This is a genomic window from Streptococcus sp. HF-1907, assembly GCF_015594605.1.
GTDB lineage: Bacteria > Bacillota > Bacilli > Lactobacillales > Streptococcaceae > Streptococcus.
On sequence record NZ_JADNQT010000012.1, the window covers coordinates 1 to 57,671 of the forward strand.

Genomic DNA, 57,671 nt, shown 5'->3' on the forward strand with positions numbered 1-57,671 from the left:
CCGCTGTCTTTAAGACCTTCAAGAAATACAAATCCTACATCGCAAACGCCCTGGAGCTCCCTTATTCTAACGCCAAGCTAGAAGCCACTAACAAACTCATCAAGGACATTAAGCGTCAAGCTTTCGGATTTCGAAACTTCAAGAACTTTAAAACAAAAATTCTCATTGCTTTGAACATCAAAATAGAGAGAACCAATCTGATTCTCTCTAGATGTTAGTGATAAGTCAGCCACTACAGTTGACAATGAGCCACTTTTCCTATCTCTTAAAGACGTGAATTCAATTCTGCTGAAAGTTCTTCAAATCCTGGTTTACCAAGAAGGGCGAACATGTTTTTCTTGTAAGCTTCAACACCTGGTTGGTCAAATGGGTTAACAGCGTTGAGGTAACCTGACAAACCGATTGCCAATTCGAAGAAGTAGATAACATAACCTAGAGTGAAGGCATCTTGTTCTGGAAGAGTAACAAACATATTTGGTACACCACCGTCTGTGTGAGCAAGAAGCACACCGTCAGTTGCTTTTTTATTAACGAAGTCAACATCTTTACCTTGGAGGTAACCAAGTCCGTCAAGATCTTCTGACAATTCAGGAATCACAACGTTTTTACGTGGTTTGTCAACACGGACAACTGTTTCAAATAAGTTACGGTTACCTTCTTGGATGTATTGACCAAGTGAGTGAAGATCTGTTGAGAAGTTAGCTGATGTTGGGTAGATACCTTTTTGGTCTTTACCTTCTGATTCACCGGCCAATTGTTTCCACCATTCACCGAAATATTGAAGTGATGGTTCGTAGTTGGCCAAGATTTCAGTCACATAACCTTTGCGGTAAAGAACGTTACGAACAGCTGCATATTGGTAAGCGATGTTTTCAGAAATTTTATCTGAAGTCAATTCTTTACGAGCTGCGTTAGCACCTTCCATCAATTTCGTGATGTCCGCACCTGAAGCAGCAATTGGAAGCAATCCAACTGGTGTCAAAACTGAGAAACGTCCACCAACATTGTCTGGAACAACGAAAGTTTCCCATCCGTTTGCGTCAGCTTCAACTTTAACAGCACCTTTAACTTTATCAGTAGTTGCGTAGATACGCTTGTTAGCTTCTTCTTGACCGTATTTTTTAATCAAAAGTTCTTTGAAGACGCGGAAGGCAATAGCTGGTTCAGTTGTAGTTCCTGATTTAGAGATAACGTTAACTGAGAATTCTTTGTCTTGAACGTATTCAACAAGATCAGCAAGGTAAGTTGATGAAATTGAGTTACCAGCGTACAAGATTTGTGGCGCTTTACGTTCTTCGGCTGTCTGAAGGTTAGCAAAATGGTTGTTCAAGAAGTCAATAGCTGCTTTAGCACCGAGGTATGAACCACCGATACCGATAACAACAAGCACTTCGCTGTCTGATTTAATTTTTTCTGCTGCTTTAAGGATGCGAGCAAATTCTTCTTTATCGTAGTCTTCTGGAAGGTTAACCCATCCCAAGAAGTCTGAACCTGGTCCAGTTCCTTCACGCAACATTTTGTCTGCTGCTGAAACTTGAACTTGAAGGTAATCCAATTCGTGTGGTACAACGAATTGATCTAGTACTTTTGAGTAGTCAAATTGAATATGTGACATGATAAGCTCCTTATAGTAAGATACAGTTTGTCACAATATATAGAAAGCGTTTTCTGTATATTCTAATAAACTGTTCACTTTTAAAAAAATGTTCTCTCTTATATTACTCTTTTATAGCTATTTTTTCAAGGCTTTTGACAGCTTTTTCATTATTTAAAAGCGTTACCACAATTTCCGAAAATTTTCATAAACTTTGCATAGCTTACAATTACTTTCTGAAACATTTTCATCATCCTATAATTCGTAAAAGTCGAAAGAAACAGAAAAAGAGCACACACCTGACATCGCTTAGGGCTGCTGGATTCCTCCCCTGACCCGCTTCACGCACAGATGTTGCTCCGTTAATTATTATAGCATATGCCATGAAAATTGCAAGTTAAAATTTTCAGCTTGCATGGCTAGTCAAGTGCCAATGCCCACAGATAGGGCACTGGTAAGCTCTAGCCAAGCGCTTGTCACTTCTCTTGCCCTTCTTCCACCAATCATCATCATGCCATTGACGCGAAATAAAGAGCATAGCTGACAATCTGTCCTGATAGGACGCCTTGCCACTAGGACAAACCTTCAAGCGACTTGCTTTGATTTTTTGAGAATGATGGGAATGGCTCATGACAACTCCCTCTAGCCTTATTTTTGGCGACGTTTCCTAAAGAAATCCTGCATAATCTGAGCACAATTGGCTTCCAGCACACCTGTTTCCACCTCAACACGGTGATTAAGACGGCTATCGGTCAAAATATCATAGAGACTACCAGCACCGCCGAACTTAGCATTTTTAGCCCCATAGATGACCTGTGAGATACGGGCAAGCCCAATAGCTCCGCTACACATGACACAAGGTTCAATGGTAACAAAAAGTGTCGAGTCTAACAGACGCCAGTTACCCACCGTCTCATTAGCTTGGTTGATAGCCATGATTTCGGCATGGAGAATAGCCTTATTCTCCTCCTCGCGAGCATTGTGACCGCGTCCAACAATCTGTCCGTCCTTGACAATGACGCAACCGATAGGAATTTCTTCCTTTTCTAATGAACGCTGAGCTTCTTTAAGTGCCTCAGACATGAAAAATTCTTTTTCTTCTTGGGTGAATTCCTGCATTACAGATTCCCCAAGTCCCATGATTTATGTGGCTGAGCCAAATCAACAGAAATGCCATTGGTGTAGCTTTCAGCTTGTTTGCGAAGCACTTCCAAGTGATTATCTGGAGCGATGCCCTCTGCTGGAAATTGTGGGACATGTGTCAGCACCAACTTCTTCACCTTAGCTGCGCTAGCGATTTGTCCCGCTTCCTTAGACGTCAAATGAGCAAAGTGATTTTCGTTGCCTTCAAAGAAATAGACATCAGCAAGGAAGAGGTCGGCACCCTTGGTGAATGGCGCAAGCTCTGGGAAATAGCCTGTATCTCCAGTGAAGACTAGGGTTTGACCTGTCTCGCGTTCCACAATGCGAAAGGCGTAACAAACCACGGGGTGAACAGTCTTGATGAAGGTCACATCAAACGGTCCAATCTGCTCGACACCATTGGTATGGTAGGCAATGCCTTGGGCAACATTTGGAAGCGTCAATTTTGAAAATTCATAAGTGTCTTCATCATGCCCGTAAACTGGCAAGATTTTTGGCTCCCAAAGGTGTTTAGGATAAAGCTGACGATAATGGTAGAAAACACCGAGGTCAGCTACATGGTCTGGATGATAGTGACTGATGATAACCGCATCCAAATCTAGAGGACTGATTTCTTTTTCAAGTTCATTGACTGCTCGACTTCCCGCATCCATAAGGAGTTGAAAGCCATTTTCTGCGGTAATTAAATAGCTGGTTGTCCCACCATCTTTGTATGGGTAACCACCCCAGCAACCAAGTGTTATTAGTTTCATAGGAATACCTTCTTTGTTTTATACTCTTTTTATTATATCAAATCGAAAGGGATTTTTCTGATTTGAGGTGATAAAAAGAAACCTAAACAGCGTCCAGATTTCTCTTCTATTAGAAATTACGTCCATTGGTTCCGTAGCCATAACGTTGCATAAAATTTTCACGGAATTCGAGAAGATTGTCGTCCATGATGGCTTGGCGAACGTCTTTCATAAGATTTACCAAGAAGTAAAGGTTGTGGTAAGATGTCAAACGGATACCGAAGGTTTCATCAGCCTTGAGCAGGTGACGAATGTAGGCACGCGTATAGTTTTTACAGGTGTAACAGTCACAGTTAGGGTCAAGTGGGGTGAAGTCTTCTGCAAATTGGGCATTCTTAACCACCAAGCGACCAAAGCTAGTCATACATGTTCCATTGCGGGCGATACGAGTCGGAAGGACGCAGTCAAACATATCAACCCCGCGGATAACCCCATCAATGAGGCTATCTGGCGCACCAACGCCCATGAGATAACGCGGTTTGTCGCTCGGCAACATTGGCACCGTGAAATCAAGAACGGCATTCATCTCATCGTGAGTCTCACCAACCGCGAGCCCACCGATTGAGTAACCAGGGAAGTCCATTGAGACCAAGTCTTGAGCTGATTGGCGACGAAGGTCTTCGAAACCAGCGCCTTGAACGATACCGAAAAGGCCTTGGTCATGCGGACGACGCTGAGCATTGAGCCCACGTTCTGCCCAACGGCTGGTACGTTCGATTGATTTTTTGACGTAGTCGTAAGGTTGGTAGAACTGCGGACACTCATCAAAACTCATCATGATGTCAGAACCAAGATTGTTTTGGATAGAAATGGCCTTCTCAGGTGACAAGAACATTTTTGATCCGTTGAGGTGGTTCTTGAAGGTCACCCCTTCTTCGGTAATGTTACGGCTTTCAGCCAATGAATAAACTTGGAAACCACCACTGTCCGTCAAGATAGCTTGGTCCCAGTTCATGAATTTGTGCAGACCGCCAGCTTTAGCAACCAATTCATCACCAGGGCGAAGCCAGAGGTGATAAGTATTTGAAAGGATGATGCCTGAACCCATTTCCTTGAGTTCTTCTGGGGATTGGGTTTTAACCGTTGCCTGCGTCCCAACTGGCATGAACATCGGGGTTGGGAAGGTGCCGTGTGGGGTGATGATTTCACCCAGGCGGGCTCCTGTTCGTTTGTCTTGCTTGATCAAGCGGTATTTGATCGGATGATCTGTCATGTTTTCTCCTTTGCTTCCACGAAAAACAGTCGTGGGCTTTCTTTTGAGCTCTGCTATTTTTCCAAAAAAATAAGCTTGCGCTTCTTAATCCTTTACGATTTTACCAAAAAAATAGGCTCTTGTCATGCTCACAAGCCAACTGTGGTATAATAAGTTATCATCTCTTTTGGAGGATTTATGACCATTTCAGACATCAAAGCTCAGGCTCGCGCAGTACTCAGAGGCTTGAGCGGTAAATACGCTTTATTTTGCCTACCGATTTTATTAACCATCTTGACCGCTGGTCTATCAGTGTATCAAACCCTGCTGGATCTGGGAGGAATCCAAGTGAGAGTGTCTGCCAGCTACTCACCGCTATTGATTAGCTATCTGCTTGATTTCTTTGTCTTATCTGTTAGCTTCATCATGCTTGATGTGATTCGTCATCAACGTCAGACAGTTCAATTTACGGATAATACTTACGCATTCAACCGAGCTATTTTTATGAAATTGCTGGTACTTCTAGTTTTGCGGTGGATTTACCTTTTCCTACTCAGTCTGCTTCCCGCCTTTGGCTTTTTGTTGGTGGGACTTGGGACTTACTTGCTAGGGAATACCATTACTCTGACTGCGATTATTCTCCTGGTTATAGGCATTTTAGTGACCGTCATTGGTCTGACAATCGTCATTCAACGCCAATACGCTTACAGCATGGCGCCATATCTACTCTATGACCATTTGGAAGACAATCGTTATTCCAGCGCACGCGCTATTTTGTCGCAAAGTGTCACCTTGATGAAGGGGAAAAAATGGAAATTCTTCCTGCTAGAACTCAGCTTCATCGGTTGGTATTTCCTTGTCCCTCTAACAATGGGACTCATTTATTTCTATGTTTTCCCGTATAACACAACAGCCCACCTTATCTTCTATAATCAGTTGGTTGCAGATAACTAACATAACTAGCACTTCGTTTACGCGAAGTGTTTTTTGATATAAAAAGAGGTTTGGAACCTTGATTCCAAACCCTCCTATAATATTTTAACCTGTTTAGCCTGACATTCTGGACAGATGCCGTAAGCCAACAATTGAACTTTAGTGATTTCAAATTGTGTTTGTTGGTGAGCCTCTTTGGCAATATCGAGAAGGTCAACATCCATGAAGTCAACGATTTTACCACAAGATTCACAGACGATATTGACATGTTGGTGTCCCATAAAGTCATAGTAGGTTGTGCTGTCATTACTGATTTTCAGCTCAGCCACAAAACCTTCTTCAACCAAGACTTTTAGGTTGTTATAGACCGTTGCTAGGCTCATGCCCGGAAATTTGGGCAAAAGGTCATGGTAAATCTTTTCAGCGCTGGGGTGCTCGGTACTTTTGACCATGTAAGCAACGATGGCTTTTCGCGTTTCCGTAATACGAATGTGTTTGTCTCTCAGATGCTCTAGGACATTTTCATAGGCATCTAAGGCTTGGTGATTGTGTGAATGAATGTCCATAGGGCTCCTTTCTACAACACTTTCCTCGTTTTTAGTAGGTTTATTATACCACAAATTCTCCCTACTTGCCTATTGGGACGCCTTCTCACTGAGCAGAGAGGTTGCGGTACTCGATTTTGAGGCACTTGTTCATGACAATATGCTGACGCCCTGCAGCGCGGAGGATTTCTTCAGCTTCTTGACTTTCTAAGCCTAATTGTGCCCAGAAAACATCAGCATCAGTCTTTAAAAAATCACGCGCCACATCAGGCAAGAACTCGCTGCGCCTAAAAACATCAACGATATCCATATGAACAGGCACATCTCGCAATGAAGCGTAAGCCATTTCCCCTAAAATCTCCTGACCAGCTAACTTAGGGTTGACGGGAATAATGGTGAAACCTGCTGACTGAAGGACCTTGGCCACACCATAGGCTGCTGAGTCTTCGCGGTTGGATAGCCCAACGACAGCGATGGTTTTAGCATTTTGGATGTAGTCACGGATGACAGATGGACTGGGATTTTGAAATGAATAAGTCATAGGAATTCCTTTCTAGTAGCGCAAATGCTACTTTCCTGATGCTAGAAAGCCCAAGTAGACCAAAGACCAGAACTTTTGGTCATTGGCTGGTCGAGTCATGGCTTTGAGGTAAAGTTCCTCTGCAACTGGCTTAGACATGATTCGCTTGATGGCATAAGGGCGGAGGTAGCCGAGGAGAAGATTGAAGACCGGCAAGACATCATCGCCGTGCTCAATCTTATTCTTAGCATTCACAAGTAAATCACGTTCCTCCTGAGTCACCTCAGGATTCAAAATCAAGTTGTAAAGAACCTCTAAAGGTTCTTTGATATCGATAGCTGGTTGCATGGGAGTCCTTTCCTTGGTTGCCAGTTTTTTTTGAGGGGGAGTATTAAAGTTGGTTCAAGGGTTGATTGGCAGTTGATTGCGTCGTTACGTGACTTGCTACCAGCCTAATCAACTGTGCGGAGGTCCTAGTAAAGCAGTCCAATGGACTGCTTTAGCCCGAGCCTGAAAATTCTAAAACGAAGGGGAGGTTTGCTTCGCAAGCCTTCCTGTCCTTGTACGCAGTAGGCTGTGGGCGAATGACAGCAGCGCTTCGCGACTTGTCACTAGCCTCACATCCCTTGCGGGGGCACTAAGACGAAATCACAGATTTCTGTAGTGCTCCCTCATTTAGCTTCATACCATGTTTCTCCATCATTTTCGTCGGCGATGAGTGGGACTGATAGTTGGATGGCTGATTGCATGGTGTCGGTGACTAGTTTTTTGATGGCTGCTAGTTCTACTTTTGGTACTTCTAGGACGATTTCATCGTGCACTTGGAGGAGCATTTTCGCTTCGTAGCCACCTTCTTCTAGGGCCTTGTCTAGGTTAATCATAGCGATTTTAAGGATATCGGCTGCGCTTCCCTGAATTGGCGAGTTAATGGCTGTGCGCTCCGCAAAGTTGCGAATGTTGAAATTACGAGAATTGATATCCGGTAATTCACGACGGCGGTGGAAGAGTGTCTCCACATAGCCCTTATCCTTAGCTTCACGGACAACGGTTTCCATGTAATTTTTGATACCATGGTAGCGTTCAAAATAGGTGTCAATGTACTGTTTAGCCAATTTACGTGGAATACCGAGGTTATTTGCCAAACCAAAATCTGAAATACCGTAGACGATACCGAAGTTAACGGCCTTGGCATTACGGCGGTCATTTGGAGTGACATCCTCAGGTTTTTCAATACCAAAGACACGCATGGCTGTTGAACTGTGAATATCAGCTCCTTCTTGGAAGGCCTTAATCAAATGCTCATCCCCAGAAATATGAGCCAGCACCCGCAATTCAATCTGTGAATAGTCAGAACTCAAAAGTACTGAATCAGCCTGCGATGGCACAAAAGCCTTACGAATAAGACGCCCTTGCTCCAAACGCACTGGAATATTCTGCAAGTTAGGATCTGCACTAGACAAGCGACCAGTCTGCGTCAAATCCTGAATATAACGGGTATGAATCTTCCCATCTTCAAGAATGAAATCCTGCAAACCAACAATGTAAGTTGACTGCAACTTAGCAATCTGGCGGTAGTCCAAAATCTTGGTCACAAGCAGTGACATTGGCGCCAAACGCTCCAAGACATCAACAGCAGTTGAGTAGCCAGTCTTGGTTTTCTTGGTCATTTCCACTGGCAAGCCTAATTTTTCAAAAAGGAGGATTCCCAATTGTTTTGGTGAGTTGATGTTGAACTCTTCGCCTGCCAAGTCGTAGATTTCCTGCGTGAGGTTGTCGATGACTTTCTGGTTCTCCACTTCCATTTCTTGCAGGGTTTCCTTTTTGACCGTGATTCCCTGGATTTCCATTTTGGCTAGAACATCAGCCAGGGGCTGCTCCATGTCAAAGAGGAGGGATTTCTGGTCGTGCTCTGCCAATTTTTCCAAGATAGGCGCTTCAGAAGTAATGAGGACTTGGACTTTCTTGGCTAAATGGCTGAGCAGCGCTTCTTTTTCAGGGATGGCACGTTTGGCACCCTTACCGTAGACTACCTCGTCTGTCTCAAGCGGAAGACTAGTGTAGAGACGAGCGATAGTTGACAACTCATTATCTTCTACGGTTGAAAGCAGGTACTTAGCCAGACGAGTGTCAAAGGCTGGCGCTGGCAAATCAAGACCAAGATGGCTAAGCAGAACCTTGGTACGCTTGAAGTCATAGGTTTTGATAGGCGCAGCTAGAGCTTTTTTAAATAGGTCATCCTGCAAAAGGTCCAAGTTAGTCGTCGCATAGATAGCTTTGCTATTTCCCCAAGCAAGACCAATCATATCGGCCACATGGTAGTTATCCCCAAACATCTCCATATAATAGAAAGTGTCGTCTGCGAACATGTCAGGCGTCAAGCTGTCAGTCACTTCGGTGTAGGCTACTTCGAAAGTTTCCTGCGGTGCTGTCTGCCCAGTTAAGGCTTCTTTGAAGAGCTTGAAATCCATCTCGTCGTAGAACTTGGCTAGCGCTTCAATGTCTTTAGGTCCAGAGTAGGTGATGTCATCAAGTCCAATTGTGATTGGTGACTGGGTGTCAATGGTCGCCAAAGTCTTAGACAAGAAAGCCTGCTCCTTGTCGTTGATGAGGTTTTCTTTCATCTTAGACTTCTTCATGCCATCGATATTGTCGTAGATGCCTTCGAGAGAACCGTACTCTAAAAGCAGTTTGAGCCCAGTCTTCTCACCGATTTTGGTCACGCCAGGGATATTATCAGACTTATCTCCCATGAGGGCTTTGAGGTCAATAAACTGCGCTGGGGTAATGCCCATTTTATCCATGAGGTAGGCTGGGGTGAATTCTTCAAACTCAGCCACACCTTTTTTGGAAATTTCCACAATAGTGTTGCTGTCTGTTAATTGAATCAAGTCCTTGTCACCAGAGACAATGGTCACATCGTATTCATCCACATTTTCAGCCAGTTTATCAATGGTTCCGATGATGTCGTCAGCTTCGTATTGGTCTAATTCATAATGCTTGATACCAAGCAATTCTAGCTGTTGACGGATGTAAGGAAACTGCTCACGGAATTCATCTGGTGTCTTGGCACGTCCACCTTTGTAGTCGGCATACATCTCCGTACGGAAGGTGGTTTTACCCGCATCAAAGGCTACCAAAACATGGGTCGGTTGCACGCGCTCCAAGAGATGGTTGAGCATGAGGTGAAACCCATAAATAGCATTGGTGTGAAGACCGCTAGCATTTTTAAAACGGTCAATTTGATTGTATAGTGCAAAAAAGGCACGGAAGGCTACCGATGAGCCATCAATTAAAAGTAATTTTTTCTTGTTAGTCATGCTTTTATTATAACACAAGCCCTTGTGAAATAAGGGATTTTAACCCCAAAAGACAATCTGGGAGCCTACTGAAAAGTCATCTCTCACAATTTCATAGAGACAGAAAATGAGGAATCACTCTAAATTGGAGTTGATCCCTCATTTCTTGGCTCTATCAGTTAGCACTAGTGTTTTAGGCGCTAATGATTATCTCACATCTAATGATCTGACGCTAATGATTAATCCTTTTTACGACGACGTCTGTCAGCTAAACCTAACGCATCTAAGATGAAGCCAATGCCTGTAGCAACTGTTGCTGTTGTATCTTGTTCACCTGTAGATGGAAGCGTTGCTTGTTTAGCAGTACTTGTAGGAATTGTTGATTGTGTCGTAGACGTTGAAGTTACCGTTGTAGCTTTAGGTTGAGATGTTGTTGAGGTTTGTGGTTGTGAAGTTGGAGTTGGAGTTGTTGGCGTACCAGTTGTATTTTGTGGTACTGTATTAAACCATGGTGCTAGTTAATTTATCTAATTTAAAGCAATGTCCAAAATCGCTTGCGCCACACCTGCCTCATCGTTGCTAGCTGTCACGTGCTTACAGATGGTCTTGACCTCGTCCGTCGCATTGCCCATAGCCACGCTGACCCCTGCGAACTCAAGCATTTCAAGGTCATTTGCCGCATCGCCCAGTGCCATGACTTGGTCTGGGGCAAAGCCCAAGTGCTGCGCTAATTGTTTAAGGGCACTAGCCTTGGTTGTACCTTGAGGCATAACTTCAAAAAGGTAACTCTGGCTTCGCACCGTGCTGAAGGACTGGCTGACTTCCTCAGCCATGTCAGCTTGAAAAAAGTCTAATTGGTCCGGCTCTGCCATATACATGGCTTGGAAGATGATGTCTGTATCGTCTTTCAGTGCTTCAAAACTGGTTGCCTTTGCTGTGTCAAAGACAAGTCCTGCGTCGTACTGCACTAATTCTGGGACCGCGTCAGCCAGGGCATAATAGGTATTTTCAGTCGTCAAGGTCAAACACACCTGTGGATAATCACTGACAGCGTCAGCCAATTGTCCCACCTCATCAAACGTCAACTGAGCTGAATGCACCAAGTCCCAAGTCTTGGTATTGTAGACGCTGCAGCCGTTGTTCATGATGATGTACTCCTCATCGGTCAGCCCCAGCTGCTCAAAGTAAGGCAGGATGCCTGATCGCGGACGTCCCGTGCAGATGACAATCTTAATACCCGCCTGCGCCGCCTCTTGAATGGCGTCAATATTGGCCTGCGGAATCTTCTTCTCGCTATTTAAAAGCGTCCCGTCCATATCAATTGCAATCAGTTTTACCATCATTTTTCTCCTGTTTTTTCTGTGTCTTGCCATTTGACTTTGGGTAAATGCCACTGGCGCTTGTAACCGAGCATGCGTAGGCAGGTGATTGCCAGCACCAAGAGGTAGTAGCCTGTCGAGTTGGAGGCTAGTTTGAAGTAGAGGATGATGCCAGCTAGCACCGACCAGCCGGCATAGACTTCGCTCCGAAGTACCCCAGGCTTGCGCCCAGCCAATACATCCCGAACGACGCCACCGCCAGCTCCTGTCAAAACTGCTGCTACAATCACCGCACTCAAAGGTTGCTGCATCCGAATGGCATAGAGAGCTCCCTGAACACTAAAGGCCGCTAAACCAATAGCATCTGTCAGCACCTCTGCTTGCATCCAGCGCTTGTTGATAGCATTTGGAAAAATTATGATGATAAGCATAGCGACTAGAGCCACATAAAAAGCTGGTCCCTGATTCCACAGCATATGAATGGGCAGACCAATCAACAGATTGCGAATAGCCCCGCCACCAAAAGCCGTCACAAAGCCAAGGATGAAAATCCCCAGAATATCAAAGTCCTCTTCCATAGCCACGATGGCTCCCGACAAAGCAAAAGCCACCGTCCCCACCAAGTTCAAAATACTCCAAATATCAACTGACACGACCAGCTCCTTTATACTAATTTCCCCCTTAGTTTACCATTTTTAGAGGGAAAAAGGGAGGGCTTAGGGAAAATTAAAATCTTATCCGAACATCAGAACACCTAAAACTCTCATAGACGATAGTCAGTCAACTCCTTTGACCCGTCCGCTGGGCGGTGAGCTTCCTGCAAAAATACATTGACCACTCCGCCCGGCGGTGGGACTCCTACAAAATTACATTGGCTACTCCACCCGGTGGTGGGGCTCCTGCAAAATTACATGAGCTTATCCGCTCGGCGGACAGTATTTATCCTAATAATAAATGACAATTCACTGATAACGGAATCTTTGAGAGAGTAACAGTCCAGTGGACTGTTACTGCCTGAGCCTAAAAACGAAGAAGCGAAGGGGCTCTAAAATTAGCAATGGAACTCCGAAGGAGGTTGCTTGCGTCCGCACTACCTTAGAAAATATCAAAAATCAGTTTTGCTGTACTCATTACCAGCACTAAAAAAACCACCCGGAGGTGGTTGACTCTTAAATCTCTTTACCTAGTGCGAATTTTGTTCCTTTGAGGGCACCTTTAAGCATAAATTTAAAAGGTTTACCTGTCACAGTTGCTTGTTTTTTGTCCAAGTCAACGACAACTTTTTCCACACCGCGGACGGCTGAGAGTTTTTCTGTAACAGTTTTGACACAGCCGTCACATTTCATACCAGTTACTTCATACGTTTTTTCCATAATCATTTCCTACTTTCTATAATTTAACCCATTTCAAACGAAGGGCATTGAGAATAACAGACACTGAACTAAAGCCCATAGCGAGACCCGCCAGCATTGGATTGAGAAGTGGTCCGCCAAAGAGGTAGAGCACGCCCATAGCCACCGGAATGGCTAGCACATTGTAGAAGAAAGCCCAGAAGAGGTTCTCCTTAATAATTCTAAGCGTTTTTCGACTAATGGTCAAACTTTTAACCACATCTGAGAGCTCAGGCTTCATGAGAATCACATCCGCAGACTCGATAGCAATGTCAGTCCCAGACCCCATGGCAATCCCGATATCAGCACTGGCAAGCGCAGGCGCATCATTGATACCATCGCCCACCATAGCGACTTTTCTATCCTGACCTTTCAGGTCAAGAATGGCTTGCGCTTTCTCATCAGGTAACACATCTGAGATAACTTGATTGATACCTAGTTGACTAGCGATGGCTGACGCAGTTGCCGCATTATCGCCCGTCAACATGACCACATCAATTCCCAATGATTGCAGTTTGGCAACCGTCGCCTGACTGTCAGCCTTGACCTGGTCAGCAAGACTAATCACCCCAAGCAGATGCTCAGCTTTCCCGACATAAATCGGCGTTTGACCCAGCTTAGCAGCTGTCTCAACAATGGCTTTAGCGCTGCTAGTATCAATCTTTTGATCCGCCATCAACTTGCCATTACCGACATAGATGGTCTGTCCAGCAAGTGTCGCTTTGAGACCTAGACCTGTTAGAGACTGGAAGTCGCTAGCTTCTTCAAGCGCCAGCCCATTTTCCACAGCCTTGTCAACAATAGCTTGGCTAAGCGGATGCTCAGAGAGTTTTTCCACAGAGGCGACCTTGGTCAATAGCTCTGCTTCGGTCATATCAGAGGCATGGACAGCAACAACCTCAGGCTTACCTTGAGTCAAAGTCCCGGTCTTGTCAAAGACGATAGTGTCCACATGGTGGGCTGTCTCAAGGCTATCGCCACCTTTGAAGAGGATACCGTTTTCAGCTGCGCGTCCACTACCCACCAAGATAGCTGTCGGAGTCGCAAGTCCAAGAGCACAAGGACAGGCGATAACCAGCACCGCGATGGCAATCTTGAGAGAGAAGATAAAGGTTTGCCCCATGATGAAGAACCAGAAGAGACCTGCGATTAGCGCGATAGTCATGACAACTGGCACAAAGACACCAGACACTTTGTCAGCAATATTAGCAATCGGTGCCTTAGTTGATTGAGCATCTTCAACTAGCTTGATAATCTGTGATAGCATGGAGTCGCTACCGATTTTCTCAGTGCGAATCTTGAGGGCGCCTTGACCGTTGATGGAGGCACCGTAAACTTGACTATCCACGGTTTTATCCACAGGGAGGCTTTCCCCTGTCAGCATAGATTCGTCAATGGCTGACTGCCCTTCGATGACAATCCCGTCAACGGGAACTTTTTCCCCAGGTTTAACCATAACAATGTCGCCGACTTGGACTTGCTCGATTGGGAGCGACAGCTCTTGTCCATCACGGATAACACGTGCTTCCTTGGCAGACAGCGTCAGCAATTTTTCAATAGCCGCAGAAGTCCGTCCCTTAGAAAGGGTTTCAAAATACTTGCCCAGCGTAATCAAGGTCAAAATGACCGCCACAGACTCAAAGTAAAGGTCGTGCACATGATGCCCATGCCCCAAGATGACATGATAGAGGCCGAAAAGGCTGTAAATGAAGGCTGCGCTGGTTGCTACCGCAACCAAGGAATCCATGTTTGGATGCCCCTTAAAGAGAGAGCGCAAGCCATTTTCATAAAACATGCGACCAAAATACATAACAGGAAGCGTCAAGACCAATTCAAGCACAGCCACCGTCAAGGGTGCTTGACTAGCCTGCAAGAATGGCGGCAACCACAAGCCCATCATGCCGCCCATAGAAATGTATAAAAGCGGAATGGCAAAGACCGCTGAAAGCCAGAAGCGATGCCACATCTTATGGGTCGCCGTGCTGTGACGCTCCTGCTGACTTTGGGCTTGCTCAGGGTCATAGACCGTCGCACCGTAGCCAGCGTCAGCCACTGCTTTTTCAATCTCAGCCTCAGAAATTAAATCTGGGTCAAAATCCACCGCCATCTTTTCCGTCGTCAAGTTAACCACAGCCTTGTCCACATGCGCCAACTTATTGACCGCCTTTTCCACAGTCAGGGCACAGGAGGCACAGGTCATGCCGTCAATTACGAAAGTTTCCTCTTTAGTTGCCATGAAGAACCTCGCTTTCTAAATGCTCTTTATCTTTAAATACTGATTTTGATATTTTCTCAAGTAGTGCGGACGTAAGTAACCTCCTTTGCTTTTTCGTTTTTAGGCTCAGGCAGTAACAGTCCACTGGACTGTTACTCTCTCAAAGATTCCGTTATCAGTGACGCTGACAGCGTCACTGATAATCCCACTACGGCAAGTTTGGCTCACTTCGTTCGCTCTTATCTATAATGTTTTCGCGCTTACGAAACAAGCCTAGGTCTTTTGAGTTTAAATTAGTTTAAATGCTCCTTGCACTTGCATTGACCGAGGACACAGTCGCAGACGACCTTATCCACAGCGCTAGCTTTTTTCTTTTCTAAAAGTAATTGCAGAGCTGAAATATCAGCCTCAGTCATGGGACGGTCAGCTAGCAAGTGCTCCAAGATTGCTACGTGCTTGGTCCGGCAGAATTTGCTAAAAACTTCATCAACCTGCTCAGCCATAGCATCGGATTCCGCAAGCAGAGCTGAATAGATGAAGCCCTTACCGATCTTGCTTGTCGCTAAGTAACCCTTGTCCACCAGGCGCTTGAGCAGAGTCTTGACTGTCGAAGCCGACCAATTATTCTTGGCACCTAGAACTGTTAGAATATCACCGCTAGTCGCCTGACCCTTGGTCCAAACCACGCGCATAATATCCCATTCCGCATTTGAAATTGCCATGCTAGAAACTCCTTTTGTTTATGTTTGTAGATTTATTATAAACCTATCGTTTACGTTTGTCAACAGTAAAAGTCGCTTGATGAGAAATAAAATGATTTTTCAGCTCCTATGCAATCCGCCAAGTCCTTGCTGGGCTCGGTCTGGCATATCTTTAGGTATTTTCTTTAGCTTGATTGGCCGCTCTAACCGACTTAGCATGGGGCTGACTAGCAACTTTGTCCGCCATCTGCTTGCCTCCCTGTATTGTAAGGTTCAGAAGGTCCATAGCTCGGATGCCCTCAATAGCACCCGCCCCAAGCGCCAGATAGGCGCCAGACTTGCGGTAGCCATTTGGCATTTCGGTGGTCCCTCCATTTTTCCCCTACATTTTTAGAGGCGCATCACTGACTCAGGCGCTCTTCTCCCAGATGAGCCCGACGCTTCTCTTGATTTTTTAGCAAAATAGCAGAGCAGAGTCTTCATTTCTCAAGCTGATAACCTGACTCCCCAGGGAACTGACCTGAACCACATGCCGAACAGACAAAACCCTCGGGGGTCCCGAGCAGAACCACACGTCGGACAGACAAAACCTTCGGAGAACTGACCTGAATTACATGGCAGGCAAGCAAATTCCCCGGGAAACTGACCCGAATCACACATCAGACAGACAACTTCCCCGAGGAACTGACCTAAATCAAACAACAAACGAGTCATACCATCTATCTAACTAAAATCACACCTTAAACAGGCTAATGCACCGTGTATCTGAACAGAACTACATGGTGGACAAACCAGTAACCGTTTATCTGAGAGATGAGTAGGTCAAAAGTCTATTGCCCACTTAACCAATAAAGAATACCGCTCCTCCTTTTCTCGCCAAAACCACCGTAAGCAAGGAAAGGACTAGAATAGCTTTTTGTAAGACCATAGGCAAGTCTTTCTTGACAAGTTTAACAACTGATTTCTAGAACGTTTTTAGCAAAAAAATAAGAGGTTGAGACAAAAATCACAACCTTTTCGTACGGACTAATTGTGAGTCGCAGTGTTGAGTGGCATCAAAGCACTGATAAATCAGCACTTAGAGACCTACTCAACTGTGCGGAGGTGGGACAACGGAATCGAAGACTTCGTCTTACCGATTTCTGTCCCACTCTCTTGAAAAACTACCAACTTAGGCCATTTGTCCGCCCAATTTTTCTTAGCCATTCGTGCTCGGTAAACAGCCATCCGCTCTTCATTGCCTGCAAAGCTAGGCGTCGGGCGGACTTCAAAATTGACAATATCCTCAGCGCCATAAGGTAGAAAAAGCTCCACGTCGCCATCATGAAGTCTGGCACCGATAGCCGTGCAGCGCTCTGGAAATCTGGCAATGGCATCGCAGGCTGACGCGTACCTATCAGCGCCAGGGGTATGGATGTTCATGTAGACTTCATTCTTAACTTCCCACTTGTAGTGTGGATAAGCTGCTCGCAAGTTCTGCTCGATGGCAAGCGTCTCCTCATAAGTCACTTGGGGGTCGTAGAAAACCACATCCACATCGGTCTCCTCGTCAAAATCCTCTCGGCCCGACAAATGGTTCCAGACCATATTTCGCAAAAGACCCGCTGCTAGCCAGCAATCCCTCAATTCTAAATCAGCGATGATTTGCAGGATGGTCATGATGTCTTGGTTGTTTTCGATTAGCGATTTAATGTCCATGGCTGCGCTCCTCTTCTGCTACGATAGCGGCAATCTGGTCTAGGCTGTCAAGGAAAATCACCTTGTCACGCTCAACTGCCGTGATGAAGCCCTGCGCCAGCATATTGTCAAATAAATCCCGCAAGCTATCGTAAAAACCAGCCATGTTGTAGAGGATGATGGGTTGGGTCAGCTGGTCGAGGCGGGCCATGGAGATAATCTCGCTAATCTCCTCCAGCGTCCCAGGACCACCAGGAAGAGCGATGAAGAGATCGGCCTGCTCTCGCAAAAGTTGCTTGCGCTCGGTCATATCCTCCACCTCAATTAGGTGAGTCAAGCCGGTATGCTCAATCTCACGCGCTTTGAGAAAGGTCGGAATAATCCCCGTCACCTGACCACCAGCAGCCAAGCTACTGTCTGCCAAAATGCCCATGAGTCCCTGGTCACTCCCGCCATAAATCAGCACATGACCCTCACGACCAAGCCAAGTCCCAAGCTCAGCCGTCAAAGCTCTAAAGCTCACATCTGCTCCCAGATGGGAAGCCAAATATACTGTTATTTTCATCTTCTTCACCTCATTTATAACCTAGTATAGCACAAAAAAGTCATCGAGGTTGCCCTCGATGACTGTTGCTTATTTCTTATCCAAATTGCGGAGCATTTCGTCAATTTTGTTTCCATATTCAATGGATTCGTCTTTAACGAATTGCAAATCTGGGATTTTGTACATGGTCAAGTTGCGACCGAGTTCACGTTTGATAGTACCTGTCGCTTTTTCCAAACCAATTTGTGCCTTTTGATTATCAGAAGCAAGGGTTGAATGGATAGTGTAGAACACTTTAGCCATTGATAGGTCACCCAACATTTGAACGTCGGTGATGGTCACATCTTGAACACGTGGGTCACGAACCTTGAGACGCAAGATTTCGTTGACTTCACGTTTAATTTCCATCCCAACACGGTCAACACGATGATTAGCCATAGGACTTTCCTTTCTTATTAGTCTAATAAACCGAAAGCTAGGACCAGCCTAGCTCTCAGATTCTATTTATTTCTCGTTATATGAAACTTAGTGCAACGCATAGGCAAGAGCCCATAGGGTTTGCCATATAACGCCTAGAAACTTTAACTTCAATGTTTACTTGCGTTTCGACGCTTTCAAGGTTTGTTCGATAATAACAAACCTTGAAAGCTAGTGTAACGCATAGGCAAAGCCCTATAGGGTTTGCCGTGTAACAACTAGAAGCTTTAGCTTCAGATGTTACTTGCGTTCAATTTCTTCCATAACATAAGCTTCGATGGTATCGTCCACTTTAAGGTCGTTGTAGTTTTCAATCATCAAACCACCTTCTTGGGCATTACCAACTTCTTTGACATCATCTTTGTAATGTTTAAGGCTGGCAAGTTTGCCGTCGAAGACAACGACACCGTCACGGATAACACGAACGCTTGAATCGCGAGTGACTTTACCGCTAAGCACCATGAATCCACCAATAGTTCCCACTTTAGAAACTTTGAATGTTTCACGGATAACAGCTTCACCAATGATTTTTTCTTCGAATTCTGGGTCAAGCATACCTTTCATGGCGTCCTCAACTTCTTCAATCACTTTGTAGATGATTGAGTGCAAACGAATTTCAACATCATCAGCTTCCGCTTGTTGACGAGCTTGCGGTGTAGGGCGAACGTTGAAACCGATGATAACAGCGTTTGACGCTTCCGCAAGAGTCACGTCAGATTCGTTGATAGCACCAACAGCTGAGTGAACAACGTTGACTTTAACGCCTTCAACATCAATCTTAAGGAGTGATGCAGCAAGGGCTTCGACAGAACCTTGGACGTCTGCCTTGATGATAACGTCAACGGATTTGACTTCACCAGCTTTAAGAGTATCAAAGAGGTTTTCAAGTGAGACGCGTTGTGTATTTTGACGTTGTTTCATCAAAGCACGTTTAGCACGTTCTTCACCAGCTGCACGCGCAGCTTTTTCATCTTCATAAACCGCAAAGTGGTCACCCGCCATAGGCGCTTCGTTCAAACCAGTGATTGAAACCGGTGTAGATGGTCCAGCAGTTTTGACACGGCGACCAAGGTCGTTTGTCATAGCACGGACACGTCCAAATGTATTACCAACAACGATTGGGTCTTGAACGTTCAAAGTCCCTTGTTGAACAAGAAGAGTGGCAACCGCACCTTTACCTTTATCAAGACGAGCTTCGATAACGGTACCGATAGCACGAACTGTTGGGTCAGCTTTGAGTTCTTCCATTTCAGCAACCAGAAGGACTGTTTCAAGCAATTCTTCGATGTTTTGGCCGAACTTAGCTGAGATTTCAACGAACTCAGACTCGCCGCCCCAGGCAGTTGAAATAACACCATGCTCTGCCAATTCTCCGATAACACGCTCAGGATTTGCACCTGGTTTATCGATCTTATTGATGGCAACGATGATTGGAACACCAGCTGCTTTTGAGTGGTTGATGGCTTCGATTGTCTGTGGCATAACACCGTCGTCAGCGGCAACGATAAGAATAGTGATATCTGTTACAGACGCACCACGCGCACGCATTGATGTGAAGGCCGCGTGACCAGGCGTATCCAAGAAGGTAATTTTCTTACCGTTTTCTTCGATTTGGTAGGCACCGATATGCTGAGTGATACCACCCGCTTCACCAGTCGCAACACGAGAATTACGAAGAGTGTCAAGAAGAGTTGTTTTACCGTGGTCAACGTGTCCCATGATGGTAACAACTGGCGGACGCTCAGTCATTTTCTCTGGGTCAAGGTAGCCCTCTTCAGCAAAGAAGCGCTCGATATCGGCCTCATCGACTTCAACCTTCTTATGAGCTTCAATACCGTAATCTACCATAAGGAGCTCGATAGTATCAGCATCCAAAGATTGGTTTTGAGTGGCCATAACGCCCATCATGAAGAGTTTTTTAACGATTTCTGCAGGCTCACGCTTGATACGTTTTGCGATTTCAGCAACCGTCATCCCTTCTGTATATTCAAATTCTTTTGGCAATTCATGGAACTTACGCTCAGTTACTGGTTTTGGAGCACCATTTTTATTACCACGTTTATTTTTCTTGTTATTATTCCAGTTACTATTCCTTTGATTTCTCACTTGGTTTTGATTATTCCACTTTTTATTCTTATTTTGCTTAGGTCCATCTTCATTGTCACGCGTAAAATCACGAGATTTTTCAGGACGATTAGCTTTCTTACGACGCGTATCGGAAGGTTTACTTTCTGTAGCAACAGCTGGCGCTGGTTTACTTGCGACAGGCTTAGCCGCCACAGTAGGTTTTGCAGCCTGAGTCTTAGCTTCTTCTTGAGCTTTCAAGTTAGCCTGTTTGGCTGCCTCTTGTTCACGAACCTGACGGCGCTTCGCTTCTTGTTCCTGATGGAAACGTTCTTCACTACTACGTGAATACTCAGCGTTTTGCTCAGCCTTCAAAGCTGCTGCACGCGCCTTGAAGTCGATACGCACACCAGTAGCTTGTTGGTTCCGAGTTTGCTGTTGATTGCGGTTGTCAAAACGACCTTGTCTACCATTTTGACGGTTGCCATTCTGACGATTGTCTTGACGACCACTGTTTCCGTTTGAACGGTTTTGACCTTGATTACGACGGTCTTGCTTGTTACGGTTGTCACGGCGATTATCGTTTGACTTACCATTGTTGCGATTGCCACCATTATTTTGACGTCGCTCTACTTCTGCCTTAGCGCGCGCTTCACGTTCTGCCTTGAAATTACGGCTTTGAGGTTTTACTTTAGGAGCTTCGACAGCTTTAGCTTCTTGAGCTGGCGCTGGTTTTGGAGCCTCTTTTGCCTCTACTTTTGGCGCAGCCACCTTTTCAGTTTTACTTGCTACCACTTTTTCTGCTTTTGCAGGAGCACCAAAGCTAGCCACAATACGTTTGGCATCACTTTCTTCTACGCTTGAAGCATGGCTCTTGACCGCAAGACCCAATGATTGAGCCTTCTCAACCACTTCCTTGCTAGTTTTGCCAATTTCCTTAGCGATTTCATGTAATCTTTTCTTCGACAATTGATGTCCTCCTATTCTGTTATGCCATAAGAGTCCTCATTTTCTTTGAAAATCCAGCGTCTGCGATAGCTACCACCTTGCGTGGTTTACCAAGCGCAGCACTCAATTCCAGTGTTGAAAACACTGTGGAGACTTCTGTTTGATAATAACTACTTTTATCAGTTACTTTTTTGGTCAAATTTGGCCCTGCGTCATTAGCAAGAAAGACTAGAGACACTTGCTGGTGCTGAATAGCTTTGACCACCAACTCCTCTCCAGAAATAACCTTCCCTGCTTTTTGCGCAAGTCCGATGAAATTTGATAATTTTTCTAAATTAGTCAAGGCCTAACTCTCTTCTTTTGACTTTGTGATCAACATAGGCAATCAATTCATCATAAAATTCATCTGAAACTTCCATTGAAAAACTACGATCAAAGACACGGCGTTTTTTAGCCTGCTGTGCTTCGTCGTTGTCTAACTTGATGTAAGCTCCGCGACCATTTTGCTTTCCAGTTGGATCAATGAAAACTTGTCCTTCCTTGTTCTTCACGATACGAAGGAGGTCACGCTTATCAATGACTTCACCAGAAACAACTGATTTTCTTAAAGGTATTTTCTTTGTTTTAGCCATGAAACACCTCTCTCATGTGCCTTATTCTGCGTCTTCTGAAACAGCTTCTTCAACAACGTCTACAGCAACTGGTTCAACCGCTTCTGTTTCAATTGTTTCTGATTCGACAAATTCAGGTGCAACTTCTGCCTGCGCAGCTTTTTCAGCTTCTAATTTTTCATATTCCGACGCTGATTTGATATCAATGCGGTATCCTGTCAAATGAGCTGCCAAACGTACGTTTTGACCGCGACGTCCGATAGCAAGAGACAATTTATTGTCAGGAACAACAACTGTTGCACGTTTTGAATCTTCATCATCGAAGAGAACCATGTCAACTTCCGCTGGCGCAATCGCATTGTAGATGAATTCAGCTGGATCTTCAACCCATTGGATAACGTCGATATTTTCTTCAACTGGGATTTCCACGCCCGTCTTAGCATCGATACGTTTTGGATGGAAGTTGCTGATAACTTTCTTGATGTTGCTTCCGCCACGACCAACGATGGTACCAATAGCATCAACGTTTGGATTGTGACTGCGAACAGCGACCTTAGTACGGTCACCAGCTTCGCGAGAAACGCTCATGATTTCAACTGTTCCATCAAAGACTTCAGGAATTTCACGTTCCATGATGCGTTTGATAAATTCTGGATGGCTGCGGCTTACAAAAACATTAACCCCTTTAGGATTGTTTTCAACTTTGTAAACATAAACATCAATCATATCATGCGATTTGAAAGTTTCACCAGGAATTTGATCTTGATGAGACAATTGTGCTTCAAGTGAACCAAGGTTAACATAGATAAAACGTTGGTCAAAACGTTCAACTGTACCAGTCATGATTTCACCTTCATGTTGTTTGTACTCGTTGAAAGTCACTTCACGTATTTGACGGCGCATTTTTTCCATGATGGTTTGCTTAGCAGATTGTGCAGCCACACGACCAAATTCTGTCACAGACTCTTCAAAGCGAATTTTATCGCCAAGCTCATAAGCAGAGCTGATTTTTAAAGCATCTGACAAGCTGATTTCCAAACGGCTATCAAAAACTTCATCGACAACTTCACGAACGGTATAAACTTTAAAGTCAGCTTTCTTTTCGTCAAACTCGATGACACAAGATTCTGATTGGCCATAACGACGTTTGTAGGCTGATTTCAAAGATTCTGTAACCGCATCAATGATATCATCTTTGTTAATGTGTTTTTCTTCTTCCAAAATACGGAAGGCTTCTAGCATTTCTTTGCTCATAGTGTCCATTCTTGCCCAGCAAGAATCTTCCTTTCTTAAAGTTTAACTGCAAGACGGGCTTTTGCAACCGTCTGATAGGGAATTTCTACAGTTTTGTGACGTGTTTTATCTAGGTAGTCAATGGTCAAGGTTTCACCATCAAAAGCAACCAAGTCACCTTCAAATATTTTCACTTTATTGATAGCCTTGTAGAGACTAACATTGACATAAGAACCCACAGCATTCTCAAGCGCTTCAGCCGTTTTAAGCGGACGCTCCAAACCAGGACTTGAAACCTCAAGCATGTATTGTTCAGGGAATGGGTCAGGCTTAATCGTATCCAACAACGGACTAATGATGTCTGTCAAATCAGCCGTATCATTAACAGTGATGCCACCTGGTTTATCAACCAAGATGCTCAAGACATAATCGCCACCCATTTTTTCATACTCGATATCAACCAATTCAAACGGTGCCTCAATAGCAGGAGCTACCACCTCGGTTACAATATCGATAAGAGATTGATTTGCGATAATAATACCCTCATCTTTCTAGTTTACATCAGTTGTAAACAAGTTTAACCATTTACTTTCAAAACAGGACCTGCAAACGAAGTGAGCACAAACCGATACTTTTCGCCGTGGTGAAACGACTAGAAGCAAATCATTGCTTCTAGTCACGGAAAAATTGAGACCTTAGACTCAATTTTTAGCAATGGAACATCGAATGGGGTTTGCTTGCGTCCGCCACCACCTAAGAAAAGTATCATAAACTGTTTTAAAAGAAAATACACACATAAGAGGCGAAGTTATAACTCCGCCCCTCTCTGTATTATTTAAATTTATTATAGCACAATTTTATGAAATCACAAATAAAAAGTTTTTACCTACTCAATGAAAGCATCTCTTTGGTACTATGAAGTCCTGTAGAATAGGTTTTACCAAAGGTTTTCTTACTCATAGCACCAAAAGTATAGTGGCTATCCAAAATCAGAACTTGATCATAGTTTTTAAGAAGTTTTTTGAACTGACTCGTACTTAGCATGAAATTTTCACGAGCATCAACGTGTGCATCCCACAAGTAATATCGCGTGGCATACTGGATGAAGTAATTCTCTACATTTGTCCGATCAGCACTAACAACAAGAACTTTCTTAACTGATTCTCGCTGACGATCACCGACAATCTTTTTAATTTTTTGTGATACGTTGTGACTTGATTTTCGATTATTGAACTGGATGCCATTGTTTTCTGATAGCAACATACCAATTGTAAAAAAGAGTAAAATTAAGCTACTATTTTGGTACAATCGTTTTGTCGTTAAACTCTTGAAGCTCCTGATATTACGACGCTGAATATTTTGCTCAACCAAGCAATAGTCCATTTCTCTCACAAGTATCATCATGACAAATCCCAATACAAAAATAACGATACTTGAAGCATAACGCTCGAAACCAGCCAACTCTAAAGCTTCATTTTTAGGCATGGCCACTAAATACATCAACCAAATGCCAACGTAATAAGTTATCAAAATAAGATTCGATAATAGCCAACTAAAAAGAACCCGTTTTGGTCTCTTAAGAAAAAATCCTATAACAATTACTGCAATCAAGCAAACAATATTGATGAACATAATACCATGCAAAGCTAAACTGTTAAGACTAAATGTTACCTTTACAAAATTCATCGTAATATCTCTTGCAACAGTGGTCATGTGCCCTGAAAATATTCCCAATAATTCACTAGAAGAAATAGCGTGCTTAGCTTTACTAGCATTTTCAAAATGCTCTGAAACATGCCAACGCCATAAAACATTAGAGATAAAACTCATCAAAATTGTTACACTTATCAGGTAAGTCTGAGACCACACCAAGCGTCTTCTTCTCAACAATCGAAAAGCTAAAACAGTATAAATGACCATACCAATGACTACAAAAAATAGCCCGCTGGTCTTGACAATACTCAAAACTCCAAGAATAACTGCGGTATTTAAAGATAGAGGAAGAAATCCATCTTTATGAGCGATAAACCCTCCGACCACAGCCAACATCAGTGCTGGTATGAGAAAATCAACCAAAAGATTATTCAAGCGAATCGCTATATTTAAATAGTTAAAGATAGCAAGAGTTGAAAAAAGCAATAGCACCATCAACATTCGACGACTATCTCGTAATGAAGCAAAAATACCGTACAAAGCTGACAAAATCAGAATAAACTATCCTAGCAACATACTGCCATCTGAAAAGCCAACTAAAGTTGTAAAGTAATATAAAAATAGTGAGCTACCAACAGGATAGTCATAATAGCCAATAATGGCATCCGTCTGTTCTGGCAAAGTATTATTTAAATGTAAAAATTTAACAATGGTCGCCCAATGCGTAAAATTATCATAATGCAACAAGGGAGACTGCCAAAGCGTTATTCCAAAAAGCAAAAGATATAGCAGCATCCCCAGTGCAACAGCGTCCAATTTTTTGAGTCTAATTTTTTTGCGTAATATTGCTATCCCATAATAAATACTTATTCCAATCCCCAAAATAGCAATTAACCACACAGAGGGTAACAGAAACCCACACAAGCTAGCTAAATAAATCACTAAAATAATACTTGAGAAGGTGACAATCCACTTCAACCTCCGATTAATCCGAAAATGACTTTCTACTAATTTAGCGTAGCCACATACCGAAAGTAAAAAGACTACCAATCGCAATAATGTTAGGAAATACATACTCTTCCTTTCCATGATGATGTAACCTTTTTGAATTGAGAAAGACGGACTAACTTATCGATATTTGTAATTTGATAAAGGCTCTCATCATATTCTTCACTGTATTTGACAAACTTAAGTTCTAATGGCAACTCTCTATAGTTAATTAAACTAATTTGACCAGCTTGCTCTTCTTTGCTAGGTTGTCCTAAAATTGTGATATATTCAAAATCAGTCACTGATACAAAACGTTCTTCCTGTTTATACTTGATCATCTCATTGACTGCTATTAAGGGGAAAACAGCGCTATAGGTAGCGATATCATGCTCAGAGACAAATAAGCGCCTATTGATATTTTCAAATAAATCGTCAAGCACTGTCATCCAGGTATCTCTCTCGCTAGGTAGGTAGTGATTAATACGGTCGTAAATGTATTGAAAGAACTCCCGCTTTTGACTTTCGGGAATGTCAATAAACTGCACGCCATAATACCAGCCATCCTCTCCAGTGTAAACACGAACAATTTTAGCATCCAGCTTGGCCTGATAATGAGAGGATTTCAAAAGCAAGGTTAATATTGTCTTTTTAGGAAAATACAGAGGAATCTGAGTTAAAAATGAAGCCCCTGTCTCAGAAATATTTGACAACTGAACATCATATTTTTCACCCAAAGCCTCAACGACCATTGGATCTTTTACTTTAAACCGTTCACTTTGCCTATAAATTGGTCTCCCCAAGGAACAGAAAATAGCAAATGTTAAATTCGTAATGTGATGAATCAACCAAAAGCTAATGACACTTCCGTAAAAAAGTTCCGATCCAAATTTACCATAGTTAAAACTAATCAATCCGTAGACAGATAACCCCCAAAAGATAATGTATGGTAGTGCATACATCCATTCCCAACGAGAACTTTCTTTTCCCTTTTTGGTAACCTTAAATTTCTTCTCACTAATACCAAAAGCCTCTAAAAAGAGAGGGAGCACCAAGTAAGGCGCCAAAATAGTTTCAACAACTTCCCCCAAAATTTGTGTCCTGTACTGAGTCGTCACATCGATCATTGATAGTCGCGTCAACACATAACTTGGTAGCCAGAAAAACAAAAGCAACCAAACATTAGCAACAACCACCCTAACATGAAACACCGTAAATAAAATCGGTGCACAAATATATAAAAGTCTTCTAAAAAAAGACCACCAATATAAATAACCATTGATATATACGATTTTTTGAGAAAGTGACAATTTCGGATTCAAAAAAATATTCGTATTATAGCTACTACGGATAACACCTCGTCCCCATCGAATTCGTTGCTTAATAACGCTCTTGAAATCAGTCGGTGTTAAACCACTAGCCATCTGCTCAGTCGTAGAAAAATTCACGTAACCCTTAGTATTCATACGAACACCAAGTTCAAAATCCTCTGTAATGGTATCTATTGGGAAACCACCTACCTCCTCAATTGCTTTACGATAAATAACCGTATTTGATCCCGTATAAACAGCTGCACCATGTGCATTGTTTAAAACATTGACCCCTTTTGAGAAAAAATCTTGTTCGTTCGGAAGCGTAGATTCTGGAAAAAGGTTAAATTGAAAAATATCGGCATTATAGAAGCTCTGCGGTGTTTGAATAAGCCCAATTTTCTGTTCAGGCTCTTCTTCATTTTTATCAGCTTCCAACTGTTTGACAAAGTAAGGAACAGACTCCATTAAAAAAGAACGATAGGGAATCATATCAGCATCAAAGGTAGCAACCAAAGGAGAGTTTGTTTGTTCCAAAGCATTATTTAAATTGCCTGACTTTGCATGCTTATTGTCGGCGAGACCGAAATAGCCAACGTTAAATTTTCTAGCTAAGTCAGCTACTTCTGGACGATTGGTATCGTCACAAATGTAAATATGTACCTTCTTTTTATCTGGGTAGTCCATATAAGTACAAGCATTTACTGTTTTGTAGAGTAAATCGACATCCTCATTGTGAGTTGCAATAAGAACGTCAATATCGGGATAGTCTTGTTCTAAAATTACCGGTTTCTCAAGTTGACTATTTTTTTGCTTATTCCAAATAATAATATAGGCTGTAAGCGATGAAATAAGCTCACTAAACCAAAAATAATCGAAAACAGTGAGTCATCCCAAGGGATAGTTCGCAAGATTCTCCATGACAAATAAAATACTGTCGTTACGAATGCAAAGAAATAAAGCAATCTCTGTCTTATCGTCATCTCTTCCCTCCATCAAAGACAAATGTCTTCTGTATATAATAACTTAAGAAGAACAAGAATCCATCAACAAGAATCTTGATTCCTGTAATTGGAAAGGTCCACCAACTTGACAACAAAGTGACCAGCACACTCGATAAGAAAATCTGAATCACTACTAATGAAAAATATTTGACCCAACTCAGGGAGTTTCCAGCTTTGAATGCTAGCTTATGGTTGATAAGAAAATTCGTAACAGAAGAAACTGCCCTAGACATAACAGATGCTAAGGTGATTGATTCTAAACTCACTCCCTTAAAAAGAGAGACTAAAATCGTAAACACAACAATGTCAACGAGAAAACTAAACACTGAAGATACGATGTATTTAAAAAATACTGCATAAATACGAATTGAATCACGAATAGCATGGAAATGCGAAGACTGATTATCATCTAAATAAATCGTCGTAATTGGTACTTCTAAAATAGCAATTCCATCTTCCTTAGCCTGCAAGAGCATGTTCATCTCAAACTCATAACGCTCCCCTTCAAGCTCAAACAAGGTTCTTAACCAGTGGTAAGGAATAACTCGTAAGCCAGTCTGAGTATCTGAGATAGCCATCCCTGTAAACGCTCCTAGAACATCCCTAGTTAGCAAATTCCCAAATTTGCTTCTCAGTGGGACATTCTCTTCAAAAACACGAACCCTTAAGACTAGACTATCTGGTGACTTCAAGAATGCCTCCAAGCACTTAATGGTATCTTCATAGGTATGCTGACCATCTGCATCAATTGTCACAATCCCCAGTGCATCTGGGAAATTCTCAAGAACAAAATCAATAGCTGTCTTGATAGCTCGTCCCTTTCCTTTATTGACAGAATGAGTCAGTACATAACAGCCAAACTTAGAAATCGTTTCCCTAAAAATATGAGAGTAAGCTTCCCCACTCCCATCGTCTATAAGTATAATATCAAACTGCGCTTGTTACTTGTCTCTAATTTGTGCTAAAAGCTCCAACAAACGTTGGTCCGGCTCATAGGACAGAATAACAATCTTTACATTTTTATAATCTTTACTCATCACTTTACCTTTCAACTTTCCTATCCGTTTTATGAATATACATGGCTTTATCTGCTTTCCCGTAAAAATCAATATAGGTTAGACCAGCATCGTAAGATTCTGTAAAAATACCGTAAGAAGTTGTGATTTCATAGGGATAGTCACACATCTTTCCTTGGATTAATTGAGCTAATAAACTTGCCTTAAAGTAGGAAACGTTAGGTAATAATATAGCACACTCATCCCCACCCAGTCTTGCAATGGTAGCATACGGTGGCATCGTTTCTTTCAATAATTCAGCAAAATCAACTAATACCTTGTTACCTGCTTGATGTCCATAAATATCGTTGACTTCTTTGAAACCATCCAAATCTGTAATAATCAGGGTAATTTTTTGACTTTTTCAATTATGCACTCTGTAAAAGCATTTTCCAAATAACGACGATTATACACTTGTGTCAATGGATCTGTGTTGCTTAAACATTGATTTTCGATATCTTTCTTTCGTTCATCTGTTACATCAAGAACTACACATGAGCCACCGATAATTGTCGAATTGTCATTATAAATTGGTGAATATAGACATTGCCAGTAAAGAACTTCACCCTTCTTTTCAATCTTATCTAAAACAGTAAAAGACTCTCCTGCCATAGCCCGAGAGAAATTACTCTTTAAAGCCTCTACTTCTTGTCCATCCATGATATCCAAAGGAGACTCACCCAGCCTTGGTGTAAAATCAAAATACTTCTCCATCATTCGAACATCATTTTTATTAATAGCTATGAACCGAAAGTCTAAATCAAGAGCATAGAGATTAATCTCTGCTGAACTTTCTAAAATATAGTCTGTCACCAAGAAATTTCTACTGGTCAAAAGAGAAAATGTCAACAGGACACAAAAAAATGGTAAATAAAATAAGGACTGCAATAAGATGGTAATCTCTGTATATCTGCTCATAAATAACAAGTATAAGCAGAAAAAGTGAAATGACCAATTCACTGAAGACGACAAAACCTCTATGCCTAGCCAGCGATAGCTTTAAGCTATTAATACTCATAAGATACATTCTCCTCAAAAGGACTGTAACCACTTATCAAATTTATAAATGTGAAACAATCACATTTCCCAAAAACATTGGTTAGGAACAGTAACCTTACTTCCTAATTGAAACTTTTTATTTGCATCTTTAGCAAACTATTTTAATTTTGAAATCATCATTTCACACTATATAATAAACAAAGGAGAGGAGGGGATTCGAACCCCCGAGCCCCGTTAAGGACTACACGCTTTCCAAGCGTGCGCACTCGACCACTATGCGACCTCTCCATAATTTCAAATTTCGGATATTCATTAGGATTATACTAAATATCAACTAGTATAGTTTGCCATATTCTATGAAAAAAAGCAACTAATCTAACTTTTTGTTATAATGTTCGGTTTTTCATATAATTCTTTTTCATGGTCTGTTCTAAACACCTTGAATCAAAATTCTTTTTCAACAAAAACGGAGGATGCCACCAAGGCTCCTCCGTCTATTGTGTTAGATAACAATTCAAATGATAAATGAACTGGTTGTTTTCAATCATTGGCTGAACAACCACAGCTAAGCTCATTAAAATTGAGCTTCTACTCGGTAGATGACTTGCCCTTTGTCTGAGAATTTTTTCTCGTACTCGGTCATGACATTGCCTTCATAATCACTAGCGTGTAAATCAAGCCATACTTGCTTAAGTGTCATGCCATATTGAGACATACTAGCCAAGCTGTATTCGAAGAGCCCACGATTATCTGTCTTGAAATGAATTTCACCATGCTCTGGCAAAATTTGCTTGTAAGTATCCAAGAAGGATTTGTAAGTCAAGCGACGTTTTTCATGACGTGTTTTTGGCCATGGGTCACTGAAATTGAGATAGAGTAAATCAATCTCACCATCCGCAAAATAATTAGTCAAACTTGACCCGTCAACCAAGAGCAGTCTAACATTTTCAGCACCACTATCCAAGACCTTGTCCAAGGCATAACTCAATACAGACAGCTGAATATCGATTCCGATATAGTTAATGTCTGGATTTTGGAGAGCCATCCCTGTAATGAAAGCCCCTTTCCCCGAACCGACTTCGATATGGATAGGATTATTATTTCCGAAAATGTCGTGCCAATGACCTTTAGCCTCTTCTGGATTTGAAATCACATAGTGAGGATTATTTTCCAAGTGCTCCTCGGCACCCTTACGTTTTCTTACTCGCATTATAACTTTCTAACTAATTCTCTAAACTGGCGCAAGCCATAGATTTCTTGATTGACATGGACCATATCACGCTTGTCAAAACACTTCACAATCTGAGACAAATATGAAAATTGACCATACCAAATAATCTTACTACGAACCTTGTCGTTATCCTTGTAGCCATAGTAGTGCAACCATTCATGCCAATGCATGCGCGGAATATAATGACTAAGCATGTAGGCCACATCATACATACGGTCGGTCAAACGCACTGAATCCCAGTCCACCAAATAAATCAAGCCACTGGTCGTAATCACCCAGTTGCTGTGCTTGATGTCACCATGAACAATGGTTGCGATGTCTGAACGAAATTCCGGCAAACTGCGCTTGAGTTCTGTCACGACAGATTGAAGGTAAGTATTATCTCGAATTTGTTGCGGAGCCTTTTTCTCCCAATCCATCAACAAATCATAAGGGTTTTCAATTTTATAATCCAACTGTAAAAGCTGGTTTACCAAGGGACGAGATTTGTGCAGACGCAACAAAATATGAACAATCTGCTTACTTCCCATATCTTCCTTGGTCAATGTCCGCCCATTGAGCCACTCTTGTGCACTCATGGTATCGCCATTACCAGTACGACGCGCCCACAATAACTGCGGTGCTATCTGTTCTTTAGCCAAAGCCGGCAAAATCGGTGTCGTATTAAATTTGACAAAGACACGTTCACCGTTTGGATAAGTACCAATAAAGGCCTTGCCACTCTTCCCGCGCAGGGGAGTCAGCGTCAAGTCCTGATTAGATGTTGCCACCACTTGTCCCTCCTTTACACATTTATTTTAGACGTTTATTCCTATTTTACTTGTTTTGACTCACTTAGTCAATCATCTTCTTCATTTTATATGGCAGATAAACCTCAGTCAAGACAATCGTAACCACCACTAGAAGAAGGATTGGTTTTAGGGAAAATAGAGCTAGCGCTTGAAGAACCACTAAGGAGTAGGCAATCAACCGAAGAAGATCCTGTAAATTGTTAACCTTCTGCACCCCAGAAATAGGATAGAGATGAACCATATACTGATAGTCAAAATGATTGAAGAGCGCCAGCAATTGGAACAACAAAAGATAATTAAAAATCAAAGCCAGGCCAGCACCAATCATCTTGCTACTAATCAAAACAATCAAAACCAGACTCAAAATGCCTAAACGAAGGGTCAAAGCTAGATAATCACCGCTCCGTAAAAAAGCACGCGCATAAAGATTAGACCACAAAGTCGCTTGAGTTTTAGATTGTCTCTTAAGAAGATCGTCCAAATAAGCACGGCGCTTAACGCTGGTTGAAATCCCCTTGACATTGGTAAAGAGAGCAAAGAATTTTAAAATAGATTGCTTGCGCTTTTGCTCATAGGCAATGGCAGCGTCCCAATCCAAACCAGATTCGGTATAAAACACACCACTCTTATGAGCAAAAATAAACCACTTCACTACCCCCAAAACCACTAGAAGCAACACGAACATTACGAGAGATAGACCGAGCTTAAGGAAAATCGGTGCTAAAAAGACTAAGAGTATCGTTTGAATAGCCGTCCAGACGACATAAGAGCGCGTCTTTGCTTTCCTAATCATTGCCAAAACTTCAGTTTCTTTAGGTAATAAAAATTGCTTGTCCGCAGGTTCTAAGTAAGTCCCAATGCGTCCTGCACCCAGTAACACAACTGTCATCAACACCAAAATCAAAATAATAGACCAATGATTCTTGGGAAAATTCCTGAGTAACTGGCTGTATTGCACCATCAAAAAACCAAACAAAAACACCAGTACCAAAACAAAATGGTCATTAAAAACATATCTCAGATACCTGCTGGTTTGCACTAGAAAAGCCGACCGGCGTTTTTGAAACACTTCTGTCATGTCACACCTCTTTAGTCAAAGCCATGTAAATGTCATTGAGACTTGCCTGGCTATCTCCAAACTCAGATCTCAGCTCTGCCAAATTTCCTACTGCACGAATTTGCCCTTGATGCAAGATGACAAAACGGTCACACATTTTTTCCGCGGAATCGAGAACGTGAGTTGACATAAGAATAGATTTGCCACGCCCTTTTTCCTCAGCAAGCAAAGCGATTAAATCTGAAATAGCTAACGGATCCAGTCCCAAGAAGGGCTCATCAACGATGAAGAGACTAGGGTCCACGATAAAAGCGCAAATAATCATAACCTTCTGCTTCATCCCTTTTGAAAAATTGATGGGAAACCAATCCAACTTATCTGACAAACGGAAGGTTTCCAACAGTTTTTCTGCACGCGCCATGGCATCTGCCACAGGGATATCATAGGCCATAGCCACCGTTTCAAGGTGCTCGCGAAGAGTCAACTCCTCATATAAACTTGGCGTCTCAGGAATAAAGCCAATCTTCTTGCGATAGCCAGCCTGGTCTTCTTGTAGACTAACGCCATCAATGGTAATCTTACCTTGGTAAGGTGTCAAGAGACCGATGACTTCGTTGATGGTGGTTGACTTCCCAGCACCGTTAAGCCCAATTAGACCAAGCAACTCACCGTCTCCCACTTCAAACGAAATATTTTTCAAAACAGGGATATTAACATAGCCCCCTGTAACGTTTTCAACTTTTAACATACTAATTCTCTCTATTTCTGGTATACTTATACTATCTATTATAACAAATTAAGAAAAAGAAGGTAGATTTCAATGAATGATTGTATTTTCTGTAAAATTGTAGCAGGTGAGATTCCCTCATCAAAAGTTTATGAAGACGACCAAGTTTTGGCATTCTTGGATATTTCTCAAACAACACCTGGTCACACACTGCTCATCCCTAAAAGGCACGTCCGCAATGTACTTGAAATGGAGGCTGACCTTGCTAGCACAACCTTCTCACGCCTACCAAAAATCGCTCGCGCCCTTCAAAAAGCTACAAATGCTGTTGGTATGAATATTATCAACAACAACGAAGAAATCGCAGGACAAACTGTTTTCCACGCACACATTCACTTGGTTCCACGCTATGATGAAAAAGATGGCATCAAGATTGAGTACACTGAGCACGAACCTGATTTTGAAGCTCTTGGAAAATTGGCTGCGCAAATTGCTAACGAGGTAGAGGCATGAAGCTAAGTCGCCTACTAGCAGTCGGTGTGGCAGGTTACGCTACTTATCAGGTTTACAAAAACCGTCAGGCTATCAAAGAAGGCCTCCTATCAGCCAAAGAAAGCTCCCAAGCCATCAAAGAAGATGTCAATAATATCAAGGCTAACCTAGCCGTCATCCAAGACCAAAAAGAGCAGCTCAAAGCCATCTCTGAAGACTTGAGCTATAAATTTCGAGTCTTCAATCAGGAAACACAATCACGCTTGGAAGAAATTCATCACACCATGGACAAGTACCAAATGACAACTAATTCTGAAAACTAAAAATCAAGCAGCGAAGAATCGTTGCTTGATTTTTGTTATTTACCGACCTGTCGTTGCATAGTTTTAATCGCTATAGGTCGCGGTTGTTGTCGGTATAAGAAGATGTTGTCTCATTAGAATCATAGGTTGTTGTGTTTCCTTGATTATAATTGTAAGTCTCTGCCGCTGAAGAACTGTAGCTATTATAGTTGTTATAGGTGCTGTAATTTGAACTATAGTCACTATTGCTACCGTAAGATGAGTTTCCAGAAGTTCCTGAACTAGATGAATCAGCTGTATCATAGTCAGTATCAACACTATAACCGTACAAATTTTCATAAAGAACAGCCGTTGTTGATAAATCATCAGACGTGCCCAACGATTTAGACAATTGTTTCTTGATACGATTTTGCACTGTCAACAAATGTTTTGAGGTTACAATTTGATAAGAGGCACCATTAAAAGTAGCATCCTCACCACGTAGTTGGTAGGTTTTAATATTTTTTAATGAATCAGCATAGCCTAGCAAACTTGGAATCGTACTTGATGAAATCTCGATATTGGTTTGCATATTGCCACTAACTGCCGCCAAAATTTTCTTGTAGGAGCTGACACTATCCAAGGCTAGAATTTTTTTCATAACTTTTTGGATAACTTCACGCTGACGCTTTTGACGACCATAGTCTCCCTCGGGGTCATCATAACGCATCCGAGCATAGACCAAAGCCTGCTCACCGTTAATTTTATGCGTTCCCGGTTGAACAACAGCCTGATACTCAGGCTCATGTTCCGAAATGGAAATCGGGAAATCAAAATTATTAGTCACGGTAATACCACCAACAGCTTCAACTAAATCAACCAAGCCCTGCATATTGATTTGCATATAATAATCAATATTGATATCAAGCAAATCCTGAACTGTCATGATGGCCATCTTGGCACCACCAGAAGCGTAAGCTGCATTCAACTTGGCTTCAACACCGTTCATATCATTGCTACTTGGACCAGATAGTTTGATTAAAATATCGCGCTCCAGGCTGGTCATTGTGGTTTTTTTTGTCTTAGGATTGACAGTCACCAAAATCATCGAGTCACTGTTCCCAGACCATTTTGACTTACGTTCTGAAGAACCTGTATCAACCCCCATCAGTAAAATTGAAAAAGGTTTGGTCTGCTGAATAGCCTTACTGGACGTTTTAGAGGTTTTGTAATCTTTAAACGTTTTGGCCAACTCATTGGTTGAAAATTGATAAGCAGAGCCCACATAAGCAAACCCAGCCACAACTGTTGTCACCAAAATAGCTGACAGCATCAATAGAATTTTTTTTCCGATTTTCATCTTAGTATCTTTAATCTATCAATTTACCCATGCGGTAAACATCTAGAAACTCCCCATCTTTTGTTCTTGCCCCTCGTTTTTGGACACCTTCTATCTCAAAACCAAACTTTTCATAAATATGAACCGCGCGTTCGTTTCGCTTTTGAACACTCAGCTCTAACCGACGAATGATTCCAGTCTGCTCAGCCCAATAGATAGCCTCGTCAAGCAAAGTTTGACCGAGTCCATGGTCCCAATAAGATTTACGCACAGCAATAAAAACATCACCAATATGGCGACTACTATCCTGCCACTGAGCATCAACATTCAGAACACCAATAACTTCTTGACCAAGTTTCGCTAGCAAACACAGACGATTTTCTCTCATTGAGCTCAAGTCAATAAAAGCAGCCATGTCCTCAACAGACCAAATCTCGTCATCATTTTTCGTGATAAAGTCAGTCTCTGCCGTGACAGCCATCATTAAGTCCAAGAGACCTTTGGCATCAGCACGACTTGCCTCTTCAAAGCAAACTTCTTGTCCTTGGCTCATTTTTCAAGAGCCTCAACTAGTTCTTCTGACCGTTTGCCATGAGGAATCAATTCTAGACGACGACCCTCGCCTTCTTTACCGATAACAACTTCTAAATAGTCATCCAAGAGGTCTTCGCCGAGCAATTCTCCCCATTCAATAACCGTTACGCCATCACCATAGAGAAAATCATCTAAGTCAATCGAATCAGGATCATCCCCGATGCGGTAAACATCTAAATGGTACAAAGGTAAGCGCCCGTCATACTCACGAACGATGGTGTAGGTCGGGCTCTTAACCATTTGACTAATATCCAAGCCACGCGCAATCCCCTTGGTCAGCGTCGTCTTGCCGGCACCTAAATCACCCGTTAAAACTAGAATATCTTGCACTTCCAGTTGGCGCCCAATACGCTCACCAATCGCAATGAGTTCATTTTCATTTTGACTATAAAACATATTCCCATTATATCAGAATTCCTAGTGTCTTCCAATACTTAACCGAATACATTAAAAAAACAGATAATTAGCCTATCTAAAAAGAGCAGCAAAAAAGAAGCCGAACTTAATCGACTTCTCCGATAAATTTCAATTAAAGAATGGCCAAGCTGACGAAGTTCAAGATGAACAAGATATCCAAAATCCAAAGAATGAAGTGAACATCTTTAGCTTGTCCTTTAAAGATTTTAACCAATGTGTAAGCGATGAAACCAGCAGCAATACCGTAAGTAATGCTGTAAGAGAATCCCATGAAGATTGATGTGAAGAAAGCTGGGATAGCTTCTGCCAAATCATCCCATTTAACAGTCTTAAGGTTTGAAAGCATCATCACACCAACAATGATAAGGATTGGCGCAGTCGCTTGTGTTGGAACGATAGAAACCAATGGACTGAAGAAGCTAGATACTGCAAATAAAGCAGCTACCACAAGAGCTGTCAAACCAGTGCGTCCACCAGCACCAATACCAGCAGCAGATTCAACATAAGTTGTGACGTTTGATGTACCAGCAACGGCACCGATTGTTGTTGCAACAAGGTCAGAATACAAAGCGCGGTCAAGGGCTTTAGACTCATTATTGTCACCAGTTGTAGCGATGATACCAACTTTTTCACCAGTACCAATCAACGTACCGATTGTATCAAAAATATCTGTCAATGAGAAAGCAAGGATTGCCATCAAGACACCTGGAATTCGTGAAGGATCTGAGAACAATGAACCCAAACCTTTGCTACCAAGAGCCACACCAAAGACTTGTTTCAAATCACCAAATGAAGCTGAAAGATTTGTTGCCGCCCAGTTAACTTTTCCAAGGTCAACAACACCCATGAAGATACCAACAACAGTTGTTGCTAGGATAGATAAAATAACACCACCGCGCATTCCACGAACGATGAAGAAAATTGAAATAGCAAGACCAACCAAAGCTAGGATAACACCTGGTGTATTGAAAGCAACCAAACCTGGTGTTGCAGCAGAGCTAGCAGTGATTGAAGCCAAACCTTTAGCTGCACCTTTACCAGCAACAGTGTAAGTACCTGGGTCAACTGAGAATTTCAAGAATCCTGCATTTTTAATTCCGACATAAGCCAAGAAAACACCGATACCAGCTGAAATTGCTGATTTCAAGGTTGTTGGAATAGATTCAATGATCATTTTACGAACCTTAGTTACGGTGATAATCAATGAAATAATCCCACAAATGAAAACCATTGCCAAGGCTTCTTGCCATGTGTAACCCAAGGCAAATACGACTGTGTAAGTGAAAAAGGCATTCAAGCCCATACCTGGTGCTTGTGCGTATGGCAAGTTAGCATAGAAAGCCATCATCAAAGTACCAACAACGGCACCGATAATAGTTGCTAAGAATACACCTTGTGCAGGCATTCCTGTCTGTGCCAACATTGATGGGTTGACAAAGAGGATGTAACTCATAGCAAAGAATGTGGTCAAACCAGCTGTGACCTCAGTACGAACATCTGTTCCATGTTCTTTTAGTTTAAAAAACTTTTCCATCTTAACGTGGATACTCCTTGTAACTAAATAAGAATGATAATGACTTCACGCCCTATCACCTTAAGATATTCCATCGTTTTACGAACGATATGCCTATTTTAACAAATAATCGTTCATTTTTCAATCTCTTTTTTTGAATTTCCTACGTCAGTAAAAATAAGACACATGATTTGTAGAAAAGTAAAGCCCAGTACAAAGTGAACAGCATTCCAACTGACAACTTCTAAAAGTTCTTTGACGACAAGGCTAGGTCTCGTCACAATATCCCATGAATTCAAGCGCGCATAACGTCCAATGTGAATGGCAAAGCTTGAAACGAAGGAAAGTGCAGAAATAAGAAACCAGCGCAGCCATGTATTTTTAATCGGAAATTCTCTCAGCATTATCCGAACGCTCTCCACACCAGAAAAGACACCAAATAAGATGCTAGCAACATAGAGCAAGTACAAAATTAGGCTATAGCGGTCCGTCAAAACGGTCGAGACAAAGTTCATGTGCACAATATCTGTCAGCATGTAAAAAGTGTTGGGATAGAAAAACAGCCAAGCCAGGCTAAAGATATATTTTAAAATTTTTGCAGATATCCGCTGCGCTAACACTGCAAAGTCTAGGGCTAATAGCGCTAGGAACATATTCCAAATTAAATCTGGCCCCGTCAGCTGATAATACTGAATACCAGCTGCTATTATTACAAAAAATAAGTGAATCATTGCTAATTTTTTCGTCATAGGACACCTCCTTTATTCTTATATTCTACAATTTTCTATAGAAATTAGCAGAATCTAGCTCTGTTCTAGCAAAAAAGCCTGACATAATTGCCAGACTTTCTATCAGTCATCCCCCAATAAAACAGCAAGCATGACCTGAATAGCACTCAAACCAATCATAAAGGGCATATTTGACACACTAAAATTGGCAACTAACTGTTCAAAATAGTTAGCCGGACTTTGGATGAAAGCCTGCCAACCTAAATCACTTGTCCGTCCAAGGTAGAGAGTGAAACTAGCTAAAATAGCAACCAAGAGAATCACACTCAACTGGGTATAAATGTTCAATTTAAAACTTTTTAAAATCAGCTGCAAACTCAAAGTCCCTGCAATGAGCGTAAAGAGTAAGCAAGCCATATAGACCATAAAAGCGCTCATAGCACCTGAAGTCCAAATACCCTCACCGCCCCAAGATGTATCAGCTGCAGTCATGATTCCCTTGAAAGTTCTTGGATAGAAAAATAACCAAACCAAGACTGCCAAAAGACGAAATGCTACATTTTGAGTATAAAAGGCGATAAAACCAGTCTCCAAGGCCACCATTCCTACCAGCAACATTTCCATTAAACCTGTCACACTAGGCTGATAATACCACATTCCCATGAAAATAAAAAATGCAAAAATATGCGCAAAAATAATCTTATGCATAAAACACCCGAACCTCTCATTTTTACAGACAATATTATACCATATAAGAGCAGTCAAATTAATGGCTTTTTCATTTAAATTGGCGCTTGTTTCTGATATAATGAGGAACATGACAAAGAAAATGATTGCAATTGATTTAGATGGGACACTCCTTCGCGGTGACAATACCATCTCTGATTACACTGTTGATACTATCAAGAAAATTCAAGCCAAAGGGCACAAAGTTATTATTGCGACCGGACGTCCTTACCGCATGGCGCTTGACCACTACCGTCGTCTGGAACTTGAAACACCCATGATTAACTTCAACGGCGCCCTCACTCACCTTCCAGAGAAAAAATGGGAATTTGAGCACAGCGTTACCATTGACAAAAACTACCTCCTTGAAACACTCAAATTGGATGACATGACCGAGGCTGATTTTGTTGCCAGCGAATACCGCAAAAATTTCTATATCACCATGGAAAATCGCAATCGAATCAATCCTGAACTTTTTGGTGTCGAAAAAATCACAGATAAGATGGCACTTGATGTGGCTAAAGTCACTCGCAACCCCAATGCCCTTCTCATGCAGACGCGCCACGAAGATAAATATGCCCTCGCTGATGAAATGCGCAAACACTTCAATCACGAGCTTGAAATTGATTCCTGGGGCGGACCACTTAATATTTTAGAATTTTCACCTAAAGGTGTTAATAAGGCTTATGCACTCTCCTATCTCCTCAAGGCTCTAAACATATCTAAAGAGCAACTTATCGCATTTGGAGATGAACATAATGATACCGAGATGCTACAACTTGCCCACACTGGCTATGCCATGAAAAATGCCAGCCAAATTCTTCTTCCATACGCTGATAAACAAGTTCAATGGACAAATGAAGAGGACGGCGTTGCCAAACAACTAGAGGAACTTTTCCTTTAACATCATATCGCTACTTGAGATTGAGATTTTTTCTCAATCTTTTTTAATACTATAGATAATTTCTTTTATATAGTAGAAAAAATTTCTTACGGAGGTTATATATCATATATTTAACACAAATTTCTGAAAATTCTATCAGCTTTTATAATATTTTCTTTAAAATGGGGTTGCTTTTTTTCTGAAAACGTTTTACAATATACTTGTTCTTAATTTCCTTGAAATGAAAAAGAATGGCCAAGCAATTGGAAGGAGATTATTCTTTTTCATGTCAACGAAAAATATTTTATAGGAGGAAGAACAAGAATGGGTATCGGTATTATTATTGCCAGCCACGGTAAATTCGCTGAAGGCATCCATCAATCAGGTTCTATGATTTTTGGTGACCAAGAGAAAGTTCAAGTTGTCACTTTCATGCCAAACGAAGGACCAGACGATTTGTATGGGCACTTCAACGATGCTATCGCACAATTCGATGCTGATGATGAAATCCTCGTTCTAGCTGACCTTTGGAGTGGTTCTCCATTTAACCAAGCTAGTCGCGTCATGGGTGAAAATCCTGACCGCAAGATGGCAATCATCACAGGTCTTAACTTGCCAATGCTTATTCAAGCCTACACTGAGCGTATGATGGACGCCAATGCAGGTGTTGAACAAGTTGCCGCAAACATTATCAAGGAATCCAAAGATGGTGTTAAAGCCCTTCCTGAAGAGCTTAACCCAGCTGAGGAAGCTAGCACTCCAGTTGCGCAAGCTGCAGTACATCAAGGTGCTATTCCAGAAGGAACTGTCATCGGTGACGGTAAACTCAAAATCAATCTTGCTCGTGTGGACACTCGTCTTCTTCACGGACAAGTTGCAACAGGTTGGACACCAGCTTCTAAAGCTGATCGTATCATCGTTGCATCTGATACAGTTGCCAAAGATGACTTGCGTAAGAGCTTGATCAAACAAGCTGCGCCAAACGGTGTCAAAGCTAACGTTGTTCCAATCAAGAAATTGATCGAAGTTGCTAAAGACCCACGTATGGGTGGCACACACGCTCTTATCCTTTTCGAAACACCTCAAGAAGCTCTTGAAGCTATCGAAGGTGGCGTGCCAATTACAGAATTGAACGTTGGTTCAATGGCTCACTCAACAGGTAAAACAATGGTTAACAACGTTTTGTCAATGGACAAAGATGACGTTGCTACTTTTGAAAAATTGCGTGACCTTGGCGTTAAATTTGACGTCCGTAAAGTACCAAACGATTCTAAGAAAGACTTGTTTGAACTTATTAACAAAGCAAACGTTCAATAAGTGCGTAGCATAATGGACGCTAAAGCGTCTCAGTATGCTACGCTAGCCGTTATTGCGGACTAGCTACCCCACTAGATTTTTAACTTTCATATTATCGATGAAAGTTAAAAATCGTCGTAACTCTATCGATAGTTACGACTCTGGTTCATTGAAAACTCAACTCATAAAACGAAAGGAACTAGAATAATGTCAGTTATTTCTATGATTTTAGTCGTTGTTGTTGCCTTCTTTGCTGGTCTTGAAGGTATCCTCGACCAATTCCAATTCCACCAACCACTTGTTGCATGTACTCTTATCGGTCTTGTAACTGGTCACCTCGAAGCAGGTATTATCCTTGGTGGTACACTTCAAATGATCGCCCTTGGTTGGGCTAACATCGGTGCTGCCGTTGCACCGGATGCTGCACTTGCTTCAGTTGCATCTGCTATCATCATGGTTCAAGGTGGAGACTTCACAAACAAAGGTATCAGTTTTGCCTATACAACTGCTATACCACTTGCTGTTGCTGGTCTTTTCCTTACAATGATCGTTCGTACAGTTTCAGTTGGTTTGGTTCACGGTGCCGATGCTGCTGCTAAAGAAGGTAACATCGCTGCTGTAGAACGCACTCACTTGATTGCCCTTGTCCTTCAAGGTCTTCGTATCGCTATCCCTGCTGCACTTCTTCTCGCAGTTCCAACATCAGTAGTGCAAGGTGTTCTTAACGCTATGCCTGCTTGGTTGTCAGGTGGTATGGCCGTTGGTGGTGGTATGGTTGTTGCCGTTGGTTATGCAATGGTTATCAACATGATGGCTACTCGTGAGGTATGGCCATTCTTCGCACTTGGTTTTGCACTTGCTGCCCTTTCTAAACTTACACTTATTGCAATGGGTACTATCGGTGTTGCTATCGCCTTCATCTACATCAACCTTTCTAAACAAGGTGGTAATGGTGGCGGTTCTGCTAGCAGCGGTTCTGGCGACCCAATCGGCGACATCTTGGAAGACTACTAGAAGGGAGCATTACCATGGCTGAAAAAATTCAATTAAGCAAATCAGATCGTCAAAAAGTTTGGTGGCGTTCAACATTCCTTCAAGGTTCTTGGAACTATGAACGTATGCAAAACTTAGGTTGGGCTTATGCACTCGTCCCAGCGATTAAAAAACTTTACACAACTAAAGAAGACCAAGCTGCTGCGCTTGAACGTCACTTGGAATTCTTCAATACTCACCCATACGTAGCCGCTCCTATTCTTGGTGTTACACTTGCCCTTGAAGAAGAAAAAGCTAACGGTGCTGAAATCGATAACACTGCTATTCAAGGTGTTAAAATCGGTATGATGGGGCCTCTTGCCGGTATCGGTGATCCAGTTTTCTGGTTTACAGTACGTCCTATCCTTGGTGCCCTCGGTGCTTCACTTGCTATGGCAGGTAACATCATGGGACCAATCCTCTTCTTCGTTCTTTGGAACCTCATCCGTATGTCCTTCTTGTGGTACGCTCAAGAATTTGGTTACAAAGCTGGTTCTGAAATCACAAAAGACATGTCAGGTGGTATCCTTCAAGACATCACTAAAGGTGCTTCAATCCTTGGTATGTTCATCATCGCCGTTCTTGTTGAACGTTGGGTAAGTATTTCATTTACTGTTGGGCTCCCCTCTAAGACCTTGTCTAAAGGTGCTTACATCGAATTCCCTAAAGGAAATGTTACTGGACAACAATTGCACGACATTCTTGGTCAAGTAAATAGCGGTCTTGGACTTGATAAAATGCAAGCACAAACCCTTCAAGGTCAATTGGATGCCCTTATCCCAGGTTTGATGGGTCTTCTCCTTACATTCCTATGTATGTGGTTGCTTAAGAAAAAAGTTTCTCCAATCACAATCATCATCGGCTTGTTCATCGTGGGTATCGCAGCTCGTTTCTTCGGAATCATGTAATAAGCTATATAAAAAGGAGGGAAACCTCCTTTTTTTTGATATAATAGATGTTAACAAAACAACTTTAAAGGAGCTTAAATGGTACAATCAATTAACAGCACTGTTGAGTTGACAACAACTGGCGTCTCTTATCTCGGTATGGGAGGTAAGGTTGGCAAATTTATGCTTGGTGATAAAGGACTTGAATTTTTCAATGATAAAAATGTTGCTGACTACATCCAAATTCCTTGGACATCTATCAATCAGATTGGTGCAAATGTTTCTGGAAAGAAAATCAGCCGTCATTTCGAAATCTTTACCGATCAAGGTAAATTCCTTTTTGCTTCAAAGGATTCCGGAAAAATTCTCAAAATCGCTCGTCAGCATATTGGCAATGACAAAGTTATCAAATTACCGACCCTCATCCAAACTATCGCAAGCAAATTAAAACGTAAATAAAGTCTTCATCGCCAATGAAGGCTTCTTTTTGTGATGTATCCATTCGTAGAGCTACAAATGCTTATTGCAGAGCTGCAATTCCCTATTGTCAGGCTACAATTAGGTTTTGCAGACATGATTTGAGCAATTGTAGGGCTACACAGACCTTTTGCAGATCGATTTAGTCATTTGTAAACCTACAAATAAATCTGGCAGGAATGAATTTTCCCATTATAGACCTACAAATAGGATTCGCAAAACTGAATTAACTAGTTGTTCATGTACAACGAAGTGATTCTAGCTAGTTTGACTAACTGTTTATTGACAATGAGATGATTCTATCAGATTCAACTTATCGCTCTAACAACGAACCAATTCTAATAAAATCAACTCATTCGTTCGCAACAAAATCAGGATTTCATTTACTTTTAGGTCATTTTTTTGTATAATAACATCAACGGATAAGTAATTAGCCATACTTTTTCAGAAAATCTGCGGTCGCTGTGAGCAGATAAGGATTGCTAGTGAAATTCTACCGTGGCATAATTGGAGAAATAATTAAGTGCACAGGATGTGAAGCTGGATGGAACCGCGCAGGAGCGCTCCAGCAATCGACATGCTGTGTTTTTTTCATAACTAGGGAGGACTTGATGATAAAAATCATTGTTCATGCATTTGCAGAAACTGAAAAAGCTGTTGTAGAAGTGCTTTTCGCTTCTGCTGATGAAGAGGCTGTGCTTGCTAAAATGATAGATTTTCAAAAATCTTATCCTGAGGACTACCTAGCCATTTATGACCTACCACTTGATTGCGACTTGGCTAATCTCCCCCACTATCCATCTGTGGAAATTGGCAAGGACGACTTCAAGTAACATCTTACTATTGCTTTTAACTTTATCTATTTTTGGAGGAAATTTATGTTAGACCTTAAACGTATCCGCAATGATTTTGACACCGTTGCTGCAAAATTGGCCAACCGTGGCGTTGCACAAGAGACTTTGGCTGAATTGAAAGAGCTTGACGAAAAACGTCGTAGCTTGCTTGTCAAATCAGAAGAATCAAAGGCTGAACGTAATGTGGCTTCTGCTGCTATCGCTCAAGCAAAACGCAACAAAGAAAATGCTGATGGACAAATCGCAGCTATGCAAAAATTGTCAGCAGAAATCAAGGCTATCGACAATGAATTAGCTGAACTTGACGACAAAGTGACTGGCTTCATCACAACTTTGCCAAACATTCCTGCTGAAGATGTTCCTGTCGGTGCTGACGAAGATGAAAACGTTGAAGTCCGTCGTTGGGGAACTCCTCGCAAATTTGACTTTGACATCAAAGCCCACTGGGACCTTGGGGAAGACCTCGACATTCTTGACTGGGAACGCGGTGCTAAAGTCACTGGTTCACGTTTCCTCTTCTACAAAGGACTTGGTGCTCGCCTAGAACGTGCTATCTACAACTTCATGCTTGATGAGCACGCCAAAGAAGGCTACACTGAAATGATTACCCCTTACATGGTTAATCGCGACTCAATGTTTGGTACTGGTCAATATCCTAAATTCAAAGAAGATACCTTTGAAATCAACGACGAAGAACGTCCATACGTCCTTATCCCAACAGCTGAAGTGCCTTTGACAAACTACTACCGCGGAGAAATCTTGGACGGCAAAGACTTGCCAATCTACTTCACAGCCATGAGTCCATCATTCCGTTCAGAAGCTGGTTCAGCAGGACGTGACACACGTGGTTTGATTCGTTTGCACCAATTCCACAAGGTTGAAATGGTCAAATTTGCCAAACCAGAAGAATCATACGACGAACTTGAAAAAATGGTTACTAACGCTGAAAACATTCTTCAAAAACTAGAATTGCCATACCGCGTCATCACTTTGTGTACTGGCGATATGGGCTTCTCAGCTGCTAAAACTTATGACTTAGAAGTTTGGATTCCAGCTCAAAACACTTACCGTGAAATTTCTTCATGTTCAAACACTGAAGATTTCCAAGCTCGTCGCGCACAAATTCGTTACCGTGATGAAGCTGACGGCAAAGTGAAATTGCTCCACACCCTCAATGGTTCAGGGCTTGCCGTTGGACGTACTGTTGCAGCAATTCTTGAAAACTACCAAAACGAAGATGGTTCCGTGACAATTCCAGAAGTCCTTCGTCCATACATGGGCGGTGCTAAAGTCATCAAACCTAACTAGAATAAGAAAAAAGATTAGTCGACACGATTCAAAGGTGTCAACTAATCTTTTTAGTTTATCCTAAACTCTAAAGTCACTGGCTGGTGGTCGCTGTGAGCAAAGTGGTTGTCCAAGATTGAGATGGCTGTCGCCGTCACATTTTTTGATAGGATAAAGCCGTCAATAGTACCTGTCGTTGTTGTTTTAGGATTATAAGGCTCATTGATATTGCGGACGGTTGCTGTATTGGGAGCGACAATCCTGAGATTACTCGGCAGTTTTTGACTCGGAAAAGCCTTCATCCAGGTTAATTCATTATGAACCTGACCTTTCAAAACATGATTATAATCTCCGCCACAAATCACATAATTGCCTTTCTTAGCTTCCTTGTCTAGGTAAGTAAATAACTTATGCAGCTGGGCTTCTTGAATGATCTGATTTCTGATATAGGCTGAAAGGTGCACATTGACCAGAACTAATTCTTTTCCCGTCGCAGTCGTAAAGCGATTGACCGAAAAAGCACGGTCCAAGTCGAAAAACTTATTAAAATTAGTCTCAATAGGTAACTGATAACGCTTGGCTGATGTCAAATGGTACTTGGACAAAGTCAGCAGGCCAGATTTTGCCTGTCCGATAGGATTTGTCACTGGGTAGAAAAGATAAGCTGAATCGTAATTTTGTGCAAAGCTGGACGCATCATTTGGATTATGCTTTTGAAAATAGGCGACTTCATTCACTTCTTGCGAACGATTGCCACTGACATCCACTTCCTGCAAAAGCGTAAAATCAGATTTTAGCTGTGATAACAGCTTTTGGTCATTGGTAAGCGCCTTTTGAACCGATTCTCGACTCCTTGCCCTAACCTCTTTGCCACCGTCCATAAAAAAGGAAAAATCAGCTGGATAAGAGCCGTAGCCGATATTAAAAGTTGTTACCTTGTAAGTCTGTCCCTGTTGGACTAGCTTTCCTTGATTATTATTAACGGTCAGTTTTTGCTGGTCTGGCAAGCGGTGATATTGGAGGTAAACATAGGACATGTAAGCTCCTACTACCATTCCAACAGCAATGACCACTCCCAGAAGGGTTAGTAAACTTCTTTTAAGAATCTTTTTCATGAGCGGTTAGCCACCTCATAGTAGGGCATGACAAGGTCAAAACCGTGAAGAAGTTCCTGCAAGAGGTCGTCTAATTCTTGACTTGCTGACATGGGAATATCGTATTTGACCAGTACTTTTCTGACGCTTCCTTCAGCAAGCGCCTTTTGTAGCGCTAGCCGATTAGCCTCTGTTCCAGCTTGACGATGACTGACACCATCTACTTGCACAAAATAATATAAAGGCTCTGCTATTGGCTGCGCCAAAACCTTTCCCTGCTTAGCAAGTGTCGTCTCTGACTTTTTACGCTCGATGAAGCTGACCTCGACACTGACACCAAAGTCATCCTTTTGACCGTAGAGGCGAATGGCTAGCGCGACATCATCAGGGGCGTCCGTAGGTTTATGATAGTAGGCCCAAAAATGCGGACGCCCAATCTGAGCTTGGTTAGCCCAGTTGCTGACGCGGTCCATCTCAAAGGGACTTAGACGCTTCTCCAATTCCTTAGCTAAAAGCGTAAAAGCCTGTCTCGCCTTTTGCCCTGAAGCCTTGAAAGTTTCCATTTCACTAGCAAGATTGCCTGCTTTTTCTGGCTTGATGTATTTCATGCCTTGATAGGCTAGATAATCGTTGAGTTCTTGATACATAGTGACCTCCATAAATCCATTATAACAAAAAAGCCCTTAGTGGGCTTAGGTTTAATATTTTCTAAATCGTTGGTAACGTTGTTCCAACAAGTCATCAATAGATAGTTGAGATAGCTTTTCCAACTCTTCGATTAAATTCGTTTTAATCATGTCAACAATTTCACTTGAAAAGTAGCCATGTTCAGGAATGACCTTGTCAACGACTTGCATGTTAAGCAATTCACCTGCAGTAATTTTCATCAACTCTGCAGCTTCTGTTGCACGAGTACCGTCTTTCCAAAGGATTGACGCGAAGCCTTCTGGACTAAGAACAGCATACATGGTGTGCTCCAACATCCATACCTTGTCCGCCACTCCAAGCGCAAGCGCACCACCAGAACCACCTTCTCCGATGATAATGGCAATAATTGGCACCTTGAGGTCGCTCATTTCTAGCAAGTTACGAGCGATAGCTTCACCCTGCCCCCGCTCTTCAGCACCGACACCGGGATAAGCACCAGCAGTATTGATAAAGGTAATAACGGGACGACCAAACTTCTCAGCCTGTTTCATTAAGCGCAACGCCTTACGGTAACCCTCTGGATGAGGTTGCCCAAAATTACGATATAAATTATCTTGGAGATTTTTCCCCTTTTGAATGCCAATGACAGTCACGGGACGACCTTGCAGACGGGCAATGCCACCGACAATAGCACCATCATCCGCAAATTGACGATCTCCATGCAACTCCATAAAATCGTCAAAAATCAAATCCGCATAATCTAAGGTAGTCAAACGCCCTTGATCACGCGCTTCTTTTAAAATACGAGCGACATCACTCATTTGACACCTCCATGAAATGCAACTAGCTCTGCAATTGTATCACGCAAGTCTGTTCGTTTGACAATGACATCGACAAAGCCATGTTCCAACAAGAACTCAGCCTTTTGGAAATCTTCTGGCAAATCCTCACGGACCGTTGTTTCAATAACGCGACGACCTGCAAAGCCAACCAAGGCCTGCGGTTCTGCTAGGATAATATCACCTTCCATAGCAAAACTTGCGGTTACTCCGCCAGTTGTCGGGTCAGTCAAGATTGTCAAATAGAAAAGATCTGCATTTGAATGACGCTTAACAGCAGCCGAGACTTTTGCCATCTGCATCAAGCTCATAATTCCCTCTTGCATACGGGCACCGCCAGAGGCTGTAAATATAACGACTGGCAGAGCTTTTTCAGTAGCAAGTTCGAATAAACGCGTCAGCTTTTCACCAACGACAGTCCCCATAGATGCCATGATAAAGTGTGAATCCATGATAGCAAGCGCAATTTCTTGCCCCTTAACCTTGGCAAGACCAGTCATAACTGCTTCGTCTAGACCAGTTTTTTCGCGAGTAGCCACCAATTTATCTACATATCCAGGAAATTTCAAAGGATTTTTGGTTTCAATACCTGTGAAAAGTTCTTCAAAACTGCCTTCATCCACCGTTAGGCAAAGACGCTCCTGAGCTGAAATACGGAAATTGTAAGAACAAGCTGGACAAATCTTAGCGGGGCCTAAGTCTTTTTGATAAATCATGTGCTTGCAAGCTGGACACTTGGCAAATAATTCATCTGGAACCTCTGGAACTTCACGTGGTTCAGTTTGCTTGAGAGATTTATTAGGATTGATACGAATATACTTATCTTTTTTGCTAAATAAAGCCATTCTGTCCTCCTATTCTGCATCCTTCTGATATTGTGGCAAGAAGGTTTCCATCAAGAATGAAGTATCGTAATCACCAGCGATAACGTGTTGATCAGAAATCAAATCCATCTGAAAATCAGCGTTAGTGACAACACCATCAATATCCAGCTCATAAAGCGCACGTTGCATTTTCATCAAGGCATCAAAACGATTTTCCCCATGAACAATAATCTTAGCGATCATTGAATCATAATAAGGCGGAATCGTATAGCCAGGGTAAACAGCTGAATCCACACGCAAACCAACACCCCCACTTGGAAGGTAAAGATTACTAATCTTACCAGGGCTTGGCGCAAAGTTAAAGGCTGGATTTTCAGCATTGATACGGCATTCAATCGCATGCCCCGTCAAATGAATGTCATCCTGTGTGACAGGAAGAGCTTGCCCAGCAGCAATACGGATTTGCTCTTTGACAATATCAACACCAGTCACAAATTCCGTAACAGGATGCTCCACCTGCACACGCGTATTCATTTCCATAAAGTAGAACTGACCACTGGCTTCGTCCAAAAGAAATTCAATGGTACCAGCGTTTTCATAATTCACAGCCTTAGCTGCGCGAACTGCTGCATCACCAATCTTTTGACGGAGGGTTGTTCCGATAGCCACAGATGGACTTTCTTCAAGAACCTTTTGGTTATTACGTTGAAGAGAGCAATCACGTTCGCCAAGATGGATAATATTGCCATAGCTGTCGCCCAGAATCTGAACTTCGATATGGCGAGCAGGATAAATGACCTTCTCAATGTACATGGCACCGTTACCAAAAGCAGCTAGCGCCTCCTGAGAAGCTGATTCAAAGGCAGAAACCAAATCTTCACGACGTTCGACCTTACGAATGCCTTTGCCACCGCCTCCAGCAGAGGCTTTGAGCATGACAGGGTAACCAATTTTCTCAGCTACTTCGAGAGCTTCATCGGCGGTCATGACTTCACCATCCGAACCAGGAATAACGGGAACATTGGCCTTAATCATTTCGGCGCGAGCATTGATTTTATCTCCCATCTTATCCATGACAGCCCCAGAAGGACCGATGAATTTAAGGTGCATTTCTTCACACATGGTAGCGAATTTTGAGTTTTCACTCAAGAAACCAAAACCAGGATGAATAGCTTCCGAACCTGTTACAATAGCAGCTGACAAGACAGCACTCATATTGAGGTAAGAATCAGTTGACTTAGCAGGACCAACACAGATAGCCTCATCTGCTAAAATTGTGTGCAAGGATTCTTTGTCTGCTTCAGAATAGATGGCAACCGTAGAAATTCCCAATTCACGCGCTGCTCGAATAATCCGCACCGCAATTTCACCACGATTGGCAATCAATAATTTTTTAAACATATCTGACGCTTCTCTCCTTCTAAATAGTTCTCAGCCCTAGCTACCAAGTGCAAATGTTAGCGTTCCGCTAGCTGCCAATTTGCCATCCACTTCAGCTTTAGCTTCAACGACAGCAATGGTTCCACGACGTTTGACAAATTTAGCTGTCATGACTAACTGGTCCCCAGGAACAACTTGTTTCTTAAATTTAACCTTGTCCATACCAGCGTAGAAAACCAATTTCCCTTTGTTTTCTTCTTTTGATAGTTCCAAAACACCTGCGGTCTGTGCCAGAGCTTCCATGATAAGGACGCCCGGCATGACTGGGTATTGCGGAAAATGACCTTGGAAAAATGGCTCATTGATTGTGACATTTTTAATGGCTACAATTTCATCTTCAGACATTTCCAATACACGGTCCACCAAAAGCATTGGGTAACGATGTGGCAAAGCCTCTTTAATTGCATTTATATCGATCATTTGATACGCACCAATCCTTTACCATACTCAATAACTTCTTCATTCGAAACAAGAATTTCTGTAATGACGCCATCTCGTGGGGCAGGCACTTCATTCATGACTTTCATAGCCTCAATAATCATCAAGGTTTGTCCTTTTTTCACACTATCACCCACAGAGACAAAAGCTGGCTTATCAGGCGACGGTGACAAGTAAGCCACACCCACAAGCGGACTTTCGACAAGCTCACCTTCAGCCACTTCTGGCGTTTTTTCTTCTTCTGGAAGTATAGCTGGCGCTGGAATTTGCACTGGTTGTGTCTTTTCTACCGCGACTGGAGCTGGCGTTTGAGCTGGCGCCTTGGCTTCATTTTTACTGAAGCTCAATTCTTCACCAGCATTGCGATAAGAAAATTCACGAAGACTAGATTGGTCAAACTGAGCCATCAAGTCTTTAATTTCAGAAATATTCATGCTTAGACCTCCCAACGTTTGAAGGCAACAACCGCATTATGACCACCAAAACCGAAAGTATTTGAGATAGCATATTCTACATCTGCTTCAAGCCCTTGTCCCATAATGACATTCGCTTCAATATCTTCAGACAATTCTTTTGTACCAGCAGTCATTGGAAGGTAGCTATGACGAATAGCTTCGATAGTAGCAATTGCCTCAACCGCGCCAGCCGCACCAAGAAGGTGACCGGTAAATGATTTAGTTGAAGAAACTGGAACGTCTTTACCAAGAACAGAAACAATGGCCTTACTTTCACCTTTTTCATTAGCTTGTGTAGAGGTACCGTGTGCATTGACATAGCCGACTTGTGAAGGTTCAATACCAGCTTCCTTGATTGCCAACTTGATTGCTTTAGCCGCACCAGAACCGTCTGGAGTTGGTGTCGTCATGTGGTAGGCATCACAGTTGCCTCCGTAACCGACAATTTCAGCCAAGATATTGGCACCGCGTTTTTGAGCGTGTTCAAGACTTTCAAGGATAAGAACCCCCGCACCTTCACCCATGACAAAACCATTACGGTCCTTATCAAACGGAATAGCAGCGCGAGCTGGATCTTCTGTTGTTGACAAAGCAGTCAAGGCATTGAAACCACCGATACCAATTTTAGTGATTGAAGCTTCCGAACCACCAGCCAAGATGACATCATGGTGACCGTATTTAATCTCACGGAAGGCTTCACCAATAGCATCATTTGCTGATGCACAAGCTGTTGTAATGGATTTACATATCCCTTGAGCACCAATTTTAAGCGCAATATTTCCAGCTCCCATATTTGAAAGAGCTTTTGGAATGAACATTGGTTGGATACGTTTCATACCACGCTCATGCATACGGATAATTTGGTCTTCCAATTCTTGAAGACCACCGATACCAGATGACACGATAACACCAGTACGGTCACGATCAACAGTATCCATGTCTAAGTCAGCATTTTCAAGAGCATCCATGGCAGCATAGATGGCATACAAAGAATACATGTCCATACGATTTTTGTCTTTTTTGACAAAGTATTTATCAAATGGGAAATCTTGAATTTCACCGGCATTTTTTACAGGAATTTCTGATGTATCAAATTTTGTGATTGGTTTAATACCGATACGACCATTTTCAAGGTTATTCCAGAATTCTTCTGGCGTGTTACCAATTGGGGAAGTCACTCCATAACCTGTGACGACTACACGATTAAATGACATAATTGTCTCCTTTTTGCGGGATTTTTTCTTTCAATAACTGTTTTACATTGACATGCCGCCATCAAGAGCGACAACTTGTCCTGTAAGGTATTCTTGTTGAGCAAGGAATGCAACCAAACTTGCAACCTCTTCTGGTTTACCAGCGCGCTTCATTGGAATTTGCGCTATCATGGCTTCTTTCATTTTTTCTGGAATAGCATCTGACATATCCGATTCAATCAAACCAGGGGCAACCACATTGACACGAACGTTACGAGCTGCAACTTCACGTGCTACTGATTTGGTAAAACCAATCAGTCCTGCTTTGGAGGCAGCATAGTTAGCTTGACCAATATTACCATTCAAACCAACAACACTTGAGATATTGATAATGGCTCCTTGACGCGCTTTAGTCATAGCTTTCAAGACTGATTGGGTCATGTTGAAGCTACCGATTAAATTAATTTTAAGAACACGTTCAAAATCTTCCTCAGTCATCTTGAGCATCAATTTGTCATTAGTAATCCCAGCGTTATTAACAAGAATATCAATGCTACCAAGCGTTTCTGTTGCCTCAGCAATCATACGCTTAGCATCTTCGTAGCTTGAAACATCACCAGAAATACCAACAGCTTTGACATCATAAGCTGCAAATTCTGATAGCAATTCATCTGAAATCGCAGAGCGACCGTTTAAGACGATATTGGCACCCAGACGAGCAAATTCATGTGCAATGGCAAGACCAATGCCTCGTGTTGAACCAGTGATAAACACATTTTTATTTTGAATTTCCATGACTCTCCCCCTCTCTTAATTCAGTGCTTCAAAATCAGCTTTTGTTTCAACTGACAAGACTGGAATTGTCTTATCAATCTTCTCGATAAAACCTGACAAGACTTTTCCCGGACCAATTTCAATAACATCAGTCATACCAAGTTCCTTCATTTTCTCAATAGAATCATCAAAACGAACGGGCTCCATGACTTGTCTAGCCAAGAGACTTTTGACATCAGATAAAGCCATCACGTCAGCTTCGGTATTGCCGATAAGCGGACAAGAAAATTCTTTAAATGAAATCTTATCTAGCACTTCTGCCAAAGCTTGGCTAGCAGGCGCTAGCAAGGCTGTGTGAAAAGGACCTGAAACTTTCAAAGGAACCAAACGCTTGACACCAGCTTCTTTCAATAATTCAACTGCAGCATTAACTGCATCAACTTCACCACCAATGACCACTTGACCAGGTGTGTTGAAATTCGCAGGACTGACAATTCCCTTGTGAGATGCCTTTTGACAGGCTTCGTTGATAACATCTCGATTAGTAGTTAAAACGGCAACCATTTTCCCACTACCAGCAGGCGCAGCATTTTCCATCAGTTCACCACGTTTAACAACAAGGGCAACCGCATCTTCAAAAGCAAGAGCACCTGAGGCAACCAAAGCAGAATATTCTCCTAATGAAAGCCCAGCTACCATGTCTGGCTTATAGCCTTTCGCAGCTAACAAGCGGTAAATAGCAACTGATGTTGTTAAAATAGCTGGCTGCGTATATTTGGTTTGATTAAGTTTTTCTTCATCATGATCAATCAGGTCACGTAAATCATAACCTAAAACACGACTAGCAGTATCAAAAGTTTCTTTTACAATAGGGTAGTTATCATACAAATCCCTTACCATGCCAAGTTTTTGAGCACCTTGACCAGCAAATAAAAATGCAGTTTTTGTCATTCTATCCTCCAACACACTTGACCCTGTAAGCCAAGTCTTCGTTATTTACAGACTGGTAATCCTACAATTAGTCAGCCCAGCGTTTTGCCTCAGCTAAGATAACATCACGCGCACCATAATATAAATCTTCCAAAATTTCTGCGCAGGTTTCTTCCTTACGAACAAGACCTGCAATTTGTCCTGCCATAACGGAACCATTAACAACATCACCGTCAACAACCGCATTACGAAGGGCACCAGCACCGAGTACTTCAATTTCTTCAGCTGATTTTTTACCTGCTAAGAAATCTTTTTCTGCTTGATTATATTGTGAAGCCAATTTATTTTTAATAGCACGAACAGGGTGTCCAACAACTGAAGCTGATACCACTGTATCAATATCTTTGGCTTTCAAGATTTTATCTTTAAAGTTTTGGTGAGCATTTGACTCTTTGGCAACTACAAAGCGTGTCCCAACTTGAATAGCTTCCGCTCCAAGCATAAAGACCGCAGCTGCACCACGACCATCAGCAACACCACCAGCACCGATTACTGGAATTGAAACAGCATCAACCACTTGACGAACAAGTGTCATTGTAGTCAACTTACCAATATGCCCACCAGCTTCCATACCTTCAGCGATAACAGCATCTGCACCGAGTTTTTCCATACGTTTTGCAAGAGCAACACTTGGCACAACCGGAATGACAGTAATACCTGCTTCATGAAAACGTTCCATGTATTTCCCTGGATTACCAGCTCCTGTTGTGACAACTTTAACACCTTCTTCAATCACAAGGTCAACAATATCATCAACAAACGGTGATAACAACATGATATTAACACCAAAAGGTTTGTCAGTGATTGACTTTACTCTGTCAATATTTGCTTTTACAACCTCTTTAGGGGCATTACCACCACCAATGATACCCAGACCACCAGCATTTGACACAGCACCAGCCAAGTCACCATCAGCAACCCAAGCCATTCCACCTTGGAAAATTGGATATTTAATGTTCAATAATTTTGTAATACGACTTTTCATTTGTAACTTCCTAATATAATCTTGTTGATAATTTGATAATCAAACTATTAACATAAGAAGAAAGAGTGGGGTTCATTCTCTCAGAACTCACACCCACCCCGCAACGCAATGTTAATTATGACTAAAACCAATGGCTATCATCGTTCATTAACGATTGCGACATAGTTGGGTTCTAGTTTGAACCTCACACTTTCCCAAGTGTTCTTATTTTGTTTTTTCTTCAACGTAAGCAACCAAGTCACCTACAGTATTGATACCTTCTTCAGTCTCGATTTGGATATCGAAAGCATCTTCGATTTCTGAAATAACTTGGAAGACATCAAGTGAGTCTGCATCAAGTTCATCAAAAGTAGTTTCCAAAGTTACTTCTTCAGCTTCTTTACCAAGTTCTTCTACGATAATTTCTTGTACTTTTTCAAATACTGCCATTTTTTGTCTCCTTAAAAATAAATATGTTTTATAAATGTGACAAGCACATGATATAACTAAATTTTAACAATTAGACTGCCCCATGTCAAACCTCCGCCGAAACCAGCAAGTAAGACCGTCTGAGAACCGTCTAAATGAATTATCCCCTTGTCAACCGATTCCGACAATAAGATTGGAATGCTAGCTGCGCTGGTATTGCCATAAGCCATCATATTAGCTAAAAATTTCTCACGGGGAATATCAATTTTTTTAGCCATCTTATCAAGAATCCGACTATTAGCCTGATGCAATAACAGATAATCTAAATGTTCAACACCAATTTTTGAATCTTCAATAAGCTGGGCAATACTTTTTGAAACATCACGAATCGTAAAATCAAAAATAGCACGGCCATCCATCTTCAAAAACTTGTCGTCTGACATTTGATCTGAAAATGGCGATTGCAAGCCAACAACACCAGATGATAAACCACCACGGCTACCATCAGCATTCATGGATTCTGCTAAGAAATGTTGCTCACTTGTTGCTTCAATTAAGACACCTCCAGCACCATCGCCAAACAATACAGCTGTACGACGGTCTGACCAATCCAAGGTCTTAGATAAGGTTTCTGCACCAATGACCATTCCTTTACGGTATTGCCCTGAAGCAATGAATTTTTCTGCCGTTGATAGAGCAAAAACAAATCCACTACAAGCTGCAGACAAATCAAAGACAAAGGCATTCTTAGCGCCAATCTTCGCTTGGA

Annotated in this window: 63 protein-coding genes, 1 tRNA gene, 1 other RNA gene and 2 pseudogenes (1 of these 67 running past the window's edge); 11 read left to right on the forward strand and 56 right to left on the reverse strand. The window is 42.1% G+C overall.

Annotation, left to right across the window (positions count from 1 at the left end; genetic code table 11):
* Positions 1-218 (forward strand): transposase (locus IYQ92_RS07060; protein WP_195676014.1); only part of this gene is annotated, 218 nt, incomplete at its 5' end.
* A 47-nt stretch (positions 219-265) separates the two neighbouring features.
* On the opposite strand, the gene IYQ92_RS07065 is transcribed toward IYQ92_RS07060, so the two are convergent.
* From IYQ92_RS07065 to tgt, 6 genes are all read right to left on the reverse strand, one after another.
* Positions 266-1,615 carry a glucose-6-phosphate isomerase gene (locus IYQ92_RS07065; protein WP_195676015.1) on the reverse strand — a complete coding sequence of 450 codons (1,350 nt, stop codon included), beginning with the start codon at positions 1,613-1,615 and terminating at the stop codon, positions 266-268.
* Between the two features lie 252 nt (positions 1,616-1,867).
* An RNA gene (gene ffs, locus IYQ92_RS07070) (signal recognition particle sRNA small type) lies at positions 1,868-1,965 on the reverse strand.
* A 35-nt stretch (positions 1,966-2,000) separates the two neighbouring features.
* Complete coding sequence (locus IYQ92_RS07075) at positions 2,001-2,225, reverse strand: hypothetical protein (RefSeq protein ID WP_195676016.1); 225 nt, start codon at positions 2,223-2,225, stop codon at positions 2,001-2,003.
* 17 nt (positions 2,226-2,242) lie between these two features.
* Positions 2,243-2,713, reverse strand: a complete 471-nt coding sequence (gene tadA / locus IYQ92_RS07080) for a tRNA adenosine(34) deaminase TadA (RefSeq protein ID WP_195676017.1) — start codon at positions 2,711-2,713, stop codon at positions 2,243-2,245.
* On the reverse strand, positions 2,713-3,489 hold the full coding sequence (locus tag IYQ92_RS07085; RefSeq protein ID WP_195676018.1) for an MBL fold metallo-hydrolase: 777 nt from the start codon (positions 3,487-3,489) through the stop codon (positions 2,713-2,715). The genes tadA and IYQ92_RS07085 overlap by 1 nt, the downstream gene beginning before the upstream one ends.
* A gap of 109 nt (positions 3,490-3,598) precedes the next feature.
* A complete protein-coding gene (tgt, locus tag IYQ92_RS07090) occupies positions 3,599-4,741 on the reverse strand; it encodes a tRNA guanosine(34) transglycosylase Tgt (RefSeq protein WP_195676019.1) in 1,143 nt (380 codons plus the stop codon).
* Positions 4,742-4,918: 177 nt separating this feature from the next.
* Between tgt and IYQ92_RS07095 the strand changes: the two genes are divergently transcribed.
* A complete protein-coding gene (locus tag IYQ92_RS07095; RefSeq protein ID WP_195676020.1) occupies positions 4,919-5,674 on the forward strand; it encodes a DUF975 family protein in 756 nt (251 codons plus the stop codon).
* A gap of 74 nt (positions 5,675-5,748) precedes the next feature.
* Here the strand turns inward: IYQ92_RS07095 and perR are convergent, their stop codons facing one another.
* From perR to IYQ92_RS07240, 31 genes and pseudogenes are all read right to left on the reverse strand, one after another.
* Positions 5,749-6,219 carry a peroxide-responsive transcriptional repressor PerR gene (gene perR, locus IYQ92_RS07100; RefSeq protein ID WP_195676021.1) on the reverse strand — a complete coding sequence of 157 codons (471 nt, stop codon included), beginning with the start codon at positions 6,217-6,219 and terminating at the stop codon, positions 5,749-5,751.
* Between the two features lie 85 nt (positions 6,220-6,304).
* Complete coding sequence (locus IYQ92_RS07105) at positions 6,305-6,739, reverse strand: CoA-binding protein (protein ID WP_195676022.1); 435 nt, start codon at positions 6,737-6,739, stop codon at positions 6,305-6,307.
* A gap of 27 nt (positions 6,740-6,766) precedes the next feature.
* Positions 6,767-7,066, reverse strand: coding sequence for a bacteriocin immunity protein (locus tag IYQ92_RS07110; RefSeq protein WP_195676023.1), 300 nt, complete (start codon positions 7,064-7,066; stop codon positions 6,767-6,769).
* Between the two features lie 323 nt (positions 7,067-7,389).
* Positions 7,390-10,035 carry a DNA polymerase I gene (gene polA / locus IYQ92_RS07115; RefSeq protein WP_195676024.1) on the reverse strand — a complete coding sequence of 882 codons (2,646 nt, stop codon included), beginning with the start codon at positions 10,033-10,035 and terminating at the stop codon, positions 7,390-7,392.
* A 218-nt stretch (positions 10,036-10,253) separates the two neighbouring features.
* A complete protein-coding gene (locus IYQ92_RS10715; RefSeq protein ID WP_195676072.1) occupies positions 10,254-10,391 on the reverse strand; it encodes an LPXTG cell wall anchor domain-containing protein in 138 nt (45 codons plus the stop codon).
* Between the two features lie 150 nt (positions 10,392-10,541).
* On the reverse strand, positions 10,542-11,354 hold the full coding sequence (locus tag IYQ92_RS07125; protein ID WP_195676073.1) for a Cof-type HAD-IIB family hydrolase: 813 nt from the start codon (positions 11,352-11,354) through the stop codon (positions 10,542-10,544).
* The gene (locus IYQ92_RS07130) at positions 11,354-11,986 is read right to left on the reverse strand and encodes a trimeric intracellular cation channel family protein (protein ID WP_195676025.1); all 633 of its coding nucleotides are present in this window, start codon (positions 11,984-11,986) and stop codon (positions 11,354-11,356) included. The genes IYQ92_RS07125 and IYQ92_RS07130 overlap by 1 nt, the downstream gene beginning before the upstream one ends.
* A gap of 516 nt (positions 11,987-12,502) precedes the next feature.
* Positions 12,503-12,706 carry a heavy-metal-associated domain-containing protein gene (locus IYQ92_RS07135; RefSeq protein ID WP_195676026.1) on the reverse strand — a complete coding sequence of 68 codons (204 nt, stop codon included), beginning with the start codon at positions 12,704-12,706 and terminating at the stop codon, positions 12,503-12,505.
* Positions 12,707-12,722: 16 nt separating this feature from the next.
* A complete protein-coding gene (locus tag IYQ92_RS07140; protein ID WP_195676027.1) occupies positions 12,723-14,960 on the reverse strand; it encodes a heavy metal translocating P-type ATPase in 2,238 nt (745 codons plus the stop codon).
* Positions 14,961-15,232: 272 nt separating this feature from the next.
* On the reverse strand, positions 15,233-15,661 hold the full coding sequence (locus IYQ92_RS07145) for a CopY/TcrY family copper transport repressor (RefSeq protein WP_195676028.1): 429 nt from the start codon (positions 15,659-15,661) through the stop codon (positions 15,233-15,235).
* Positions 15,662-15,812: 151 nt separating this feature from the next.
* Positions 15,813-15,998, reverse strand: a complete 186-nt coding sequence (locus IYQ92_RS07150) for a hypothetical protein (RefSeq protein WP_195676029.1) — start codon at positions 15,996-15,998, stop codon at positions 15,813-15,815.
* 728 nt (positions 15,999-16,726) lie between these two features.
* Positions 16,727-17,338 carry a nucleotidyltransferase family protein gene (locus tag IYQ92_RS07155; RefSeq protein WP_195676030.1) on the reverse strand — a complete coding sequence of 204 codons (612 nt, stop codon included), beginning with the start codon at positions 17,336-17,338 and terminating at the stop codon, positions 16,727-16,729.
* Positions 17,328-17,882 carry a TIGR00730 family Rossman fold protein gene (locus tag IYQ92_RS07160; RefSeq protein ID WP_195676031.1) on the reverse strand — a complete coding sequence of 185 codons (555 nt, stop codon included), beginning with the start codon at positions 17,880-17,882 and terminating at the stop codon, positions 17,328-17,330. Before IYQ92_RS07160 ends, IYQ92_RS07155 begins: the two co-directional genes overlap by 11 nt.
* Positions 17,883-17,951: 69 nt before the next feature.
* On the reverse strand, positions 17,952-18,299 hold the full coding sequence (rbfA, locus tag IYQ92_RS07165; protein WP_229311340.1) for a 30S ribosome-binding factor RbfA: 348 nt from the start codon (positions 18,297-18,299) through the stop codon (positions 17,952-17,954).
* 279 nt (positions 18,300-18,578) lie between these two features.
* Positions 18,579-20,558 (reverse strand): annotated as a pseudogene (gene infB / locus IYQ92_RS07170) (translation initiation factor IF-2); the annotation flags it as partial.
* 137 nt (positions 20,559-20,695) lie between these two features.
* A pseudogene (locus IYQ92_RS10720) lies at positions 20,696-21,371 on the reverse strand (translation initiation factor IF-2 N-terminal domain-containing protein); the annotation flags it as partial.
* 19 nt (positions 21,372-21,390) lie between these two features.
* Positions 21,391-21,693 carry a YlxQ-related RNA-binding protein gene (locus IYQ92_RS07175; RefSeq protein ID WP_195676033.1) on the reverse strand — a complete coding sequence of 101 codons (303 nt, stop codon included), beginning with the start codon at positions 21,691-21,693 and terminating at the stop codon, positions 21,391-21,393.
* Entirely contained in the window at positions 21,686-21,982 is a 297-nt protein-coding gene (rnpM, locus tag IYQ92_RS07180) for an RNase P modulator RnpM (RefSeq protein WP_195676034.1), read from the reverse strand. Before rnpM ends, IYQ92_RS07175 begins: the two co-directional genes overlap by 8 nt.
* A gap of 21 nt (positions 21,983-22,003) precedes the next feature.
* Positions 22,004-23,215, reverse strand: a complete 1,212-nt coding sequence (gene nusA / locus IYQ92_RS07185) for a transcription termination factor NusA (RefSeq protein WP_324253069.1) — start codon at positions 23,213-23,215, stop codon at positions 22,004-22,006.
* A gap of 35 nt (positions 23,216-23,250) precedes the next feature.
* Positions 23,251-23,730 (reverse strand): ribosome maturation factor RimP, encoded by a 480-nt coding sequence (gene rimP / locus IYQ92_RS07190; RefSeq protein ID WP_195676075.1) that lies wholly within the window; start codon positions 23,728-23,730, stop codon positions 23,251-23,253.
* 346 nt (positions 23,731-24,076) lie between these two features.
* Positions 24,077-25,396: a hypothetical protein gene (locus IYQ92_RS07195; protein WP_229311341.1), complete on the reverse strand. Its 1,320-nt coding sequence runs from the start codon at positions 25,394-25,396 to the stop codon at positions 24,077-24,079.
* A gap of 12 nt (positions 25,397-25,408) precedes the next feature.
* Positions 25,409-25,825, reverse strand: coding sequence for a hypothetical protein (locus IYQ92_RS10325; RefSeq protein WP_229311342.1), 417 nt, complete (start codon positions 25,823-25,825; stop codon positions 25,409-25,411).
* 83 nt (positions 25,826-25,908) lie between these two features.
* The gene (locus IYQ92_RS10630) at positions 25,909-27,996 is read right to left on the reverse strand and encodes a glycosyltransferase family 2 protein (protein WP_324253070.1); all 2,088 of its coding nucleotides are present in this window, start codon (positions 27,994-27,996) and stop codon (positions 25,909-25,911) included.
* Positions 27,997-28,123: 127 nt separating this feature from the next.
* Positions 28,124-29,074: a bifunctional glycosyltransferase family 2/GtrA family protein gene (locus IYQ92_RS10635; protein ID WP_324253071.1), complete on the reverse strand. Its 951-nt coding sequence runs from the start codon at positions 29,072-29,074 to the stop codon at positions 28,124-28,126.
* A gap of 115 nt (positions 29,075-29,189) precedes the next feature.
* A complete protein-coding gene (locus IYQ92_RS07210) occupies positions 29,190-29,534 on the reverse strand; it encodes a GGDEF domain-containing protein (protein WP_195676036.1) in 345 nt (114 codons plus the stop codon).
* Between the two features lie 11 nt (positions 29,535-29,545).
* On the reverse strand, positions 29,546-30,016 hold the full coding sequence (locus IYQ92_RS07215) for a PAS domain-containing protein (RefSeq protein ID WP_195676037.1): 471 nt from the start codon (positions 30,014-30,016) through the stop codon (positions 29,546-29,548).
* A 387-nt stretch (positions 30,017-30,403) separates the two neighbouring features.
* A tRNA-Ser gene (locus tag IYQ92_RS07220) sits at positions 30,404-30,490 on the reverse strand.
* Between the two features lie 286 nt (positions 30,491-30,776).
* Entirely contained in the window at positions 30,777-31,412 is a 636-nt protein-coding gene (trmB, locus tag IYQ92_RS07225) for a tRNA (guanosine(46)-N7)-methyltransferase TrmB (RefSeq protein WP_195676038.1), read from the reverse strand.
* Positions 31,412-32,203: a cell cycle regulator CcrZ gene (gene ccrZ / locus IYQ92_RS07230; RefSeq protein ID WP_195676039.1), complete on the reverse strand. Its 792-nt coding sequence runs from the start codon at positions 32,201-32,203 to the stop codon at positions 31,412-31,414. Before ccrZ ends, trmB begins: the two co-directional genes overlap by 1 nt.
* Before the next feature lie 64 nt (positions 32,204-32,267).
* Positions 32,268-33,302: an ABC transporter permease gene (locus IYQ92_RS07235; RefSeq protein ID WP_195676040.1), complete on the reverse strand. Its 1,035-nt coding sequence runs from the start codon at positions 33,300-33,302 to the stop codon at positions 32,268-32,270.
* Between the two features lies 1 nt (position 33,303).
* Entirely contained in the window at positions 33,304-34,029 is a 726-nt protein-coding gene (locus IYQ92_RS07240; protein ID WP_195676041.1) for an ABC transporter ATP-binding protein, read from the reverse strand.
* Between the two features lie 72 nt (positions 34,030-34,101).
* Between IYQ92_RS07240 and IYQ92_RS07245 the strand changes: the two genes are divergently transcribed.
* Complete coding sequence (locus tag IYQ92_RS07245; RefSeq protein WP_195676042.1) at positions 34,102-34,521, forward strand: HIT family protein; 420 nt, start codon at positions 34,102-34,104, stop codon at positions 34,519-34,521.
* The gene (locus IYQ92_RS07250; RefSeq protein ID WP_195676043.1) at positions 34,518-34,823 is read left to right on the forward strand and encodes a chemotaxis protein; all 306 of its coding nucleotides are present in this window, start codon (positions 34,518-34,520) and stop codon (positions 34,821-34,823) included. Before IYQ92_RS07245 ends, IYQ92_RS07250 begins: the two co-directional genes overlap by 4 nt.
* Before the next feature lie 70 nt (positions 34,824-34,893).
* Here IYQ92_RS07250 and brpA read toward each other — a convergent pair whose 3' ends face one another.
* The 6 genes from brpA to IYQ92_RS07280 all read right to left on the reverse strand — a co-directional run bounded on the left by brpA (position 34,894) and on the right by IYQ92_RS07280 (position 40,080).
* Positions 34,894-36,141 carry a biofilm formation/cell division transcriptional regulator BrpA gene (brpA, locus tag IYQ92_RS07255; RefSeq protein WP_195676044.1) on the reverse strand — a complete coding sequence of 416 codons (1,248 nt, stop codon included), beginning with the start codon at positions 36,139-36,141 and terminating at the stop codon, positions 34,894-34,896.
* 10 nt (positions 36,142-36,151) lie between these two features.
* On the reverse strand, positions 36,152-36,673 hold the full coding sequence (locus IYQ92_RS07260; protein WP_195676045.1) for a GNAT family N-acetyltransferase: 522 nt from the start codon (positions 36,671-36,673) through the stop codon (positions 36,152-36,154).
* Complete coding sequence (tsaE, locus tag IYQ92_RS07265; RefSeq protein ID WP_195676046.1) at positions 36,670-37,110, reverse strand: tRNA (adenosine(37)-N6)-threonylcarbamoyltransferase complex ATPase subunit type 1 TsaE; 441 nt, start codon at positions 37,108-37,110, stop codon at positions 36,670-36,672. The genes IYQ92_RS07260 and tsaE overlap by 4 nt, the downstream gene beginning before the upstream one ends.
* A gap of 133 nt (positions 37,111-37,243) precedes the next feature.
* Positions 37,244-38,665: an NCS2 family permease gene (locus IYQ92_RS07270; protein ID WP_195676047.1), complete on the reverse strand. Its 1,422-nt coding sequence runs from the start codon at positions 38,663-38,665 to the stop codon at positions 37,244-37,246.
* Between the two features lie 113 nt (positions 38,666-38,778).
* On the reverse strand, positions 38,779-39,393 hold the full coding sequence (locus IYQ92_RS07275; RefSeq protein WP_195676048.1) for a DUF1361 domain-containing protein: 615 nt from the start codon (positions 39,391-39,393) through the stop codon (positions 38,779-38,781).
* Between the two features lie 102 nt (positions 39,394-39,495).
* Positions 39,496-40,080, reverse strand: coding sequence for a DUF1361 domain-containing protein (locus IYQ92_RS07280; RefSeq protein WP_195676049.1), 585 nt, complete (start codon positions 40,078-40,080; stop codon positions 39,496-39,498).
* A gap of 109 nt (positions 40,081-40,189) precedes the next feature.
* Between IYQ92_RS07280 and IYQ92_RS07285 the strand changes: the two genes are divergently transcribed.
* The 7 genes from IYQ92_RS07285 to serS all read left to right on the forward strand — a co-directional run bounded on the left by IYQ92_RS07285 (position 40,190) and on the right by serS (position 46,835).
* Complete coding sequence (locus tag IYQ92_RS07285) at positions 40,190-41,002, forward strand: Cof-type HAD-IIB family hydrolase (protein WP_195676050.1); 813 nt, start codon at positions 40,190-40,192, stop codon at positions 41,000-41,002.
* Positions 41,003-41,305: 303 nt separating this feature from the next.
* Positions 41,306-42,298: a PTS sugar transporter subunit IIB gene (locus IYQ92_RS07290; protein WP_195676051.1), complete on the forward strand. Its 993-nt coding sequence runs from the start codon at positions 41,306-41,308 to the stop codon at positions 42,296-42,298.
* A gap of 186 nt (positions 42,299-42,484) precedes the next feature.
* The gene (locus IYQ92_RS07295) at positions 42,485-43,291 is read left to right on the forward strand and encodes a PTS mannose/fructose/sorbose transporter subunit IIC (protein ID WP_195676052.1); all 807 of its coding nucleotides are present in this window, start codon (positions 42,485-42,487) and stop codon (positions 43,289-43,291) included.
* Positions 43,292-43,305: 14 nt separating this feature from the next.
* Positions 43,306-44,217 carry a PTS system mannose/fructose/sorbose family transporter subunit IID gene (locus IYQ92_RS07300; RefSeq protein WP_195676053.1) on the forward strand — a complete coding sequence of 304 codons (912 nt, stop codon included), beginning with the start codon at positions 43,306-43,308 and terminating at the stop codon, positions 44,215-44,217.
* A 78-nt stretch (positions 44,218-44,295) separates the two neighbouring features.
* Positions 44,296-44,655, forward strand: a complete 360-nt coding sequence (locus tag IYQ92_RS07305; RefSeq protein WP_195676054.1) for a DUF956 family protein — start codon at positions 44,296-44,298, stop codon at positions 44,653-44,655.
* A 629-nt stretch (positions 44,656-45,284) separates the two neighbouring features.
* Positions 45,285-45,506: a phosphoribosylaminoimidazole carboxylase gene (locus IYQ92_RS07310; RefSeq protein WP_195676055.1), complete on the forward strand. Its 222-nt coding sequence runs from the start codon at positions 45,285-45,287 to the stop codon at positions 45,504-45,506.
* A 45-nt stretch (positions 45,507-45,551) separates the two neighbouring features.
* Positions 45,552-46,835: a serine--tRNA ligase gene (serS, locus tag IYQ92_RS07315; protein ID WP_195676056.1), complete on the forward strand. Its 1,284-nt coding sequence runs from the start codon at positions 45,552-45,554 to the stop codon at positions 46,833-46,835.
* A 50-nt stretch (positions 46,836-46,885) separates the two neighbouring features.
* Here serS and IYQ92_RS07320 read toward each other — a convergent pair whose 3' ends face one another.
* The 13 genes from IYQ92_RS07320 to IYQ92_RS07380 form a co-directional block, all read right to left on the reverse strand.
* The gene (locus tag IYQ92_RS07320; RefSeq protein ID WP_195676057.1) at positions 46,886-47,929 is read right to left on the reverse strand and encodes an endonuclease/exonuclease/phosphatase family protein; all 1,044 of its coding nucleotides are present in this window, start codon (positions 47,927-47,929) and stop codon (positions 46,886-46,888) included.
* A complete protein-coding gene (locus tag IYQ92_RS07325) occupies positions 47,926-48,555 on the reverse strand; it encodes a ribonuclease P (protein WP_195676058.1) in 630 nt (209 codons plus the stop codon). Before IYQ92_RS07325 ends, IYQ92_RS07320 begins: the two co-directional genes overlap by 4 nt.
* Positions 48,556-48,606: 51 nt before the next feature.
* Positions 48,607-49,377, reverse strand: coding sequence for an acetyl-CoA carboxylase carboxyl transferase subunit alpha (locus tag IYQ92_RS07330; RefSeq protein ID WP_195676059.1), 771 nt, complete (start codon positions 49,375-49,377; stop codon positions 48,607-48,609).
* Positions 49,374-50,240, reverse strand: coding sequence for an acetyl-CoA carboxylase, carboxyltransferase subunit beta (gene accD / locus IYQ92_RS07335; protein ID WP_195676060.1), 867 nt, complete (start codon positions 50,238-50,240; stop codon positions 49,374-49,376). The genes IYQ92_RS07330 and accD overlap by 4 nt, the downstream gene beginning before the upstream one ends.
* Positions 50,241-50,249: 9 nt before the next feature.
* On the reverse strand, positions 50,250-51,620 hold the full coding sequence (locus IYQ92_RS07340; protein ID WP_195676061.1) for an acetyl-CoA carboxylase biotin carboxylase subunit: 1,371 nt from the start codon (positions 51,618-51,620) through the stop codon (positions 50,250-50,252).
* Between the two features lie 36 nt (positions 51,621-51,656).
* Positions 51,657-52,079: a 3-hydroxyacyl-ACP dehydratase FabZ gene (gene fabZ, locus IYQ92_RS07345; RefSeq protein ID WP_195676062.1), complete on the reverse strand. Its 423-nt coding sequence runs from the start codon at positions 52,077-52,079 to the stop codon at positions 51,657-51,659.
* Entirely contained in the window at positions 52,076-52,531 is a 456-nt protein-coding gene (accB, locus tag IYQ92_RS07350; RefSeq protein WP_195676063.1) for an acetyl-CoA carboxylase biotin carboxyl carrier protein, read from the reverse strand. Before accB ends, fabZ begins: the two co-directional genes overlap by 4 nt.
* A 2-nt stretch (positions 52,532-52,533) precedes the next feature.
* Positions 52,534-53,766: a beta-ketoacyl-ACP synthase II gene (fabF, locus tag IYQ92_RS07355; protein ID WP_195676064.1), complete on the reverse strand. Its 1,233-nt coding sequence runs from the start codon at positions 53,764-53,766 to the stop codon at positions 52,534-52,536.
* 42 nt (positions 53,767-53,808) lie between these two features.
* Entirely contained in the window at positions 53,809-54,540 is a 732-nt protein-coding gene (fabG, locus tag IYQ92_RS07360) for a 3-oxoacyl-[acyl-carrier-protein] reductase (protein WP_195676065.1), read from the reverse strand.
* A 15-nt stretch (positions 54,541-54,555) separates the two neighbouring features.
* The gene (gene fabD, locus IYQ92_RS07365) at positions 54,556-55,470 is read right to left on the reverse strand and encodes an ACP S-malonyltransferase (protein WP_195676066.1); all 915 of its coding nucleotides are present in this window, start codon (positions 55,468-55,470) and stop codon (positions 54,556-54,558) included.
* Positions 55,471-55,537: 67 nt separating this feature from the next.
* Complete coding sequence (gene fabK, locus IYQ92_RS07370) at positions 55,538-56,509, reverse strand: enoyl-[acyl-carrier-protein] reductase FabK (RefSeq protein WP_324253072.1); 972 nt, start codon at positions 56,507-56,509, stop codon at positions 55,538-55,540.
* Positions 56,510-56,698: 189 nt separating this feature from the next.
* Positions 56,699-56,923, reverse strand: coding sequence for an acyl carrier protein (locus IYQ92_RS07375; RefSeq protein ID WP_195676068.1), 225 nt, complete (start codon positions 56,921-56,923; stop codon positions 56,699-56,701).
* A gap of 56 nt (positions 56,924-56,979) precedes the next feature.
* Positions 56,980-57,671, reverse strand: the 3' portion of a protein-coding gene (locus IYQ92_RS07380) for a beta-ketoacyl-ACP synthase III (RefSeq protein WP_195676069.1). The gene runs 280 nt beyond the window's last position; only the last 692 of its 972 coding nucleotides appear in the window; its start codon lies beyond the right edge, outside the window; it ends in the stop codon at positions 56,980-56,982.

Bases quoted from the DNA above. Each gene is read 5' to 3' on its own strand.
- IYQ92_RS07280 (WP_195676049.1), bottom strand. From the start codon at position 40,080: ATGCATAAGATTATTTTTGCGCATATTTTTGCATTTTTTATTTTCATG.
- IYQ92_RS07375 (WP_195676068.1), bottom strand. From the start codon at position 56,923: ATGGCAGTATTTGAAAAAGTACAAGAAATTATCGTAGAAGAACTTGGT.
- IYQ92_RS07235 (WP_195676040.1), bottom strand. From the start codon at position 33,302: ATGACAGAAGTGTTTCAAAAACGCCGGTCGGCTTTTCTAGTGCAAACC.
- fabG (WP_195676065.1), bottom strand. From the start codon at position 54,540: ATGGAAATTCAAAATAAAAATGTGTTTATCACTGGTTCAACACGAGGC.
- IYQ92_RS07140 (WP_195676027.1), bottom strand. From the start codon at position 14,960: ATGGCAACTAAAGAGGAAACTTTCGTAATTGACGGCATGACCTGTGCC.
- IYQ92_RS07245 (WP_195676042.1), top strand. From the start codon at position 34,102: ATGAATGATTGTATTTTCTGTAAAATTGTAGCAGGTGAGATTCCCTCA.
- IYQ92_RS07065 (WP_195676015.1), bottom strand. From the start codon at position 1,615: ATGTCACATATTCAATTTGACTACTCAAAAGTACTAGATCAATTCGTT.
- rnpM (WP_195676034.1), bottom strand. From the start codon at position 21,982: ATGGCTAAAACAAAGAAAATACCTTTAAGAAAATCAGTTGTTTCTGGT.
- IYQ92_RS07300 (WP_195676053.1), top strand. From the start codon at position 43,306: ATGGCTGAAAAAATTCAATTAAGCAAATCAGATCGTCAAAAAGTTTGG.
- trmB (WP_195676038.1), bottom strand. From the start codon at position 31,412: ATGCGAGTAAGAAAACGTAAGGGTGCCGAGGAGCACTTGGAAAATAAT.
- polA (WP_195676024.1), bottom strand. From the start codon at position 10,035: ATGACTAACAAGAAAAAATTACTTTTAATTGATGGCTCATCGGTAGCC.
- fabZ (WP_195676062.1), bottom strand. From the start codon at position 52,079: ATGATCGATATAAATGCAATTAAAGAGGCTTTGCCACATCGTTACCCA.
- IYQ92_RS07150 (WP_195676029.1), bottom strand. From the start codon at position 15,998: ATGCCAAATGGCTACCGCAAGTCTGGCGCCTATCTGGCGCTTGGGGCG.
- IYQ92_RS07320 (WP_195676057.1), bottom strand. From the start codon at position 47,929: ATGAAAAAGATTCTTAAAAGAAGTTTACTAACCCTTCTGGGAGTGGTC.
- serS (WP_195676056.1), top strand. From the start codon at position 45,552: ATGTTAGACCTTAAACGTATCCGCAATGATTTTGACACCGTTGCTGCA.
- IYQ92_RS07305 (WP_195676054.1), top strand. From the start codon at position 44,296: ATGGTACAATCAATTAACAGCACTGTTGAGTTGACAACAACTGGCGTC.
- IYQ92_RS07105 (WP_195676022.1), bottom strand. From the start codon at position 6,739: ATGACTTATTCATTTCAAAATCCCAGTCCATCTGTCATCCGTGACTAC.
- IYQ92_RS07310 (WP_195676055.1), top strand. From the start codon at position 45,285: ATGATAAAAATCATTGTTCATGCATTTGCAGAAACTGAAAAAGCTGTT.
- tadA (WP_195676017.1), bottom strand. From the start codon at position 2,713: ATGCAGGAATTCACCCAAGAAGAAAAAGAATTTTTCATGTCTGAGGCA.
- brpA (WP_195676044.1), bottom strand. From the start codon at position 36,141: ATGAAAATCGGAAAAAAAATTCTATTGATGCTGTCAGCTATTTTGGTG.
- tgt (WP_195676019.1), bottom strand. From the start codon at position 4,741: ATGACAGATCATCCGATCAAATACCGCTTGATCAAGCAAGACAAACGA.
- IYQ92_RS07295 (WP_195676052.1), top strand. From the start codon at position 42,485: ATGTCAGTTATTTCTATGATTTTAGTCGTTGTTGTTGCCTTCTTTGCT.
- IYQ92_RS07095 (WP_195676020.1), top strand. From the start codon at position 4,919: ATGACCATTTCAGACATCAAAGCTCAGGCTCGCGCAGTACTCAGAGGC.
- perR (WP_195676021.1), bottom strand. From the start codon at position 6,219: ATGGACATTCATTCACACAATCACCAAGCCTTAGATGCCTATGAAAAT.
- IYQ92_RS07240 (WP_195676041.1), bottom strand. From the start codon at position 34,029: ATGTTAAAAGTTGAAAACGTTACAGGGGGCTATGTTAATATCCCTGTT.
- nusA (WP_324253069.1), bottom strand. From the start codon at position 23,215: ATGAGCAAAGAAATGCTAGAAGCCTTCCGTATTTTGGAAGAAGAAAAA.
- tsaE (WP_195676046.1), bottom strand. From the start codon at position 37,110: ATGTTTTATAGTCAAAATGAAAATGAACTCATTGCGATTGGTGAGCGT.
- IYQ92_RS07155 (WP_195676030.1), bottom strand. From the start codon at position 17,338: ATGGACATTAAATCGCTAATCGAAAACAACCAAGACATCATGACCATC.
- IYQ92_RS07325 (WP_195676058.1), bottom strand. From the start codon at position 48,555: ATGTATCAAGAACTCAACGATTATCTAGCCTATCAAGGCATGAAATAC.
- IYQ92_RS07075 (WP_195676016.1), bottom strand. From the start codon at position 2,225: ATGAGCCATTCCCATCATTCTCAAAAAATCAAAGCAAGTCGCTTGAAG.
- accD (WP_195676060.1), bottom strand. From the start codon at position 50,240: ATGGCTTTATTTAGCAAAAAAGATAAGTATATTCGTATCAATCCTAAT.
- IYQ92_RS07085 (WP_195676018.1), bottom strand. From the start codon at position 3,489: ATGAAACTAATAACACTTGGTTGCTGGGGTGGTTACCCATACAAAGAT.
- IYQ92_RS07260 (WP_195676045.1), bottom strand. From the start codon at position 36,673: ATGAGCCAAGGACAAGAAGTTTGCTTTGAAGAGGCAAGTCGTGCTGAT.
- IYQ92_RS07285 (WP_195676050.1), top strand. From the start codon at position 40,190: ATGACAAAGAAAATGATTGCAATTGATTTAGATGGGACACTCCTTCGC.
- IYQ92_RS07160 (WP_195676031.1), bottom strand. From the start codon at position 17,882: ATGAAAATAACAGTATATTTGGCTTCCCATCTGGGAGCAGATGTGAGC.
- IYQ92_RS07275 (WP_195676048.1), bottom strand. From the start codon at position 39,393: ATGACGAAAAAATTAGCAATGATTCACTTATTTTTTGTAATAATAGCA.
- IYQ92_RS07270 (WP_195676047.1), bottom strand. From the start codon at position 38,665: ATGGAAAAGTTTTTTAAACTAAAAGAACATGGAACAGATGTTCGTACT.
- IYQ92_RS07250 (WP_195676043.1), top strand. From the start codon at position 34,518: ATGAAGCTAAGTCGCCTACTAGCAGTCGGTGTGGCAGGTTACGCTACT.
- accB (WP_195676063.1), bottom strand. From the start codon at position 52,531: ATGAATATTTCTGAAATTAAAGACTTGATGGCTCAGTTTGACCAATCT.
- IYQ92_RS07290 (WP_195676051.1), top strand. From the start codon at position 41,306: ATGGGTATCGGTATTATTATTGCCAGCCACGGTAAATTCGCTGAAGGC.
- fabF (WP_195676064.1), bottom strand. From the start codon at position 53,766: ATGTCATTTAATCGTGTAGTCGTCACAGGTTATGGAGTGACTTCCCCA.
- IYQ92_RS07340 (WP_195676061.1), bottom strand. From the start codon at position 51,620: ATGTTTAAAAAATTATTGATTGCCAATCGTGGTGAAATTGCGGTGCGG.
- IYQ92_RS07145 (WP_195676028.1), bottom strand. From the start codon at position 15,661: ATGGCAATTTCAAATGCGGAATGGGATATTATGCGCGTGGTTTGGACC.
- IYQ92_RS07135 (WP_195676026.1), bottom strand. From the start codon at position 12,706: ATGGAAAAAACGTATGAAGTAACTGGTATGAAATGTGACGGCTGTGTC.
- IYQ92_RS07330 (WP_195676059.1), bottom strand. From the start codon at position 49,377: ATGAGTGATGTCGCTCGTATTTTAAAAGAAGCGCGTGATCAAGGGCGT.
- IYQ92_RS07110 (WP_195676023.1), bottom strand. From the start codon at position 7,066: ATGCAACCAGCTATCGATATCAAAGAACCTTTAGAGGTTCTTTACAAC.
- IYQ92_RS07125 (WP_195676073.1), bottom strand. From the start codon at position 11,354: ATGGTAAAACTGATTGCAATTGATATGGACGGGACGCTTTTAAATAGC.
- rbfA (WP_229311340.1), bottom strand. From the start codon at position 18,299: ATGGCTAATCATCGTGTTGACCGTGTTGGGATGGAAATTAAACGTGAA.
- fabD (WP_195676066.1), bottom strand. From the start codon at position 55,470: ATGACAAAAACTGCATTTTTATTTGCTGGTCAAGGTGCTCAAAAACTT.